General features: G+C 63.9%; 55 protein-coding genes and 1 pseudogene. 34 read left to right on the forward strand and 22 right to left on the reverse strand.

Annotated features, from left to right (window positions below; genetic code table 11):
- Both KBY85_RS06055 and fba read left to right on the forward strand, forming a co-directional pair.
- On the forward strand, positions 1–932 hold a 932-nt coding region (locus tag KBY85_RS06055), incomplete at its 5' end, for a Gfo/Idh/MocA family protein (protein WP_254960612.1).
- Positions 933–973: 41 nt separating this feature from the next.
- A complete protein-coding gene (gene fba / locus KBY85_RS06060) occupies positions 974–2,047 on the forward strand; it encodes a class II fructose-bisphosphate aldolase (protein ID WP_106501579.1) in 1,074 nt (357 codons plus the stop codon).
- A 47-nt stretch (positions 2,048–2,094) separates the two neighbouring features.
- On the opposite strand, the gene KBY85_RS06065 is transcribed toward fba, so the two are convergent.
- Positions 2,095–4,968, reverse strand: coding sequence for a UPF0182 family protein (locus tag KBY85_RS06065; protein WP_254960613.1), 2,874 nt, complete (start codon positions 4,966–4,968; stop codon positions 2,095–2,097).
- Between the two features lie 130 nt (positions 4,969–5,098).
- Between KBY85_RS06065 and thrC the strand changes: the two genes are divergently transcribed.
- The 3 genes from thrC to KBY85_RS06080 all read left to right on the forward strand — a co-directional run bounded on the left by thrC (position 5,099) and on the right by KBY85_RS06080 (position 7,725).
- Entirely contained in the window at positions 5,099–6,364 is a 1,266-nt protein-coding gene (gene thrC / locus KBY85_RS06070; protein WP_254960665.1) for a threonine synthase, read from the forward strand.
- A gap of 12 nt (positions 6,365–6,376) precedes the next feature.
- Positions 6,377–6,694, forward strand: coding sequence for a MoaD/ThiS family protein (locus KBY85_RS06075; protein ID WP_254960667.1), 318 nt, complete (start codon positions 6,377–6,379; stop codon positions 6,692–6,694).
- A 62-nt stretch (positions 6,695–6,756) separates the two neighbouring features.
- Entirely contained in the window at positions 6,757–7,725 is a 969-nt protein-coding gene (locus tag KBY85_RS06080; protein WP_254960614.1) for a cupin, read from the forward strand.
- Here the strand turns inward: KBY85_RS06080 and ftsH are convergent.
- A complete protein-coding gene (gene ftsH / locus KBY85_RS06085) occupies positions 7,663–9,495 on the reverse strand; it encodes an ATP-dependent zinc metalloprotease FtsH (protein WP_254960615.1) in 1,833 nt (610 codons plus the stop codon). The genes KBY85_RS06080 and ftsH overlap by 63 nt on opposite strands.
- A gap of 118 nt (positions 9,496–9,613) precedes the next feature.
- Here ftsH and KBY85_RS06090 point away from each other — a divergent pair, with 118 nt between their 5' ends.
- A complete protein-coding gene (locus KBY85_RS06090) occupies positions 9,614–9,793 on the forward strand; it encodes a 50S ribosomal protein L32 (protein WP_106501574.1) in 180 nt (59 codons plus the stop codon).
- Between the two features lie 17 nt (positions 9,794–9,810).
- On the opposite strand, the gene KBY85_RS06095 is transcribed toward KBY85_RS06090, so the two are convergent.
- From KBY85_RS06095 to KBY85_RS06105, 3 genes are read right to left on the reverse strand one after another with little or no spacing between them, the layout of a single operon-like run.
- Positions 9,811–10,629: a hypothetical protein gene (locus KBY85_RS06095; protein ID WP_254960616.1), complete on the reverse strand. Its 819-nt coding sequence runs from the start codon at positions 10,627–10,629 to the stop codon at positions 9,811–9,813.
- A complete protein-coding gene (locus KBY85_RS06100; protein WP_254960617.1) occupies positions 10,629–10,976 on the reverse strand; it encodes a DUF565 domain-containing protein in 348 nt (115 codons plus the stop codon). The genes KBY85_RS06095 and KBY85_RS06100 overlap by 1 nt, the downstream gene beginning before the upstream one ends.
- On the reverse strand, positions 10,973–11,725 hold the full coding sequence (locus KBY85_RS06105; protein WP_254960618.1) for an HAD-IA family hydrolase: 753 nt from the start codon (positions 11,723–11,725) through the stop codon (positions 10,973–10,975). Before KBY85_RS06105 ends, KBY85_RS06100 begins: the two co-directional genes overlap by 4 nt.
- Positions 11,726–11,822: 97 nt before the next feature.
- Between KBY85_RS06105 and recJ the strand changes: the two genes are divergently transcribed.
- Positions 11,823–13,724 carry a single-stranded-DNA-specific exonuclease RecJ gene (gene recJ, locus KBY85_RS06110; protein ID WP_254960619.1) on the forward strand — a complete coding sequence of 634 codons (1,902 nt, stop codon included), beginning with the start codon at positions 11,823–11,825 and terminating at the stop codon, positions 13,722–13,724.
- Position 13,725: 1 nt separating this feature from the next.
- The gene (locus KBY85_RS06115; protein ID WP_254960620.1) at positions 13,726–15,051 is read left to right on the forward strand and encodes a chloride channel protein; all 1,326 of its coding nucleotides are present in this window, start codon (positions 13,726–13,728) and stop codon (positions 15,049–15,051) included.
- Here KBY85_RS06115 and psb30 read toward each other — a convergent pair.
- Positions 15,030–15,203 (reverse strand): photosystem II reaction center protein Ycf12/Psb30, encoded by a 174-nt coding sequence (psb30, locus tag KBY85_RS06120; protein ID WP_254960621.1) that lies wholly within the window; start codon positions 15,201–15,203, stop codon positions 15,030–15,032. The two genes, KBY85_RS06115 and psb30, sit on opposite strands and share 22 nt — an antisense overlap.
- A gap of 85 nt (positions 15,204–15,288) precedes the next feature.
- Here psb30 and KBY85_RS06125 point away from each other — a divergent pair, with 85 nt between their 5' ends.
- The 11 genes from KBY85_RS06125 (at position 15,289) to fmt (ending at position 25,634) form a co-directional block, all read left to right on the forward strand.
- Complete coding sequence (locus KBY85_RS06125) at positions 15,289–15,660, forward strand: YkgJ family cysteine cluster protein (RefSeq protein WP_254960622.1); 372 nt, start codon at positions 15,289–15,291, stop codon at positions 15,658–15,660.
- Complete coding sequence (locus tag KBY85_RS06130) at positions 15,657–16,007, forward strand: TMEM165/GDT1 family protein (protein ID WP_106501568.1); 351 nt, start codon at positions 15,657–15,659, stop codon at positions 16,005–16,007. Before KBY85_RS06125 ends, KBY85_RS06130 begins: the two co-directional genes overlap by 4 nt.
- 15 nt (positions 16,008–16,022) lie before the next feature.
- Positions 16,023–16,325: a TMEM165/GDT1 family protein gene (locus KBY85_RS06135; RefSeq protein WP_106501567.1), complete on the forward strand. Its 303-nt coding sequence runs from the start codon at positions 16,023–16,025 to the stop codon at positions 16,323–16,325.
- A 135-nt stretch (positions 16,326–16,460) separates the two neighbouring features.
- A complete protein-coding gene (locus tag KBY85_RS06140) occupies positions 16,461–18,809 on the forward strand; it encodes an RNB domain-containing ribonuclease (protein ID WP_254960623.1) in 2,349 nt (782 codons plus the stop codon).
- A gap of 3 nt (positions 18,810–18,812) precedes the next feature.
- The gene (locus tag KBY85_RS06145; RefSeq protein WP_254960624.1) at positions 18,813–19,496 is read left to right on the forward strand and encodes a flavin prenyltransferase UbiX; all 684 of its coding nucleotides are present in this window, start codon (positions 18,813–18,815) and stop codon (positions 19,494–19,496) included.
- 27 nt (positions 19,497–19,523) lie between these two features.
- Complete coding sequence (locus KBY85_RS06150; RefSeq protein WP_254960625.1) at positions 19,524–20,012, forward strand: hypothetical protein; 489 nt, start codon at positions 19,524–19,526, stop codon at positions 20,010–20,012.
- A gap of 59 nt (positions 20,013–20,071) precedes the next feature.
- Positions 20,072–20,488, forward strand: a complete 417-nt coding sequence (locus tag KBY85_RS06155) for a DUF2996 domain-containing protein (RefSeq protein WP_254942098.1) — start codon at positions 20,072–20,074, stop codon at positions 20,486–20,488.
- 48 nt (positions 20,489–20,536) lie between these two features.
- Positions 20,537–21,643 carry a magnesium-protoporphyrin IX monomethyl ester (oxidative) cyclase gene (gene acsF, locus KBY85_RS06160; RefSeq protein ID WP_254960627.1) on the forward strand — a complete coding sequence of 369 codons (1,107 nt, stop codon included), beginning with the start codon at positions 20,537–20,539 and terminating at the stop codon, positions 21,641–21,643.
- A gap of 181 nt (positions 21,644–21,824) precedes the next feature.
- Entirely contained in the window at positions 21,825–23,204 is a 1,380-nt protein-coding gene (locus tag KBY85_RS06165) for a TldD/PmbA family protein (protein ID WP_254960669.1), read from the forward strand.
- Positions 23,205–23,206: 2 nt separating this feature from the next.
- Positions 23,207–24,583 carry a TldD/PmbA family protein gene (locus KBY85_RS06170; protein WP_254960628.1) on the forward strand — a complete coding sequence of 459 codons (1,377 nt, stop codon included), beginning with the start codon at positions 23,207–23,209 and terminating at the stop codon, positions 24,581–24,583.
- Between the two features lie 10 nt (positions 24,584–24,593).
- Positions 24,594–25,634: a methionyl-tRNA formyltransferase gene (fmt, locus tag KBY85_RS06175; protein ID WP_254960629.1), complete on the forward strand. Its 1,041-nt coding sequence runs from the start codon at positions 24,594–24,596 to the stop codon at positions 25,632–25,634.
- Between the two features lie 247 nt (positions 25,635–25,881).
- Here fmt and KBY85_RS06180 read toward each other — a convergent pair whose 3' ends face one another.
- From KBY85_RS06180 to KBY85_RS06195, 4 genes are all read right to left on the reverse strand, one after another.
- Entirely contained in the window at positions 25,882–26,085 is a 204-nt protein-coding gene (locus KBY85_RS06180; RefSeq protein ID WP_254960630.1) for a hypothetical protein, read from the reverse strand.
- Positions 26,086–26,162: 77 nt separating this feature from the next.
- A complete protein-coding gene (locus KBY85_RS06185) occupies positions 26,163–27,440 on the reverse strand; it encodes a DEAD/DEAH box helicase (RefSeq protein WP_396093466.1) in 1,278 nt (425 codons plus the stop codon).
- Between the two features lie 118 nt (positions 27,441–27,558).
- On the reverse strand, positions 27,559–27,906 hold the full coding sequence (locus tag KBY85_RS06190; protein ID WP_106501557.1) for a DUF6464 family protein: 348 nt from the start codon (positions 27,904–27,906) through the stop codon (positions 27,559–27,561).
- A complete protein-coding gene (locus KBY85_RS06195; protein WP_254960631.1) occupies positions 27,903–28,670 on the reverse strand; it encodes a TerC family protein in 768 nt (255 codons plus the stop codon). Before KBY85_RS06195 ends, KBY85_RS06190 begins: the two co-directional genes overlap by 4 nt.
- 43 nt (positions 28,671–28,713) lie before the next feature.
- Here KBY85_RS06195 and KBY85_RS06200 point away from each other — a divergent pair, with 43 nt between their 5' ends.
- On the forward strand, positions 28,714–29,466 hold the full coding sequence (locus KBY85_RS06200) for a hypothetical protein (protein ID WP_254960632.1): 753 nt from the start codon (positions 28,714–28,716) through the stop codon (positions 29,464–29,466).
- Here KBY85_RS06200 and KBY85_RS06205 read toward each other — a convergent pair.
- From KBY85_RS06205 to KBY85_RS06215, 3 genes are all read right to left on the reverse strand, one after another.
- Positions 29,455–31,239, reverse strand: a complete 1,785-nt coding sequence (locus tag KBY85_RS06205; RefSeq protein WP_254960633.1) for an EAL domain-containing protein — start codon at positions 31,237–31,239, stop codon at positions 29,455–29,457. The two genes, KBY85_RS06200 and KBY85_RS06205, sit on opposite strands and share 12 nt — an antisense overlap.
- A complete protein-coding gene (locus KBY85_RS06210; RefSeq protein ID WP_254993292.1) occupies positions 31,232–31,645 on the reverse strand; it encodes a PAS domain S-box protein in 414 nt (137 codons plus the stop codon). Before KBY85_RS06210 ends, KBY85_RS06205 begins: the two co-directional genes overlap by 8 nt.
- Positions 31,646–31,719: 74 nt before the next feature.
- Positions 31,720–32,394 carry a hypothetical protein gene (locus KBY85_RS06215; RefSeq protein ID WP_254960634.1) on the reverse strand — a complete coding sequence of 225 codons (675 nt, stop codon included), beginning with the start codon at positions 32,392–32,394 and terminating at the stop codon, positions 31,720–31,722.
- Positions 32,395–32,573: 179 nt separating this feature from the next.
- On the opposite strand from KBY85_RS06215, the gene mfd reads away from it, so the two are divergent.
- Both mfd and KBY85_RS06225 read left to right on the forward strand, forming a co-directional pair.
- On the forward strand, positions 32,574–36,146 hold the full coding sequence (gene mfd / locus KBY85_RS06220; protein ID WP_254960635.1) for a transcription-repair coupling factor: 3,573 nt from the start codon (positions 32,574–32,576) through the stop codon (positions 36,144–36,146).
- A gap of 98 nt (positions 36,147–36,244) precedes the next feature.
- Positions 36,245–36,418, forward strand: coding sequence for a hypothetical protein (locus KBY85_RS06225; protein ID WP_254931841.1), 174 nt, complete (start codon positions 36,245–36,247; stop codon positions 36,416–36,418).
- 35 nt (positions 36,419–36,453) lie between these two features.
- Here KBY85_RS06225 and KBY85_RS06230 read toward each other — a convergent pair whose 3' ends face one another.
- Complete coding sequence (locus tag KBY85_RS06230; RefSeq protein WP_315859972.1) at positions 36,454–36,741, reverse strand: DUF6737 family protein; 288 nt, start codon at positions 36,739–36,741, stop codon at positions 36,454–36,456.
- On the opposite strand from KBY85_RS06230, the gene KBY85_RS06235 reads away from it, so the two are divergent.
- The gene (locus tag KBY85_RS06235) at positions 36,729–37,403 is read left to right on the forward strand and encodes a DUF3598 family protein (RefSeq protein WP_254960637.1); all 675 of its coding nucleotides are present in this window, start codon (positions 36,729–36,731) and stop codon (positions 37,401–37,403) included. The genes KBY85_RS06230 and KBY85_RS06235 overlap by 13 nt on opposite strands.
- Here KBY85_RS06235 and KBY85_RS06240 read toward each other — a convergent pair.
- From KBY85_RS06240 to KBY85_RS06250, 3 genes are all read right to left on the reverse strand, one after another.
- Positions 37,340–38,686, reverse strand: a complete 1,347-nt coding sequence (locus tag KBY85_RS06240) for a S41 family peptidase (RefSeq protein WP_254960638.1) — start codon at positions 38,684–38,686, stop codon at positions 37,340–37,342. The genes KBY85_RS06235 and KBY85_RS06240 overlap by 64 nt on opposite strands.
- Before the next feature lie 93 nt (positions 38,687–38,779).
- Positions 38,780–40,009 (reverse strand): (E)-4-hydroxy-3-methylbut-2-enyl-diphosphate synthase, encoded by a 1,230-nt coding sequence (gene ispG / locus KBY85_RS06245; RefSeq protein ID WP_254960639.1) that lies wholly within the window; start codon positions 40,007–40,009, stop codon positions 38,780–38,782.
- 51 nt (positions 40,010–40,060) lie between these two features.
- Positions 40,061–40,717: a uracil-DNA glycosylase family protein gene (locus KBY85_RS06250; RefSeq protein ID WP_254960640.1), complete on the reverse strand. Its 657-nt coding sequence runs from the start codon at positions 40,715–40,717 to the stop codon at positions 40,061–40,063.
- 122 nt (positions 40,718–40,839) lie between these two features.
- Here KBY85_RS06250 and KBY85_RS06255 point away from each other — a divergent pair, with 122 nt between their 5' ends.
- The 3 genes from KBY85_RS06255 to KBY85_RS06265 all read left to right on the forward strand — a co-directional run bounded on the left by KBY85_RS06255 (position 40,840) and on the right by KBY85_RS06265 (position 43,263).
- Positions 40,840–42,030: a pyridoxal phosphate-dependent aminotransferase gene (locus tag KBY85_RS06255; protein ID WP_254960641.1), complete on the forward strand. Its 1,191-nt coding sequence runs from the start codon at positions 40,840–40,842 to the stop codon at positions 42,028–42,030.
- Positions 42,031–42,050: 20 nt separating this feature from the next.
- Positions 42,051–42,977 (forward strand): putative selenate ABC transporter substrate-binding protein, encoded by a 927-nt coding sequence (locus KBY85_RS06260; protein ID WP_254960642.1) that lies wholly within the window; start codon positions 42,051–42,053, stop codon positions 42,975–42,977.
- Positions 42,978–43,038: 61 nt separating this feature from the next.
- On the forward strand, positions 43,039–43,263 hold the full coding sequence (locus KBY85_RS06265) for a hypothetical protein (RefSeq protein WP_254929692.1): 225 nt from the start codon (positions 43,039–43,041) through the stop codon (positions 43,261–43,263).
- A gap of 121 nt (positions 43,264–43,384) precedes the next feature.
- Here KBY85_RS06265 and KBY85_RS06270 read toward each other — a convergent pair whose 3' ends face one another.
- Complete coding sequence (locus KBY85_RS06270; RefSeq protein WP_254960643.1) at positions 43,385–45,022, reverse strand: urea transporter; 1,638 nt, start codon at positions 45,020–45,022, stop codon at positions 43,385–43,387.
- Positions 45,023–45,026: 4 nt separating this feature from the next.
- Complete coding sequence (locus tag KBY85_RS06275) at positions 45,027–46,508, reverse strand: arginase family protein (protein WP_254960644.1); 1,482 nt, start codon at positions 46,506–46,508, stop codon at positions 45,027–45,029.
- A gap of 173 nt (positions 46,509–46,681) precedes the next feature.
- Here KBY85_RS06275 and KBY85_RS06280 point away from each other — a divergent pair, with 173 nt between their 5' ends.
- From KBY85_RS06280 to KBY85_RS06300, 5 genes are all read left to right on the forward strand, one after another.
- Positions 46,682–46,912 (forward strand): hypothetical protein, encoded by a 231-nt coding sequence (locus tag KBY85_RS06280; RefSeq protein WP_254960645.1) that lies wholly within the window; start codon positions 46,682–46,684, stop codon positions 46,910–46,912.
- 32 nt (positions 46,913–46,944) lie between these two features.
- Positions 46,945–47,691 (forward strand): ATP-binding cassette domain-containing protein, encoded by a 747-nt coding sequence (locus KBY85_RS06285; protein WP_254960646.1) that lies wholly within the window; start codon positions 46,945–46,947, stop codon positions 47,689–47,691.
- Positions 47,688–49,274 carry an ABC transporter permease gene (locus KBY85_RS06290; protein ID WP_254960647.1) on the forward strand — a complete coding sequence of 529 codons (1,587 nt, stop codon included), beginning with the start codon at positions 47,688–47,690 and terminating at the stop codon, positions 49,272–49,274. The genes KBY85_RS06285 and KBY85_RS06290 overlap by 4 nt, the downstream gene beginning before the upstream one ends.
- Positions 49,231–49,911, forward strand: a complete 681-nt coding sequence (locus KBY85_RS06295) for a GDSL-type esterase/lipase family protein (RefSeq protein ID WP_254960649.1) — start codon at positions 49,231–49,233, stop codon at positions 49,909–49,911. The genes KBY85_RS06290 and KBY85_RS06295 overlap by 44 nt, the downstream gene beginning before the upstream one ends.
- A 105-nt stretch (positions 49,912–50,016) precedes the next feature.
- Positions 50,017–50,916, forward strand: a complete 900-nt coding sequence (locus KBY85_RS06300; protein WP_254960650.1) for a sigma-70 family RNA polymerase sigma factor — start codon at positions 50,017–50,019, stop codon at positions 50,914–50,916.
- Here KBY85_RS06300 and KBY85_RS06305 read toward each other — a convergent pair.
- Positions 50,874–51,647 (reverse strand): DUF92 domain-containing protein, encoded by a 774-nt coding sequence (locus KBY85_RS06305; RefSeq protein ID WP_254960651.1) that lies wholly within the window; start codon positions 51,645–51,647, stop codon positions 50,874–50,876. The genes KBY85_RS06300 and KBY85_RS06305 overlap by 43 nt on opposite strands.
- 43 nt (positions 51,648–51,690) lie before the next feature.
- Here KBY85_RS06305 and KBY85_RS06310 point away from each other — a divergent pair, with 43 nt between their 5' ends.
- Complete coding sequence (locus tag KBY85_RS06310) at positions 51,691–52,146, forward strand: hypothetical protein (protein WP_254960652.1); 456 nt, start codon at positions 51,691–51,693, stop codon at positions 52,144–52,146.
- On the opposite strand, the gene KBY85_RS06315 is transcribed toward KBY85_RS06310, so the two are convergent.
- Positions 52,143–52,913, reverse strand: a complete 771-nt coding sequence (locus KBY85_RS06315) for a 16S rRNA (uracil(1498)-N(3))-methyltransferase (protein WP_254960653.1) — start codon at positions 52,911–52,913, stop codon at positions 52,143–52,145. The two genes, KBY85_RS06310 and KBY85_RS06315, sit on opposite strands and share 4 nt — an antisense overlap.
- A gap of 119 nt (positions 52,914–53,032) precedes the next feature.
- A pseudogene (locus tag KBY85_RS06320) lies at positions 53,033–53,476 on the reverse strand (DUF3531 family protein); the annotation flags it as partial.
- A gap of 61 nt (positions 53,477–53,537) precedes the next feature.
- Here KBY85_RS06320 and KBY85_RS06325 point away from each other — a divergent pair.
- Together KBY85_RS06325 and hslO are read left to right on the forward strand one after the other, a co-directional pair.
- Positions 53,538–54,218 (forward strand): ABC transporter ATP-binding protein, encoded by a 681-nt coding sequence (locus tag KBY85_RS06325; protein WP_254960654.1) that lies wholly within the window; start codon positions 53,538–53,540, stop codon positions 54,216–54,218.
- Complete coding sequence (gene hslO, locus KBY85_RS06330; RefSeq protein WP_254960655.1) at positions 54,215–55,132, forward strand: Hsp33 family molecular chaperone HslO; 918 nt, start codon at positions 54,215–54,217, stop codon at positions 55,130–55,132. Before KBY85_RS06325 ends, hslO begins: the two co-directional genes overlap by 4 nt.
- The last annotated feature ends 53 nt before the right edge of the window (positions 55,133–55,185 follow it).

Here is a 55,185-nt window from a genome sequence, read left to right on the forward strand (position 1 = left end):
GCGACTTCGATGGGCTGCTGGCCAATCCGGCCGTCGAGGCGATCGTGATCGCCACCCCGCCGGGGCCGCGTTTTGATCTAGCCAGGCGCGCCCTGGAAGCGGGCAAGCACCTGCTGCTGGAGAAGCCAGTTGCCCTCAACGCCGAGCAGATCGAGAGCCTGCAACGGCTGGCCCTGCAGCGGGGGCTAACCGTGGCGGTCGACTTTGAATACCGGGCCGTTCCCCTGTTTCAGCAGCTCGCAGACCTGCTGGCCAGCGGCGTCCTCGGTAAATTGGTGCTGGTGAAATACGACTGGCTGATGGGCAGCCGAGCTGACCCCTCGCGCCCCTGGAGCTGGTATTCCCAGGCAGCCGAAGGTGGCGGGGTGCTGGGAGCGCTGGGCACCCATGCCTTTGACACCCTGCACTGGCTGGTGGGTCCAAGCCACTCCCTTAGTGTCCAATTGAGCACGGCAATTACCCAACGGCCCCTAGCCGATGGCAGTGGTCGCCTGGCCAGGGTGGATGCCGAAGACATCGCCTTGGTGCAGCTGGAGCTGGAAACACCACTGGGGCAGAGGGTGCCGGCCCAGCTCAACCTGGCCTCCGTGGCCCGCAGGGGCCGGGGCTGCTGGCTGGAGCTGTACGGCCGCGACGGCACCGCCGTGCTGGGCTCCGACAACCAAGCCGACTACGTGCATGGCTTTGGGCTGTGGCACTCCCAGGCGGGAGAGCCATTGCGGCCGGTTGAGGCTGATGACCGCTGGAGCTTTGCTCGCACCTGGGCCGATGGCCGGATTGCGCCGGTGCAGCGCATCCACAGCTGGTGGAGTGCGGCGGTGCGCGAGGGCCGACCGATGCTGCCTGGCTTGGGCGAGGCAGTGCTGAGTCAACGCTGCTGCGACTGGGCCCGCCTGGGAGCTGGCCAGAGCACTCCAAGGGGCATCACCTAGAGTCGGCGCCAGTTCAACTCCCGCCCCCGAGAGGTTTTCCCATGGCGCTCGTTCCGCTTCGGCTGCTGCTCGACCATGCCGCTGAGAACGGCTATGGCATCCCTGCCTTCAACGTAAACAACCTGGAGCAGGTGCAGTCGATCATGGAGGCGGCCAGTGAGACCGACTCTCCGGTGATTCTGCAGGCCTCCCGCGGTGCCCGCCAGTACGCCGGTGAAAATTTCCTGCGCCACCTGATCCTGGCCGCAGTCGAAACCTATCCCGACATCCCGGTGGTGATGCACCAGGACCACGGCAACAGCCCTGCCACCTGCTTTGGTGCTGCCGCCAACGGTTTCACCTCGGTGATGATGGATGGCTCGCTAATGGCAGACGCCAAAAGCCCCGCCAGCTACGAGTACAACGTGGCTGTCACCAAAGAGGTGGTCGACGTGGCCCACGCCATCGGCGTGAGTGTGGAAGGCGAGCTGGGTTGCCTGGGTTCCCTGGAAACCGGCATGGGTGAGGCCGAGGACGGCCACGGCTTTGAGGGCAAGCTCGACCACAGCCAGTTACTCACCGACCCCGCCGAGGCGGCCGATTTCGTCGCCAAAACCAAAGTTGACGCCCTGGCAATCGCCATCGGCACCAGCCACGGCGCCTACAAGTTCACCCGCAAACCCACCGGTGAAGTGCTGGCCATCAGCCGCATCGCCGAGATCCACAAAGCGATCCCCAACACCCACTTGGTGATGCACGGCTCCTCCTCGGTTCCCCAGGAGTGGCTGGACATGATCAACAAGTTTGGCGGCGCCATCCCCGAGACCTACGGCGTGCCCGTCGAAGAGATCCAGGAGGGCATCCGCAATGGCGTGCGCAAGGTCAACATCGACACCGATAACCGCCTGGCCTTCACCGCAGCTGTTCGGGAAGCGGCCTTCAAGGATCCCGCCAACTTCGATCCCCGCCACTTCAACAAGCCTGCCCGCCAGTACATGAAGCAGGTTTGCCTGGATCGTTATCAGCAGTTCTGGTGTGCAGGCAACGCCAGCAAGATCAAGCAGCGCGACATCAACTACTACGCTGGCCTCTACGCCAAGGGCGCCCTTGACCCCAAGGCAGCAGTCGCAGCCTGATCTGGCCAGCGATCGGATTCCAGGGGCCCCACACGGGGCCCCCTTTTTTATTGGCTCCGGCCAGCAGTACCGGCCAGGGTCAGTGAGCGGCCAGTTACCACCCCATTCTTGCTGCTCACGAGCTTGGCCAGGGCATCCTGAAGATTGCGCTCCATCACGAAGTTGGTGCCGTCCGTCACCACCACCCGCACCAGCGTGGGCAGGTTGTTGTTCTTGCTCTGCAGGTAGATGGGCTCCACATACAACAGCCCCCGACCCACCGGCAGCACGAGCAGATTGCCGTGGATCACGCTGGAGCCAGCCCGGTTCCAAAGGCCGAACTGATAGCTGATGGCGGGATCCTGCTCGATCAGTGAGGAGATCTGCTGCGGCCCCAGAAGTAGGCGCTGCTGGGGGAAGCGAACCAGCAGCTGCTGGCCGTAGTTGGGGGGATCGTTGCGGACAGCCAACCAACCCACCATGTTGGGACGCTTCAAGGGCGAGAAGGGGAGCAGCAAAACGAATTCCGGCTTGCTTTCTCCCGGCAGCTGCACCGTCACGTGATACGGGCGCACCGGCGTATTCGAGGATCCGTAGATCTCCAGCGGCACCGACCAGACGTCATCTCCGCTGTAGAAGGTGCGCACATCGGTTACGTGGTAACGCAGCAGCCGTTCGGCCTGCACCTGAAACTGGCTTTGAGGCACCTGAATGTGGGCCAGCAGCGACTTCGGCATGGCTGAGAGCGGTCTGAACAGCTCAGGGAACGCTTTCTGCCAGGTGCGCTGGATCGGATCACTGGGATCATTTACATAGAGCCAAACCTTGCCGCTATGGGCGTCAACCACGGCCTTCACCGGATTGCGTAGATAACGGATACCGGAGGGGTTGGCATCGCTATAGGGGTAGCTGCGACTGTTGGTGAAACCATCGAGCAGCCAGTACTGGTGCTGATCGGGGTCGTAGCCGGGGGTGGACGGCACCCTGGCCGTGACGAGGTAAGGCTGGCTCTCGAAGCGCAGAAACGGCGCCAGGGCTGCAAGGCGCTCACTTACCTGGCGGCGGAGCAGCAGCCGCGAATTTGGCTGCAAGGACCCCGTGAACAACAGCCGCGGCTCTGGTAGATAGGCCGCTGCCATCAGACGCTCCAGGGGACCGTAAATGGCCACGCCCCCGGCACCGCCGTAGTGGGAATAGATGTTCAGCTCCCCCTCGGAGTAGTCGAACTCCCGCACCTTGGTGGGGGCAATCACATAGGGCGCCTTGGCCGAGCCGAAATACAGGCGGGGCCGTCCCACAGGCAGAGCCTGGCGCACGGTGGAGTCAGGCAGGCCCAGTTGGGGGATGCCCTGCACCCTGCCGCTCCGCCCCAGGTCCTTGACGAAATACAGCGGCAGCCCGTCGGGACCGAAGGCATTCACAGGACTGACGGTGAAGCCGTAGCCATGGGTGAAAACCAGATGGCGGTTCAACCAGGTGCGGGAGTCCTTAGGTAGGGCTCCCGTATCGAGTTCCCGGGCAGCGATAAACACCATCTGGGAGCCCTGGCGGGCCGGATCGCTGCCCAGGGGATAGCGATCGACGGCCGCGGAGGGAAAGCGGTAGTAGAGGCGTAGCTGTTGGAGTTGGCGGTTGGCCTCCAGCAGGGGCTTGCTGTCCCACAAGCGGATGTTGGCCAGGGTGCCCGGCGCTTGCGCCAGATCGGCGGCGGTGAGGTTTTGGCGGGGCTGGAGGGTAAGCGTCTGAACGGATTCAAGGCCGAACGCCTGCCGCGTGGCCGCAATGGACCGCGCAAGATAGGGGGATTCAAGGACCAACTCCCGCGGCTGCACCAAGAACCTCTGCACCAAGGGAGCCACAATCCACTCGGTGATCGGCACGGCCAGGGCCGTTAACGCCAGAGGAATTAGGGCACCACGACGCAGCCACCCCTTGGGCAGCGGCACCAGCAGCCCCAGGGCCGTGAGTAGGAGCAGCCCGCTGAACAGCAGACGCAGGGGCAGGCGCACATGCAGATCCACAAATCCCGCTCCCGAGGCCACCCCACTGCCCTGCACCATCAGATCGAAGGGCGAGAGAGCATTGCTGAAGGCCGCCATCAGAGCCAGCACCGCAAACTGGGGCTGCAGCACTCGCTGCTGCAGGGAGCTGAGTCCTGGAAAGCGGAGCTCCGAGAGGCTCGTGCCCTCTGTGCAGGTCAGCCAGAGACAGCCAGCCAGGCCAACAACGGCCTGGGCCATCACCACACTGATCAGCAGATGCAACGCCGGCAGCTGCAGCACGGTAAAGCGCAGATCAAATCCCGTAACTGGGTCGACCTCGTGGAAAGGCACCGCCAGGAGAGCAGGCAGCCAGAGGCTCCAACCCCGAGCCAGCGCCGTGGCAGAGCCGGCCAGGGCCGTGGCTAAGCTGATCCGCAGAGTGGTGAGGGGCCAAAGCAGCAACGGCACCAGCAGCCCCGCCGCCAGGGCCACCACGACCAGAGGCCTGAGATCGGCCAACACGGGAATGCCTGTGATCACCTGGCCACTGAAGGGAGCGGCAATAAGGTCCCTGGCCTGCACCATCAGATAGGTGAGTCCTGCCGCCAGCAGCAAAAGCAAGACTCCAAGAACGAGCAGCAGCCGCCTCTGCCCGAGCACGACTAGGGGGGATTTGGGCAGGTCTTTGCTGGCAGCCTGCTGACGCAGACGCCAGCAGCGATTCAGCTGTTGCAGCTGGAGAGGAACACCCAGGCCCATCACAACGGCGAAGCCCAGCAGCTGGAGCAGCCAGCGGCGCATCACCACCATCTCAGCCCCGAACTGGGCAAACCAGAGCCTCTCAATGCCGAGCCTGGCAAACAAGAGCAGCAAGCCGAACAGCAGGGCTAGTGCGGCCAGCCAGCGCAGAGCGCCTAAGAGGCTTTCAGCGGAGAAGCGCGGGGAGGGTGCTGTCACCATCGGAGGCTAAGAAGTGAACCCCCCAGGTCAAGGGGCCCAGAAGGAAGAGTCAATACCCGAGCTCCAAGATCGGGTATTAAGAAGTCCCGGTTCCACCGCTGCTAACTTACTATCAACACTCGGCGTGACTGTGACTGCCACCCTCTCCCGCTCCACCTTCACCGGATTGCGCTGCAAGGAATGCGGCCATCCCTACGAAGCGAGCGCTCGCCACGTCTGCGAAGACGTCTGCTTCGGACCGCTGGAAGTTGTCTACGACTACGAGGCGATCAAAAATCGGGTTAGCCGGGCCACGATCGAGGCGGGGCCCGCTTCTATCTGGCGCTACCGCGAATTCCTGCCGATTGAAGGCGATCCAATTGATGTAGGTACGGGCTTTACGCCACTGCTCAAAGCCGGCAACCTGGCCAAGCGACTCGGCCTCAAGAGCCTCTACATCAAGAACGACGGCGTCAACATGCCGACGCTCTCGTTTAAGGACCGGGTGGTGAGTGTGGCCCTCACCCGCGCCCGGGAGCTGGGCTTCACCACGGTGAGTTGCGCCTCCACTGGCAACCTGGCCAACTCCACCGCCGCAATCGCCGCCCACGCCGGCCTCGACTGCTGCGTGTTCATCCCCAGCGATCTGGAATTGGGCAAGGTGCTGGGCACCTTGATCTACAACCCCACATTGATGGCGGTGCATGGCAACTACGACCAGGTGAATCGCCTCTGCTCCGAGGTGGCAAACACCTTCGGCTGGGGCTTCGTCAACATCAACCTGCGCCCCTATTACTCCGAGGGCTCAAAAACCCTGGGCTACGAGGTGATCGAGCAGCTGGGCTGGCAACTGCCAGACCACATCGTGGCGCCCCTGGCCTCGGGCTCCCTGTTCACCAAGATCCGCAAGGGTTTTGATGAATTTATCAAGGTGGGGCTAGTAGAGGAGAAGCACGTGCGCTTCAGCGGCGCCCAGGCCGAGGGCTGCTCCCCGATCGCCCAGGCTTTCGCGGCAGGCCGGGACTTCATCACGCCGGTGAAGCCCAACACGATCGCCAAATCGATTGCCATCGGCAACCCGGCGGACGGCCCCTACGCCATCGACATCGCCAAGAAGACCAACGGCAGCATCGCCGCCGTCAGCGACCCCGAGATCATCGAGGGCATCAAGCTGCTGGCTGAAACCGAGGGCGTTTTCACCGAAACCGCAGGCGGTACCACCATCGCCGTGCTGAAGAAGCTGGTGGAGCAGGGCAAGATCAATCCTGACGAAACCACCGTGGCTTACATCACCGGCAACGGTCTCAAGACGACTGAGGCGATCGCCTCCTCCATCGGCGAGCCCTACCTGATTGAGGCCCAGCTCGACAGCTTCAAAGCGGCCTGGGCAAAAGCGCAAGCCTCCCACCAGGGGTGATCACCACTAGCACTGATCACCCCAGCCATTCCCCACGCCCCTCCAATCCCCGCCATGGCAGTTCAGGTTCTGATCCCCACCCCCCTGCAGAAGTTCACCAACGACGAGGCCAGCGTGGATCTTGATGCCTCCAGCGTGGATGGCCTGATCGATGCCCTCGAGGGCCGCTATCCGGGGATCAAGGGTCGGTTGTGCGATGAGGCCGGCAAATTGCGCCGCTTCCTCAACGTCTACGTAAACAGTGAGGACATCCGCTTCCTCGACAACCAGGCCACCAGCCTCAGCGACGGCGATGAGGTTTCGATTGTTCCCGCCGTGGCCGGCGGCTGACCGAAGCCTCCGGGCTCGAGCCAACTCTTAATAGTGTTCAGATCCCGCGAGGAGCCAGAGCAATGACCCAGGCCCCGATCCAGTCGATCCCCACTACCGGCTCTGCCCAGTGGCAAGCCAAGGCAGAGCTGTTCGACTACCGCCAGGCTGCCAATCCGGTGCGAGCAGGGCTAACCGAACCTATCCCCCTACGCCAATGGGACCCAGCCCTGCACCAGTCAGGGCCCACGGCGGTTCTGCCTCTCGATCTCAGCAGCGAGCTCGGCTGTAGCGCCCCGGCCACCAGCCCTGGCCTATCGGCCAACTTTTTGCGCATCGAAGCTGGTGAAGGCCTCAAGGCAGCGGCGAACGCCACCAGCTTGCTGTTTTATGTGTTGCAAGGATCGGGCAGCCTCAAGCGTGCTGGCACGCCGCAGCTTGACTGGAGCGCTGGGGATCTTTTTGTATTGCCAGCTGGCGAGCCCCCCCTGCTAACTGCAAAGGCCACCAGCGTTCTTTACTGGGTGCACGACGGCCCCCTGCTCAGCCACCTCGGCGTCAAGGCCAGCACCGCCCGCTTCGAGCCAACCCACTACCCCGCCGCCCTGCTGCAGCGCGAACTAGATCAGCTACTCGCCGATCCCAGCTCTGCACGCAGCAACCGGCTGAGCCTGCTGCTGGCTAACAGCGATCTGCCCCAAAGTCGCACCGTGACCCACACCCTTTGGGCCATGCTCGGAGTGGTGCCTGCTGGCGCCATCCAGCCACCACACCGGCACCAATCGGTGGCTCTTGATCTAATCATCGATTGCGACCCGGGCTGTTACACCCTGGTGGGAACGGAGCTCGATGCCAGCGGCTCCATCGCCAACCCCAGCCGCATCGACTGGCAGTCCGGTGGGGCCTTCATCACACCGCCGGGCTACTGGCACGCCCATGTGAACAGCAGCGAGCGGATGTCCCGGTTGCTGCCGATTCAGGATTCGGGCCTACACACCTACTTGCGCAGCCTCGACATCCGCTTTTCCGGTGGCCTGCAGGGCAACGGCTGAGCCAGCCGGCTGCGGATGGGCCGCCTCATGGCTTGTCACCACCGATCTGAAAGCCTCACCTTCGATGGTTTCATCTCGGATCAGCATTTCGACCAGCTCATCCATTAGGGCGCGGCGTGGCTGCAGCAAGGCCACGGCCTGGTCGAGGGCTGAGCTAGCCAGTTCGCGCACCAGGCCATCGATGCGATTGCCGGTTTCTCGCGAATAGGGCGGCTCGGAACGCAACCAATCGCGGCCGAGGAAAACCTCAGCCCCATCCCCCTCCAAGGCCACCGGGCCAAGACTGGAGAAGCCGTAGCGAGTCACCATCTCCCTGCAGATGCGGGTGACCATATCCAGATCACCACTGGCACCTTGGGTCACCTCAGCGGGACCAAAAACAACCAGCTCGGCTGCACGGCCACCCAAAGCAACCACAAGCCTGGCTTGCAGGTAGGCCTTGCTAATCAACCCGGAGTCGAGGATCTCCTCGTCCGGCATCATTCGGGCAAAGCCGCCAACTCCGCCTGAGCGCGGCAGCAGGGTCACCTTGTCGAGGGGATCGGCCTTCGGCACCAAGGTGGTGAGTAGGGCATGGCCCACCTCGTGATAACCAATTAACCGCTTTTTGGCACTGTCCTGCAGCGGTGCCGCCGTCAGGCCCATGGTGATGCGTTCGAGGGCACCGGCTAGGGCGCCGTCGTCGATCTCGCTCTGGTGATGGCGTGCCGTGAGGATGGCTGCCTCGTTGAGCAGGTTGGCCAGATCGGCCCCAGAAAAACCCGGGGTGCGGCTGGCCCAGGCCGAAAGCGACACCGCCCCAGCCAGGGGGCGGCTACGGGCATGGACCGCAAGGATCGCCTCACGGCCGCGGCGATCTGGCAAGTCAATGGTGATGCGGCGGTCAAAGCGACCGGGCCGCATCAAGGCGCTATCGAGCACATCAGGTCGGTTTGTGGCCGCCAGCAGAATTACTCCGGAGTTGTCCGCGAAACCATCCATCTCGGTGAGGAGCTGGTTGAGGGTCTGCTCCCGCTCATCGTTGCCGCCACCGATACCAGCACCTCGCTGGCGACCGACCGCATCTACTTCGTCGATGAAAATGATGCAGGGCGCTTTGGCTTTGGCCTTGCGAAATAGGTCTCGCACCCGACTGGCACCAACCCCCACGAACATCTCAACGAATTCGGAAGCGGCCATCGAGAAAAACGGCACGCCGGCCTCACCGGCAATGGCTCGGGCCAAAAGGGTTTTGCCAGTGCCTGGTGGCCCCACCAGCAGCACACCCTTGGGGATCTTGGCGCCCACGGCGGTGAAGCGTTCCGGCTCCTTCAAGAAGGTGACCACCTCCTGCAGCTCCTCCTTGGCCTCACCGATTCCGGCCACATCCTCAAATCGCACCGCCACGCCGCCCTCCTCCTGCAACCGGGGCTTACTGCTGCCGAAGCCCATGGCCCGATTGGCCACCTGGGCCGAGCGACGGATCAGGAGAGCAAGTCCAGCCAAAAGCAAAAGCACCAACAAGCCATTAGCCACCAGACCAGCCGTGGCGCCATCAGCCCGGTCGTCGCGCACGTTGAGGGGCACCTTCGCCTGCTCGGCGGTGCGCAAAAGCAGCTGATCGTTACTGAATACCGGCACCGTGGCCTGGCGTCCGTCGTCGAAGCGCACCCGCACTTCCCGCTGCCGCAACGACAACTCCAGATCCTTGACCTTGCCCGCCTGAAGATCCTTCAGCAACTGGCTGTAGGAGGGAGCAGGGTCGCGAGGCGATAGTCCGTTCAACCGCATGGATTGCCCAATTGGAGAAATGCTGTCGCTCACTAGGTTCTGTCTTTGCACTGAGCTTAGCGATTTGACGAAAGGCCAGGCGACAACGGAAGATCTTGGTTTGATGTAGTAGGCCGGAATGGCTGTTCCTAAGAAGAAAACTTCCCAGGGCAAGCGCAATCAGCGCCATGCCACCTGGAAGGGCAAGGCGGCAGTGGCAGCTCAGAAAGCTCTTTCCATAGGCAAGGCAGTGCTGAGCGGCAAGGCCCAAGGCTTCATTTATCCGGTAGATGAGGAAGGCGACGACGGCGAAAGCTGATCGTCCCGAATAATCAATTAGGTCTCTGAGCTAACGCAGCAGCTGCCACCAATCCAGCGGCGGCGGCTGTCCAGCACTGCGTAACCACTGGCTAGCTCAAGCAGGGGATCCTGATAAAGGGATGGGGGCAGGGAACAAAGGCTGGCGCGCACCACGCGATCCAGCTCAGTCGCTGGCAACCAGGCTTCGCCTCGGCGGCGCTGTTTTGCTTCCGCCTGCAGGCGCCAACGTCGCGGTGATTGCCAGCTTTGGGGACGCAGCAGCCATAGCTGGGCCCAGCGCTGCCAAAGCGGCTGATAGGCCTCAAGAGCTTGGTCCCAGTGGGGCAGCCAGGCGAGTTCCTCGGCATTCAGCCCGGCAGGGGGCTCAATAGTGGCAAGGGCTTCCCTGCCCAGGGAGCGGCAACCGAGTAGCCAGCCCTCCAACAGCAACACCTCCGCTTCCACCAGCTCCTCAGCAGAGCGGTCACCCAGTCCACCCCGCAGGGTCTTGTCAAAGCGAGGCAGCCGCAGGGCTCCGCCGGCCTGCCAGACGTCGAGACAATCCAGCGCCAGGGCCACGTCATGACAGCCCGGCGGCAGCCGGGATACGCCAAAAGGGTTGCCTTCAAGCGCTCGTTGCCGCTGCTCCCAGGGCAGGTAAAAGTCGTCGATTGAGGCCACTGCCAGCCCCAGCCCCAGGCCGGCGGCCCGTTGCTGCAGCACTCGAGCCATGGTGGATTTACCAGCTCCCACCGGCCCATTGAGGGCCAGCACCGCGCGCTGGCCACTGCGGCCCAGCAGCTGCAACTGGGCCAGCAGGGGTTGCACAAATCTCCGCTCTAGCTGGGAATCCATCAGGTGCCGAGCTTGAAGGCCTCAATAACCACTGCGTACACCATGCCAATGCGCAGGTTGTCGACCAGCACCCAGCCGAGTCCGGGCGTGGCTCGAACCAAACGGCCGCGCACGCGCACGACCAGCTCCACCAGCAACACCATTGTGAGCACCGCCATCGGGCGCCCACCGGGAATATGCAGCAGCACGTATGCCGTGAGATTGCTGCCGGCGTAGAAGCCCAGCAGCAGGGCCAAAACCACGCTGCTGCGCAGGCGCCAATTGCCTCGCAGATTGCCCAGCAGCTGGGCTACTAGCCGCTCGATAGCCCGATTGAAGCGGGTGAGCTGCAGGTTCGAACGCGTCACGTGGGCGAATCCTCCAGCAAGGCCTGGACATAGGAGAGCGTGATCTGCCCGCCCTGACAAGCGGGCCCCCGCAGCACGGCCGCCCCGGCGCCCAACTGATCCACCACCGCCCGCGCCCGCGCAAAGCGCTGCGGCGGTTCCGCACTGCCGTAGTGACTAAGGGTGAGCAGGCAGGCCAGTCCGGCGCTAGCGGCAGCCGCAAGACCATTGCCGGAATCTTCCAGGGCCAGCGCCGTGCTGGCGGGGTAGCCCAGCTGTTGCAGGGCCAGCCGGTAGGCCTCCGGATCGGGCTTCTTGCGGGCCACATCTTCGCCGCACACCCAGAAGGCGAAGTGCTGGCAGAGCCCCCCCAGCAGGTGCTCCGCCAGCGCCGCCACCGCGGCGCGACCGCTGGTGGTCACGATCACCTGGCTCAGGCCAGCCGAGCCAGCAGCAGCGATCAGCTCAGCCACCCCGGGGCGCAGCCGCAGCTCGCCGGCGGCCACCAGAGCTCCGTAATGGTCTTGCTTGCGGGCCTGCAGCTCAGCGACCATCTCTGGCGGTGGCGGCTCGCCCAGCAGCTCCGTGAGAGCAAAAGTGATCCGCTCCCCGCCACCGCTGATGGCCAGCAGCTCGCCATAGCAGGCGGCATCCCAATGCAAGGGCACGCCAACGTCGGCAAAGGCGCGGTTAAAGGCCAAGCGATGGCCATCCCGCTCGGTCTCCGCCATGGTGCCGTCGACATCCCAGAGCAGGGCTTGCAGGGCCATCAGCTGCTCGCACCAGGGCTCATCAGGCTAGGGCTCATCGCTTCTGGGGGATGCGGCCTAGAGGCAGGTCCCGCACAATGACTTGGTACCGGTTGTTATGTCGTTGCTGCCTGCCCTCCACGAGCAACGCTGGCACCTGCCCGCTCCATTGGCGCCTGGCGCCCTGCAGGCGGCCCCGGCCAGCGATCCCCTGCCCGAACCGCTGCTGGCGCTGCTCAGCCGCCGCGGCTTCACCAGCCCGGAGGCAATCGCCGCCCTGCTGGATCCGGAGGCAGCACCGGCGGCCGGGCGCCACTTCCCCGACCTGGCCAAGGCCGTCGCGCGGCTGAAGCGCGCCTGCAGCCAGGGGGAAGCGGTGGCGATCTGCGGCGACTATGACGCCGACGGGATGACCAGCACGGCCTTGCTGGTGGGGGTGCTGCAGCGCCTTGGCGCCAGGCCGATCGCGGCGATCCCCAGCCGCATGGATGACGGCTACGGCCTCAACGCCGCCATGGTGGAGAAGCTGGCGGAGCAGGGGGTCGCCCTGCTGGTGACCGTCGACAACGGGGTGTCTGCCCTTGAGGCACTGGAGCGGGCCAAAGCCCTTGGCGTCGAGGCGATCCTCACCGACCACCACACGATTCCCGATCCGCTGCCACCGCACCTGGCCCTGCTGCATCCCCAGCGCACCCCGCCCGGATCCCCCTATCGGGGCCTGGCGGGGGTGGGGCTGGCCTATGTGCTGGCGGCGGCGCTCTGCCAAAGCCTGCGGCACACCGACGGCCAGCAGATTGCTCTCAATCTGTTTTGTATCGGCACGATCGCCGACATGGCTCCGCTCGTGGGGGTAAACCGGCGCTGGCTGATCGACGGCCTGCCCGAGCTGAGCCGCAGCCCCCTGGTGGGGCTCCAGGCCCTGCAACAGCTAGCGGGCCTCGACGAGACGCCCCTCGATGCCCAGGCGGTGGGCTTCCAGATCGCGCCGCGGATCAACGCCGTCGGCCGACTTGGGGATCCCCAGCTGGTGGTGGAGTTGCTCACCACCGAAGATCCAAGCCGGGCCCTGGCCCTGGCCCGCGATTGCGAGGCGCTCAACCGCCAACGCCGCGACCTCTGCACCGCCATCGAAGCCGAGGCCCTGGCCCTGCTCGAGGCCGATGGTCCCCAGTGCCCGGCCTTCCTGCTGCTGGCCCAGAACCACTGGCACCACGGCGTGATCGGCATCGTGGCCGCCCGGCTGGTGGAGCGCTTCGGTCTGCCCGCCGCCCTGCTCGCTGGCGAGGGCAACGGCCGCCTGCGGGCCTCGGTGCGGGCTCCCCGGGGCTTTGCGGTGGACGGGGCCCTGCAGCAGTGCGCATCCCTGCTGGAGCGCTTCGGCGGCCACCCCGCCGCCGGGGGCTTCACCGTGCGCGCCGAGCAGGTGGCCGCCCTGCACGAGCAGCTCAACCAACTGGCCCAAACCTGGCTGCAGCAGGCAGGCCATGGCACCCCGGTAGAACCGGAAGCCCTGCTCAGCTTCGAGCAGATCAACCGCAGCTTTTACCGCCAGCTGCAACGGCTCGAGCCCTTCGGCATCGGCCACCCCCAGCCCGTATTCTGGAGCCAGGGCTGCCAGGTGGCGACCCAGAAGCTGTTGCGCGGCGGCCACCTGCAACTGGAGCTGCGCCAGGGCGAGGCGAGCCTGCGCGCCATGGGCTGGCGCTGGCAGGGTGAAACCAACCTGCCGGCCTTGCTGGATGTGGCCTACCGCCTGCGGCTGGACTCCTGGCAGGGGGAGGAGCGGCTACAGCTGGAGCTGGTGGGCTTGCGAGCCAGCGCTGGTGGAGCCGTTGATGGTGGTGAGGTGGTGTTGCAGCACCACAACCGCACCTACTGGTGTCGCCGCGAGGGGGCTGGGCTGGTGGTGCGCAATGCGGCCGGCGACGAACTCACAAGCGCCGAGGGCGCCAGCCACGACCACCCCTACGTAAGAGGCCTGATGCAGGATGCGGCCCTGGCCCTGGGCCTGGTCGCCTGAGATGTCCTTACCCCTAAACCGCGGCCAGCTCCACTTCCTGTTGCAGCTCCTGCTTTTAGGGCTGCTGGTGGGCTTGGCTTGCTGGCCCCTGAATCTGGTGGATCACGCCCAGGAGCTGCTGCTGCAGCGCTTGCCCAACTTTGCCGGCGGGGCCTGGACGCTGCAGGGCCTGGCGATAGCCCTGGCGCCGGTGCTGGTGATGCCAGCGCTGCTTTGGCTTCAGGCCGGCCCCTGGGGCCGGGGTGCGGGCTCGGGCATACCCCAAACAATCGAGAGCCTCGAGAATCCCGAGCAGGCCGCTGCCTTGATGGCACCCTTCGCCACCGTGGCGCGGCTCTGCATCTGGTCGGCGGCCAGCCTGGCCCTGATGCCCCTCGGCCGCGAGGGCCCCGTGGTGCAGTTGGGAGCGGCAGTGGCCCACGGCCTGCGGCAACGCTTCCCCCGCTTGCTGGCCAAACTCAGCACCCAGAGCCTGATGGCAATCGGCGCCGGCGCCGGCCTAGCGGGGGGCTTTAACAGCCCGCTAATGGGAGCTGTGTTTGTGGTGGAAGAACTCACCGGACGCTTCCAAACAGCCGTGCTGTGGCCGGCAGTGGTGGTCTGCTCAGCAGCAGCCCTGGTGAGCAATCTCGCTGGCACACCCCTTTTCACCCTGGGCATGGTTCAGACCACCCAGCCGGAATGGCAGCAACTGCTATGGGCCCTGCCCGTCGGGGTGGGTGGCGGCCTGCTGGGCGGCCTATTCAGCCGCATCCTCTGGCAGAGCTCGGCCCTGCTGCGCCAGCGAGTACGGCAGCGGCCCCTGGCCTGGGGGCTGGGGCTGGGATTGGCCCTTGGCCTGATCGCCTTGGCCAGCGGTGGCTGGAGCGGTGGTGATGGCGAAGCCCTGATGGCTCAGCTGCTTGAAGGTCGCGGCAGCTTGCCGGTGCCAGGCTCGCCCCTCAGCGTGATCGGCTGGCTGCTGGTGGTGGCAGCCCGATTGGTGGCACCGATTTTGGCCTTGGCAGCGGGAATACCCGGGGGCCTGATTGATCCAGCCTTCGCCATTGGGGCCCTGTTTGGCAGCGGCAGCCTGGAGCTGCTTGGGGACAGCCGCGAGCTTGGCTTGGCCCTAGGTATGGCGGCAGCCCTAGCCGGGGCTACCCAGTTGCCCCTGATGACGGTGCTGTTTGCCCTGCGCATGGCAGGGGATCAGCAGTGGCTCTTCGGCATCCTGCTGAGCGCCGTGGTGGGTGCCTATGTGGGCCGCCAGATCCAGCCTGAGCCGATTTATCACGCCCTCTGGAACCTCGGCCGAAGTGGCGATCAGAGTGCGCCGCGGCGGTAGAAGAGCACGAAGATCACGGCAGGACCAGCCAGGGTGATCAGCGCCAGGGCGGCAAAATTGGCGATCAGGTGGAAGTCGATACCCATGGAGATTGCTGCCGTAGAGCAGTAGTCGCTGTGGGCACAGGTTAGGGGTCGATCCCAGCGGCCCATGCCTGCCGGCAGGCTCTGTGACGGCTTGTCACAGCGGCAGTAGAGCCTTGAGCTGTGGCTGAATGGAGTTAATCGCTGCAGGGGGATGGCCAGGGACGATCGGGCCCATTGGGGATGCATCACCGGCTGCGGAGCCTGCTGCCGGCTGGATCCCAGTCTGCGTCAGGAAGCAATCGAGGCGCTTAGCCCAGAGCAGCAGGAGCAGTATCTGGCCATGGTTGGCCCCGATGGCTGGTGCATCAACTTCAACACCGGCGCGCGTAGTTGCCGCATCTATGCGGACCGACCTGACTTTTGCAACGTGGCCAACCTGGTGCAGCTGTTTGGCACGGTTGACGATCCAGGCGCCGGCGACCGCCTGGCTATTGGCTGCTGCCTGCAGCAGATCCGCAGTGAATACGGAGGCCGTGGCAGGGTAATGAAACGCTTTAGGCGTGCCATACGGAAGCGTTTATGAGCAGCGAACCCGATCCAAGCGCCAACCGGGCAGGCAGTTGGGGTGCCGCCTTCCTGACCACCTTCACCACGGTCTTCCTGGCTGAGCTTGGGGACAAGACCCAGCTCGCCGCCCTCCTGCTCTCTGCCCAATCAGGCAGGCCAGTTGTCGTGTTTGTTGGCGCCTCCCTGGCCCTGATTAGCTCCAGCCTGGTAGGGGTGTTACTTGGCCGCTGGCTGGCCAAGGTGATGCCGCCACAGCAGTTGGAGCGCCTGGCGGGAATCCTGATGGTGGCCCTGGGCCTGTGGCTGGGCCGGCAAGCCGTACTGGGCCTGGTTCCCAGCCCCTCCGACCTTCCCCTCTCCTAACCGCAGCGCTACGCCATGCCCTTCGCCCTGCTCGCTTCCACCTTCGCCACAGTGTTTTTGGCTGAGCTGGGAGACAAAACCCAGCTGGCCATCGTGACCATCAGTGGCACCTCAACCCGCCCTGGAGCGGTGTTTGCCGGCAGTTCCGCTGCCCTGGTGCTGGCCAGCCTGCTGGGCGCAGCCGCCGGCGGCTCCCTATCCGCCGTGATCCCCACCAATGCCCTGCAGCTGGCAGCCTCGGTTGGCTTTCTGGTGATCGGCGCACGCCTGATCCAGCGATCGAGCAGCCCGGAAGCCGAAGAATCGTCAGCTGACTAATATCAGTCCATGAAGGCCTTGGCGGCCGTGGGCATCGCTCCGAGTCCAGTCCGCCATCAACCGGCTTCAGTCCAGCCACCGCCCCTGCACCCCGGGTTCTCCGGGGCGGCCCCCTGCCAACCAGCCCTCCCATCGATGAAGTTCACGGTCGCCGACCTGCTCGACCAGCTGCCCGCCCAGGAAGCCCTGCCGCTGACAAAGCTGGAAAAAGCCCTGGGCATCAGCCAAAAAGCTGAAAAGCAGCAGCTTCAGATCGGCCTCGACGGGCTCAGCCGCCTTGGCCTGCTCGAGGTCAGTGAGGCCGGCGTCGCCCGCCGCGAAGACCCTGAACTGATCGCCGCACGGCTGCGTTGCTCCAGCAAAGGCTTTTGCTTTGCCCTGCGCGAAGACGGCGGCGAAGACATCTACATCCGCGATCACCAGCTCAACCACGCCTGGAATGGCGACCGAGTGCTGGTGAAGGTGACCCGCGAAGGCGGCCGTCGCCGCTCACCCGAAGGCGGGGTGCAGTGCGTTCTTGAGCGCCACACCACCTCGCTGCTGGCCAAGGTCGAGCAGCAGGATGAGCGACTGGTGGCCACCCCCCTAGACGACCGCCTGCTAACGGCGGTGGAGCTGCCAGCTGGCGACGCCGCCCATCTCGATTGCGAACAGGCATCGGTGGTGGAAGTGCTGGTGGACCGCTATCCGGTGGGGCAATTTGCCCCTCAGGGTCACGTGGCGCGCAGCCTGCCTGTAAACGGGGGGGAAGAAGCCGACCTCGACCTGCTGCTGACCAAGCACCGGCTCCACAGCCGCCCCCAGCCACCCCGGGCAACCCTCAAAACCCTGGCCGCCAAGGAGCGCATCGACCTCACCGCCCAAGCCACCCTGCTGCTTGAACCATGGAGCGGCAAGGAAGCCCCCGCTCTGCCAGCCCTGAGCATTGAGGAGCGCGACGGCGGCTGGACCCTGTGGGTGCACACCCCGGCCATCGCTGAGCGCTTCAGCGCCGGCAGCACCCTGGACACCTGGCTTCGTAACCAGGCTGACGCTTACTGCACCGGAAACCAGTGGCTACCGCTGCTGAGTCCAGCCCTGGCCAAGGCCAGTTCCTTCAAGGTCGGAGAGGTGCAGGAAGCCCTGTCGGTGGCCCTGGAGCTGGGCGCTGACGGCAGCCTTGAGCACTACCGCTTTAGCCGCAGCCAGATCAATCCCGTGGCGGCAGTCGGTTTGGAAGCACTAAACGCCCTGGCGGAGCGCAAACCCAAGAGCCGCACCGTGCCAGCGGCGCTCAAGGGGCTGAAGGAGCAGCTGGGCCTGCTGGAGCAGCTCATCGCTGTCACTTGCCTCCTGCGCCAAAGGCGGCAAGCGGCAGGATCCCTCGACCTCAACCTGCCCCTGCCCGCCATCGACAGCCTGGGAGATCTGGCTGTGCCCGGCCCCGACAGCGCCCTAGCTGGCTGGCTTGTGAGCCTGGAGCCCCACCATCCCCTGGCCCTGATGCGCGAAGCGGTGCTGCTAGCCGATCAGGCCCTAGGCCAGCACCTGGCAACGTTGGAACTGCCGGCGATATATGCCACCAATGCCCTGGCGGACCCCAGCGACCTCAACGACGTTGCCCGGGCTGCTCTGGCCCTCGACATCCCGCTGGAGCTGAGCGAAGAGGGCAATGCCAGTGCGGCTGAATTGGCCGCCGCCTTCGCTGGCACCGACCGCAGCCGGGCCCTGCAGCAGCAACTGCAGGCCATCCTCAAACCGATCCAGCTCAGCACCAGCCCCGGACCCCATGCCCTGGCCGGCCTGCTGGAAGAGGGGGCAGCCCTAGCCCCCTGGTGCTGCCCAACCCTGCACTACGCCGACCTCTGGAACCAGCAACTGCTGGTGCTGCTGCTCACCGAGGGCAAGGACCGCCCCAGTGTGCGCCACAAAACCACCGTCGATCTGGCATCGGATGCCTGCCACGGCGCCATCGACTGGCCGCTGCTGGCCCCTAGCCAGCTCACTCCCTACCTGGAAGTTCAGGAGCATGGGCTGGTGCAGCGTCTCAATGGCCGGCGCCGCTTTTTATCTGAACTGCAGGCCGACCTGCTGGCCATGCTCCAGGCCCGCCAGGCCGAGCCCTTAGTGGGGCAGGTGCTTCCTGGGGTAATCAGCGGTGTGCAGAGCTACGGCTTCTTCGTGGAGGTGCCCCCTTCCCAGGTGGAAGGCCTGGTGCACGTCAGCTCCCTCAAGGACGACTGGTACGAGTACCGCTCCCGCCAAAACCGCCTGGTGGGACGCAAAAACCGTCGCACCTACATGCTCGGTGACCAGGTGCAGGTGGAGATCCAGAAGGTGGATGCCCTGCGCCACCAGATCGATCTGGCCGTGGTGTTGCCCGATGGCTACGAGAGCGATACGGCCGACTCCTATCCCCAAAACCAGGACCAAAACCAGGACCAAAACCAGGACCACGACGACATCGACCCCTTCGCGCCCATCGCGGTACTGAGCGAGGTCTGAGCCATGGTTCGGCCATCCGGAACCAGCTCCGGAACGGGGCCGGTGGTGCTGGCCGTTTCTGGCGCCTCGGCCCAGCCCCTCGCCCAGCGGGCCCTGCAATTGCTGCTGGAGGCGGGAGAAGCGGTGGAGCTGGTCACCTCTCGCGGAGCCATTGGCGTCTGGCAGGCCGAACTGGGACTGAGGGTGCCCTCAGAACCTGATGCCCAGGAAGCCTTTTGGCGGGAACGCACCGCTGTAAGCACCGGGCAGCTGCGCTGCCACCGCTGGAACGACCAGGCCGCTGGCATTGCCAGTGGCAGCTTCAAAACCCGCGGCATGGTGATCCTGCCGGCCTCCATGGGAACCGTGGGGCGCATCGCTTCGGGGGTAGCCCTGGATCTGGTGGAGAGGGCCGCCGATGTTCACCTCAAAGAGGGGCGCCCCCTTGTGATCTGCCCGAGGGAAACCCCCTGGAGCCTGGTGCACCTCCGCAACCTCACGGCCTTGGCCGAGGCTGGTGCCCGCATCGCCCCGCCGGTGCCTGCCTGGTATCACCAACCCCAATCGATCGAAGACATGGTGGATTTTCTGGTGATCCGCGTCTTTGACGTGCTCGGCTACGAGCTTGGCAACCTGCGCCGTTGGCAGGGGCCGCCGCACCAGCCAGGATCCCAAGGGGCACCAGCCGCCGGGACGACTTCCCTCTAGGCCGCCCTCCTCACCCCAGTCGATCCTTTGGCCCTGCTGCAACGCCTGCTGCTGCTCCCCCTGCTGGCTCCCCTGCTGCTGGTGCTGCTGGTAGGCGCCCTAAACCCCCGACCCAATGCGGCCCTGCGCCTGCTGGTTTGGACCAGCCCGGCCCTGCCAATCGGAGCCTGGATAGCCCTGGCCGCCAGCGCGGGAGCCGGGCTGAGCGCCGCCGGTGCCGCCCTAGCCCTGCGCACTGGGCCGCTCACCCTGCGCCGTCAAGTTGGCCGCGGCGCCAGTGCCCCCGAGGAGAACTGGAGGCAGCCGCAGCAGCAAAACCAAAGCGAGCCAGCAAGGCCAGCCCCTCGAGCCGCCGCCGGGCCGCCGAGACCCCCTGGCGAACCAGCCCCAACCGTTGCCGTGCCATTCCGGGTGATTCGCAAAGGCAGCAATCCAGCTTCAGCAGGCGAACCGGTTGTGACCCAGGCCGCTGCCGTGGGTGATGGCTGGGACAGCCCCAGCAGTGACGACTGGTGAGCTAACTGCCTAGCAACCTGCGTAAAGTCCAAGGACGATGCCGAAAGGGGCCTGCAACGGTGAGCGAATCCGCCCAGCCAGCTGCCAAAGATCAGCCCGCAAAGGCCAAACCGCCTGCAGTGGAAGACCAGCCGTTTGAGATCTTTGTGCCCCAGCTACTGATCCCGGCCCTGGCCAAAGAGATCCAGGGCTACGGAGGAGCTGCTGCCGAACTGGCCTTTGTGCAAGGAGCCATGCCCGTGGTGGGGTCGGAGTGCTGGATGGTTCAAGGGGAGCTGCCGGGTCGGCGTCGCTTCTGGCTGTGCTTCACCAAACCAGATATCAGTTCAGCCAAAACGGTGGCTTTGGCAGAGGCAGGCGGCCAGCCAAGCCTGCTGGAGTCGTTTCTGATCGACGAGAAGAAGATGAGCCTGGCGCTGCTGGTATCGCGGCTGGTGCAGCGGCTCAACGGTCAGAAATGGCTCGGCCCGAACTGACGGCCACGCCCTCTACGATGCAAGAACTGCCGTAAGCCGCAAGCCTCGATGGTGCCTCCAGCCTCAACTGCCAGCGCTACCGCCAGCCCCAGTCAAGCCTCTGTGGGCTCGCCCGGTGCACCAGCCGTCAAAGATCCGGCCAAGGACACGATCCTTACGCCCCGCTTCTACACCACAGATTTCGACGCCATGGCGGCGATGGATCTGCGGCCAAATGAGGTGGAGCTTGAGGCCATATGCGAGGAGTTCCGCAAGGACTACAACCGCCACCACTTCGTGCGCAACGGCGAGTTTGAGGGGGCAGCCGAGAAGCTAGATCCTGATACCCGCAGGGTTTTCGTTGAGTTTCTTGAGCAGAGCTGCACCTCTGAATTTTCTGGCTTCCTGCTCTACAAGGAGCTCAGCCGCCGCATCAAAACCAAAAATCCGCTGCTTGCCGAGTGCTTTGCCCACATGGCGCGCGACGAGGCCCGTCATGCTGGCTTCCTCAATAAAGCCATGGGAGATTTTGGGCTGCAACTCGACTTGGGCTTCTTGACCGCCAGCAAGTCGTATACCTTCTTCAAGCCTAAATTCATCTTCTACGCCACCTACTTGAGCGAGAAGATTGGCTACTGGCGCTACATCGCCATCTATCGCCACCTAGAGCAAAATCCAGAAAGCAAGATCTTCCCGATCTTTAACTTCTTCGAGAATTGGTGCCAAGACGAGAACCGCCATGGCGATTTCTTTGATGCCTTGATGAAGGCTCAGCCAGACACCGTGCGGGGCTTCACCGCCAGGCTTTGGTGCCGCTTCTTCCTGCTGGCAGTGTTTGCCACCATGTACGTCCGAGATGTTGCTCGAAAAGAATTCTACGAAGCCCTGGGCCTCGATGCTCGCGAATACGACAAGGTCGTGATTGCTAAAACCAACGAGACTTCCGCCAGAGTGTTCCCCGTGGTGCTGAATGTTGACCATCCCAAGTTCTACACCCGCCTAGAGCGTCTGGTTAGCAACAACGCCAAGCTCAGCGAGGCCGACGTAAGCAGCGCTCCTGGAGCAATAAAAGTTTTGCGCAAACTGCCTTATTGGATCGCCAATGGCGCAGAAATGGCCAAGCTTTATTTCACCCCTGCCATCCGCAGCGAGCAATTCCAGCCCTCAGTTCGCTGAGCAAGTGCGCTGATTTTTTCTTGATGCGCTGACCATTCTGATATGCCTGCCAGCCTTTGCCTGGCCTGCAGTTACATCATTCCTTCGCTGAGTTCTTTTGGTTGCCTCCAAACCGGTTGTTCTCCAGTCGGCTGCAGCCCAGCCGGCAGTGGTAGCGGCAGATGCATTTGATCAAAGCTGGATGCTGCGGCTGGAGGCCTTACTGGCGAGCGCCAGGGCAGCAGGTGCCGATTTAGTTGAGATATTCCTGGAGCGCACCGACCACCTCGGCGTCTTGGCTGAGCAGGACACCATCACCAGCGTCAGCCCAGCCTTCGGCATGGGCGCTGGTATCCGGGTGTTCCTGGGCGACCGCGATGGCTTTGTTAGCACCAACGACCTGAGTGATCTCGGCCTGATGCAGGCCCTTGAGCAAGCCCTCGGCATGCTCGGATTGAGCCACAGCAGCAGCAACTCCAGCCCCTTCGAAGGTCTGCAGGTGATGCGAGATTTCGCCGCCGCCAAGCTGGACTGGCTTGATAGCTGCCCCTCCCTAGCTGAAGCCACCTTGAAGCTGCTGGAGGGCACCTGCCGCCTCGAGCACCACGGCAGCCACTTACAGGCCAGGCGCGGCAGCTACTCCCGCGACTGGCAGTCGGTGCTGGTTGCTGCCAGTGATGGCACCTTTGCCCGCGACATCCGCCTGCACCAGTCCCTCGGTTTAAACGTGCTTGCCGCCGACGGCGACCACCGCGCCGGCCTCGGCCGCCGCTACGGCACCTCCGATCGCCCCGATGACCTGCGCCAATGGGACGCGGACGCCGCCGCCCAGGAGGTGTGCTCGAGTGTGGGCACCATGCTCTACGCCGATTACGTCGAAGCCGGTCAGATGCCTGCGGTGCTGGCCAACCGCTTCGGCGGCGTGATTTTTCATGAGGCCTGCGGCCACCTGCTGGAAACCACCCAGGTGGAGCGGGGCACCACCCCCTTTGCTGAGATGGTTGGCCAATCCATTGCCCACGAGGCCGTCACGGCCATCGATGAAGGCCTGAGCGACGGCGCCTTCGGCTCCCTTTCTATGGACGACGAAGGCATGGAGCCCCAGCGCACCGTGCTGATCGAAAACGGGGTTCTCAAGCGCTTCCTCAGCGATCGAGCCGGCGAACTGCGCACCGGCCACAGCCGTACGGGCAGCGGCCGGCGCCAGGGCCATACCTTTGCTGCGGCCAGCCGCATGCGCAACACCTTCATCGCCGCCGGCCCCCACACCCCCGAGCAGCTGATCGGCTCCGTCGACAAGGGGCTCTATTGCAAATCGATGGGCGGCGGCAGCGTCGGCCCCACCGGCCAGTTCAACTTCGCCGTGGAGGAGGGCTACTTGATTGAAAACGGCCAGCTCACCAAACCGGTAAAGGGGGCCACCCTGATTGGCGAAGCCAAGGAGGTGATGCCGCGCATTTCGATGTGCGCCAACGACCTGGAACTAGCAGCGGGCTTCTGTGGCTCCGTGAGCGGCAGCATCTTCGTGACCGTCGGCCAGCCCCACATCAAGGTGGATTCAATCACCGTGGGAGGACGCTGACCATGACCCAGCCCACCATCCAGACCCTGAACGCCGAGGCCCTCAGCGGCCGGCTCCAGCAACTCGCCCAAGGCGCCGGCATCCAGCAATGGGATCTCGGCGCCTCCTGCAGCACCGACACCTCCGTGCAGGTAGACCGCGGCGAAGCCAAACAGATGAAAGGGGCCCAACGCAGCGCCATCACCTTGCGGGTGTGGAACGGCGACGGCCTAGTTGGCATTACCAGCACCTCAGACCTCAGCGATTCCGGCCTGGCCCGGGCCTTGAGCGGCGCCCGCGACGCCAGCGCCTTTGGCAATGCGGAGGAAACCCCGGCGTTCTCGACCCTGGCCACCGCACCCCTGGCCCCACTAGATCAACCGCTGCATCAACCCCAGCCGATCCTCAGCCTGCTGGACACCCTCAAACAGGCCGAACGGCAACTGCTTGATCGCCACATAGCAATCGCCACAGTTCCCTACAACGGCCTAGCCCAGCGCAGCAGCGAGCGCCTCTATCTCAACAACGAGGGGGCCTGCCGCCACCAGACCCTGACCACCGCCAGCCTCTACCTCTACGCCAGGGCAGAGGAAGCCGGTCGCAAACCACGCAGTTCCGGTGCCGTGCGCCTGGCCTACGGCACCACCGAACTCGACATCGCCGGCTGCATCGAAGAGGCCGCCGAGCGCACGATCGCCCACCTTGACTACGCACCGATCGAAACTGGTTACTACACCTGTGTTTTCAGCCCGGAAGCCTTCCTCGACTTGATCGGGGCCTTCAGCAGCCTCTTCAATGCCCGGGCCGTGCTCGATGGGGTGAGCCTCAGCCACCGCGACTCCCTCGGCGACAGCGTTGCCGTGCCCTTTCTGAGCATCCGCGATAACGGCCTGCACCCCGGCAATGTGGGCGCCTCTGCCTTTGATGGCGAGGGCACCCCCACCGCGCCCCTAGACCTAGTGGCTGGGGGCGTGCTGAAAAACTTCCTGCACTCGGAGGCCACAGCCCGAGCATTTGGGGTGGCGCCCACCGGCCATGCCGGCATGGGAGCAAAGGTGTCGGTGGGGGCCGATTGGTTCGAGATTTGGGCTACCCCTGGCAGCGACGGCGGCCAGCAGGGTCTAGATCGCTTAAACCATTCCGGCCCCGTTGTGGTGATCGACTCCCTGTCGGCGCTACATGCTGGAGTTAAAGCCAGCCAGGGTTCCTTCTCCTTGCCCTTTGACGGCTGGTTGGTTGAGGGTGGGGTCAGCCGCTCGATCGAAGCCGCCACCGTCGCTGGCGACATCCGCACCGTGATGAAGGCGATCGTCGGCTTTGAAGGCCTGGCCAAGATCACCCCGGATGGCCTCTGCCCTTACGTCTGGGTGGAAGGGCTCTCGATCACCGGCGAGGCCTGATCATCTGTCCTTGAAGATCCTGTTTTGGGGCACCCCCGCCTACGCCGTGCCCAGCCTTGATGAGCTGGTGGCGGCAGGGCACGAGCTGGTGGGGGTGGTTACCCAGCCAGATCGGCGGCGGGGGCGGGGCAAGGACTTACTGCCAAGTCCTGTCAAGGCACGCGCCCTGGAGCTAGGCCTGCCGATATTCACGCCGGAGCGGATCCGCCGCGAGCCCGAGCTCCAGGGCAGGCTTGGCGCCCTCGGCACCGATGTGTCCGTTGTGGTGGCATTTGGCCAGATCCTGCCGCCAGAGGTGCTGGCCCAGCCCCCCCTGGGCTGCTGGAACGCCCACGGCTCCCTACTGCCCCGCTGGCGTGGCGCCGGACCGATCCAGTGGTGCCTACTGCAGGGCGACAGCAGCACCGGCGTCGGGATTATGGCCATGGAGGAGGGCCTCGATACCGGGCCGGTGCTGCTGGAGCGCTCTATCTCCATTGGCCTGCTGGAGAACGCCCAGCAGCTGGGGCAGCGGCTCGCCCAGCTCAGCGCCGAGCTGCTGGTAGATGCCCTGCCGCGCATCGAAACCGCCGGAACGGGACCAGAAGCCGAACGGCTAGCCCGGCTCGGGGTTCGTGTCCAGGGAGAAGTGGGCCTCAGCTACGCCCGGATGCTCACCAAAGACGACTTGTTAGTCGACTGGAACCAGTCGGCTCTGGAAATTCATCGTCGGGTGATGGGCCTGTACCCCGGCGCCGTCACCCAGTGGCAGGGCAAGCGGCTAAAACTTCTAGCCACCGAACCTCTGGTCGCCAGGCTCGCTTCTCAACTGAGCCCAGAAGCCCGCTACTTACTAGCGGAGCCAGCAGCATTTTCGAAAGGATTGTTGTCGGCAGCAGCGGCGCCCGGAACCGTGCTAGCGCTTGCTGCCGATGCGGGCCTGGTGATTGGCACTGCTGGCTGCCCATTGCTGGTAAGAGCAGCCCAACTGGAGGGCAAGTCACCTGCCCAAGGCCAGAGCTTGCTGCAACAACTGGGCTGCAGCGCAGGTGATCAGCTTGGGATCACCTAGACCCAACTTAAGTTCTGTGTTGCTAGGGCTCCCTCACTTTTCGGCGCTAGTAACCGCAGCTAGAGAGGAAGAAGACCTTGCTCGGCAACCATGGGAAACGACAGGCCGCTACGTGGTCAGCCATGAGCAACAGCCCCACTTGCACCACCGGGTAGCAAACCTGGCCAGCGCCTATGCCACCTGTCACGGTTTTGAAATGGGGCGACAGAACAGCGGGCCCCTAGCTGCCCAGGCAGCTGGTTGATCCTCAAGGCTCGCCCGCAGACAGTGGAGCGGCAACTGCCTTGCGGTGGATGGCGTGCAGCCCCTCAAGTTGGTTGTGCACAGACAACAGCTGGTCGCGGATGTGCTGGCTGTTGTCGATGCGCCCCAGGGCCAGCAGCATCGACTCGATCTGAACCTTGCAGTCGATCAGGACTCGGCATTCAGGGGATCCGGGCTCGTAGGGCATAGGGGCATTTATCAACGTCCCTATCCGAGCGGAGACAACCCTTAGCCGGTGTGTCGATTGCTGCCGTTAGGGCTAGATCAACGCCCAGAGCTGTAGCGCCCCCGACGGCCCCCGTCGCTGCCGCTGCGGGAGGGTCCGGCTGGGGGTCCACCCCTGCGGGCACCACCGCCCCTGCCCTTACCCCGACCACCGCTGAGATCCAGGGGTGGAGCAGAGAGCACCTTGGGCTCAAAACCGGGCACCTCCTGCCGCGGCAGACGGGTGCCGATCATGCGCTCAATGGCCCGCAGTAGCTCACTTTCCTCAGCTGCCACCAGGGAAATTGCGTGGCCGTTGTGGCCGGCCCGGCCGGTGCGGCCGATCCGGTGTACGTAGTCCTCCGCCTGGTTCGGCAGGTCCAGGTTGACCACGTGGGGCAGCTGGTGAATGTCAATGCCACGGGCAGCCAGGTCTGTTGCCACCAGCACCCGCAAAGAACCAGCCTTGAAGTCGGCCAAGGCTCGGGTGCGAGCTCCCTGACTCTTGTTGCCATGGATAGCCGAAGCCGACATCCCCTCGCGGGTGAGTCGCTCGGCCATGCGGTTGGCGCCGTGCTTGGTGCGTGAAAACACCAGCACCTGCTGCCAGTTGTTGCTGCTGATCAAGTGGCTGAGCAGATCACCCTTGCGATCCATGTCGCAGGGATGGAGCAGGTGCTCCACCGTGGGAGCGGTGCGGTTTTCGGGAGTGGCCTGGAGCTGCACCGGGTTGTGCAGCAGGCCGGTGGCAAGGCGGCGAATATCCCCAGAGAAGGTGGCTGAGAACAGCAGGTTTTGACGCTTGGGCGGCAGCAGGGCCAGGATTTTCTGGATATCGCGGATGAAGCCCATATCCAGCATCCGGTCGGCCTCATCGAGCACCAGGATCTCGACCCGGTCGAGCCGCAGGGCTTTCTGCTGATAAAGGTCCATCAGCCGGCCCGGGGTGGCTACCAGCACGTCAGTGCCGCGCTGCAACCTGGAAATCTGGGGATTCACCTTGACCCCGCCGAACACCACGTCGCTGCGCAGATCGAGGTAGCGGCCGTAGGCCCGCACGCTTTCGCCAACTTGGGCAGCCAGCTCGCGGGTAGGGGTGAGCACCAGGGAGCGAACAATGCCGGCGCGGGCGGGGGGGCCGTGGCGCAGGCGCTCCAGCATCGGCAGGGTGAAACCGGCGGTCTTGCCCGTGCCGGTCTGGGCCGCCGCCATCACGTCGTGACCCGCCAGCACCGCCGGGATGCACTGGCCCTGGATCGGTGAGGGCTTGGTGTAACCCTTTTCGGTTACCGCCTTCAAGATCGGCTCACCCAGCCCAAACGATGCAAAGTCGAGCAGCTCGGGAGCATCGCTGCTGAGCGCAGCAGCGTCCACCGCCGCCGGACTGGAATCGGCAACCTCTGTGCCGGATCGTGGAGAGGGCTGACGGATTGCAGGTGTTGCGTGATCCCCCACCCTAGGGACCAGCGAAGTGGCTGCAGCGCTCGCATGGGCCATCGGGAAGCACGGCACAGCGCAGCAGCGGGCTGCGGGCGTTGAAACGGCAATCGGGGTTCCCGATCACCCACTGGTTTTGCCACCAGCGGGCATCGGTGGGCTGGCGCTGAGGCTTCACCTGCAGAGCGACACTGGCAAGTTCGTAGCACCCATTGCGCAATTGATAGCGGTGGCGCCGCTGCAGCACCAGAAAACTGCGGCCGCCAGCCTCAAGCCAACGGCCCGGATGGGGCACCTCAGCCAGCTCTGGCACCTCAAGCCAATCGAGCAGGCGATCGCTGCCGATCTGGCGCAGCTCCACCCTCATGGCTCCAGCGGTTTCGGCTCCAGAGGCAGGCGCACCGAAAAGCCCCAAGTAAACAAGGCAGCCACCAGCAGCAGCAGCAGCCACTCCGGCGCCACCACCTGGGGCAGGCCCAGGCGCAGCAGCAGCTTCATACCCACCAGACCCACCGCCAGGTAGCCGGCCGTTTCCAGATGCTTGTAGACCTCAAGCCAACGAATAAACAGCTCTGCGGTGAGTCGCAGGGCGATAACGCCGATCACCCCACCGGCCATCACCAGCCACAGCCGATCACTCACCGCCACCGCTGCGGCAACGCTGTCAAGCGAAAAAGCCAGATCGGTAAGGGCCAGGGTGGCCACAATTGAGCCAAGCCCGGCGGGGTGCAGCGAGCCGGGCTTGGCTCCTGCAGTGGCTGCACCATCAGCAGCACCAGCCGCGCCGGCCCCCTCTTCGGGCTCAGACCACACCAGCAGCAGGTGGCGCCCGCAAAGCCACAGCAAATAGGCCGCCGCCGCCAGTTGCAGCGGCCAGAAATTCAGCACCCAGCGGGCAGCCACGATCAAACCAAGCCGAAAAACCAGGGCCAAGGCCAGGCCGAGGTTGAGGGCCTGGCGCTGACGGGCCGGATCCTCCAGGCCCCGGGCGATAGCCGCCAGGGCAATGGCATTGTCGGCGGAGAGCACCGCCTCTAAGGCCACCAACAGGGGCAGCAACAACAGCACCTCACGCCACTGGTCTGCCTGGTTCAGCAGGGGGGTGAGGGATTGGATCGACTCCGCTTCCACGGGCTGCAGCGGGTCAAGATGGGATTCACTCTAGAAAGCTGGGTTGGAGCATCCGTTAAGCGAACTGCAGTTCAACGTCCAGCTGCTCCATGCCGAACCAGGCAGCCGAGTGGTGCTGGTGCAAATAAGCCGTGCTGGCCAGGTAATCGACGCAGCACTGGGCGAAGCAGCGACCGCCGAGGCTGCAGAAGACCGAGCCCGCCAACGCCTGGGTGAACACCTTCCAGTAGCCGCGCCCCCTACTGCGAGCGCACCCACTGCGAACACACCCACGCCCGTCCGGATTAGTAGTACGCCCCCCCAGGTTCAGCCCAAACCCCAAGCCGAGCGCCCAGCGGCGCCCAGCCCCCCTCCGGCACAGGCGATCGAAGAACCGCCGGCCGACCCGGAGGATTGGAGCAGCGAGTTGGCCCGACTGGATTTACAGCTGCAGAGACTCGGCTGGAATCGCGAGCAGGAGGCCGTTTATCTCGAGAGGGTATTCGGCCACCCCAACCGCAACCGCCTCACCAGCTATGGGGACCTGCTGGCCTACCTACAGGCCCTAGAGGGCTTTGCCGATGGCAGCGACCCCGCCAGCGCACCACCCCCCTTACGCCGCAAGGAGCTGCTCAGCCAGTGTGAGGAGCTGCTTAGCCAGTTGCAGTGGGATCTGGGCCAGGGTCGTGCCTTCCTCGAGAAGCACTTTGCACTAACCAGCCGCCAACTACTTAGCGACAGCCAACTGCTTCAATTTAATATGTTGCTGGAAAGTGAGTGGCTCGCCCAAAGCTCACCCGCAACTTTAGGGAACTAAAAGTTCAGCTGGCTGGGGAAAGGGGGCTGGGTGGCCAAACAGGAAGCCCTGCCCCCTTAAGCAGCCCATCGCCAGTAGGGCTTCTGCCTGGGCTTCAAGCTCAACCCCTTCGGCGATCACATCCAAACCAAGATCGAGAGACAGCCTGATCATCGAGTCCACAACTACCCTACGACGAGGATGGTTCAGCAGACCGGCCGTAAAACTACGATCGATCTTGATTGCATCAATGGGCAGTTGGGATAGCCAGGACATACTTGAATAACCAGTACCAAAGTCATCTAGATATACTCTACAACCCACTGCACGCAGGATGTTCAGCTCGTTAATTGCGGTGCGAGGACGATCTATCAAGACGGATTCGGTGACCTCAACAGCCAGGCGCCCTAAATCAACCTCATAGCGCTCTGCGATGGCAATCATCCGCCCAGCAAGACCCTCCCGGCAGACTTGCAGCGGACTTATATTGATCGAAATTACAAGATCAGGGGCTGTATTCTCTGTCAATTTCAGCACCGCCAAGCAACGGTGCAAAACAAGATCACCCAATTGATCAATCAAGCCCACAGACTCGGCAACCGAAATAAATTCGCTTGGCGCCATCCAGGCACCCTCAAAATCACGAATACGGACGAGCGCCTCGAAGCCAATCGAATCCCGGCTCTTTAGATCAACAACAGGCTGAAAATCAACCTTAAGTAGATCACCATCAATTGCAGACTGCAACTGGCGCTTTATCAAAACTCCCCGCCTGACCTGAGCATCAATTACGTTGTCATAGATGGTGATTGAGCGCTCATCGCTACCCTTAGCCGCATACATCGCCAGATCAGCACGGCGCAATAACTCATCTACAGTGACCTCAGGATCATCAGTAGAGGCAATACCCACAGACATGCTGGGTGTAATCGAATAATCCTGTGAAATCCAGGGCTTGGAAACCAGAGCCTGCAAGCGTTCCGCCAGCCATACTGCTGCCATTGGCGTGGGCACACCAGGGCTCAACACCACGAATTCATCCCCCCCCAGCCTGGCAAGCACATCCTCAGGACGAAGGGTGGATTGAAGCCGTTTACCCAACTCAATCAACAACTCATCACCAACTTGATGGCCGTAGGAATCATTTACTTCCTTAAAACGATTTAGATCGCAAAACAGTAGTGTGACTAAGCCGGGCCGACGACGTAGCTGCTGCAAGGCTATTGCAATCCGAGCGCGCAGGCCTCGACGATTGGGCAAGCCAGTCACGGGGCACTTCATCACCTTGGCCGCTAGAGCCAGCTGCTTCGACTGCAGATCTATATACTTTTTACTGGTTGACAACCATTTCTCTTCGATCTGCTGGCTTTTCTGCTGCAGCTCATCGAATGAGATCCGAGCACTCACATCCCGAAAGGAGAACATCAATGGATTTGGCACCTCCGTGACTACGGGACGCCATTCGATTTCCAGAGCATGCACCGGATCTTCACTGAGAATCACGGTGACAAAAACAGTCTTCAGCAATCCCCCTCGGGTCTGCTCAATGGTAAGAATTGGTTCACCAACAATATTTAGTGGCAGAATCCCGTGAAGATCCACTCCGAGTATCTCAAGCCTGGACTTACCTACAAATTTATCAAAAGAGGCGTTTGTCCACAGCACTTGGCCGATCGCATTGACCAGAACGAGTCCTTCACTTATCTGGCCAAGGGCAGAATCAAGCCGGCCCAAGGTGCGGCGCAACTCAACGACCAGTGTCATTTCGTCATTTGGAGTGGAGGCTTCAGGCATCAGTCTCCATACAGCCTGGCAAGGGGGTGAGGGTGGCCCCGAAAACCCAGCCAGCCTCGCGCTTTTCTCCCAAAATGAAATGCTCAGACACCACCTCACTACCGTCGGCGCAGACGGTTTTCAGACGCAACGGGTGCGCAAGAATGGTGGACTGCTCCGTGGCCTGGAAGCGGGAAAAGCCCAACTGGTGAGACATCTGAAAAGCACCCGGCAAGATCAGGCTCAGGGGTTGGCCGCGCAACTGATCTTCAGTCCAGCCGTAGGCCTGCTCGAAAGCCTTGTTAATCGAAACCACTTGTCCTAGGGAATCAGCCAATACAAAGGGCCTATCTCCGTTCTGCAGGGATTCAATGGTGGGTTGAACAGAGGCCGCAGTGCTCTCTGGCTGGGACTGTTCGGTAGCCAAAATTTACTCGATCTATGGTTGAAATTATATGGTGCCCATTGAAAACTTTTGCGCAAACGGGCCGACCCAACCGTTTAGGTGCCGCAATGGCGGCGCACCAACTGAGCCCCCAGGTTCAAGCGGGTTTGATTGGCATAGGCCTCCCGCTCCAGTTGCCGCTCCTGCTCCGATGCCTGGCTGTAGACAGATTCATTCAGCACACCATTTAGGTGATCGGGCAAGGCTGAGGGCAAACCCAGGGGCCGGGGGCGGGCACGCAACCCCCGGTTGCTGCAGCTCTGGGCAACGTGAATCGCCTCATGGTTGAGCACCCGGGCAAACTCCACACTGCCCTTAGCCACCACCCGGGGCTGAATGCGCAGGGTCCGTGCTGCCGGGTCCCATTCCCCCGCCGCCCCAGGCTTGCGGGGCTGACCCAGCTCCAGACGCACCCCGGCTTTGGCCAGCACTATGAGCAGCTCACCGATCGCCAGGCGCTCGGCCCCAAAGCTGGGCGGGTTGGCGATCAGGGCCCGCAGCTCCGCCACAGACAGCCTGGGTTCGTTGGCCCGGCGGCGGTAGTGGTAACGCACCGCACCACTGGGAAGGGTTTCAGCCCGCGGCAGCCACTGACGATCAGCTGTAGCCAGTCGCTGCAGCAAAGCCGCCTCCTGTTCAGGCAGCAGACCTGCCGCCTGGGGCGTTGGGCGCGCAGGCTCGCTTGCCAAGCAAGCCCCCAGCAGAGCCAGCAAGCCGCCCAGCGCCAACACGGCTGGCGCCTTAGCCAGCCGGTTAGTAGGGAACAGGCTCTTGGTGTTGAACAGCCTCTTGGTGTTGAACAGACAGCTGGTCTTGGACAGACAGTGAAGTCGAAGCAGAAGTTGGCGGCAACCAACACCACTCTGGTGCCAGTTGCGAAGATCGGAGCCTTCTGAGATTCCCTGACCCCATGCCCCTCACCGCCCTGGTGCGCCAGCTGCAGCAGGTGCCCCTCACCGGCGAGGTTTTGCTGCGTCTGCAGCGGGCCGACCGACTGCGGCTCAGTGGGGCGGGGCGCAGTGCGCGGGCCCTGGTGAGCAGCGCCCTGGCCGGGGCTGCCGAGGCGCCCTTGCTTGTTCTGGTTCCGACCCTGGAGGAAGCGGGCCGCTGGGCAGCGCTGCTGGAGCTGATGGGGTGGAACAGCTGCCAGCTCTACCCCACCAGCGAGGGCAGCCCCTACGAGCCCTTTGACCCCACCAGCGAAATCACCTGGGGCCAGTTGCAGGTGCTCAGCGAACTGCTGGATGCCCCCCGCCGCCTGGCAATCGTGGCAACGGAAAGGGCCCTGCAGCCGCACCTGCCGCCTCCCGAAACCATGCGGGATCAATGCCTGAGTCTGCGTAAGGGCGACACGATCGACCTTGAACAGCTCGCCACCACCCTCAGCCGGCTGGGCTACGAACGGGTGCCCACCATCGAGCAGGAGGGCAGCTGGAGCCGGCGCGGCGACATCGTTGATGTGTTTCCGGTGAGTGCCGAGCTGCCCGTGCGGCTGGAGCTGTTTGGCGAAGAACTGGAGAAACTGCGGGAATTCGATCCCGCCTCCCAGCGCTCCCTAGACGCCATCGAGGTGGTGCGGCTCACACCCACCGGCTACGGCCCCCTGATCGCCGATGCCCTGCGCGAGTCGATGCCGGATGGGCTCGAGCAAATGCTCAGCCCGGAGGCCCTCGAGCAGCTACTCGAAGGGGGCACCCCGGAGGGCATGCGGAGGCTGATGGGCCTGGCCTGGCAGCAGCCGGCCTCCCTGCTGGATTATTTGCCGCCCCACACCCTGATCGCCATCGATGAGCGGCGCCACTGCCTCTCCCATGGCCAGCAGTGGTTTGACCATGCCTGCGACCACTACGCCGACGTGGTGAAGGAGCTGGAACTAGAAGCCAGCGCGGCGCCGACGATCCTGCCGCCGCTCCTGCATCGCCCCGCGGCAGACGCCCTGGAGCAGGCGGAGGTATTTGCCGGTTTCGATCTGGCCGAGCTGCACGAAACCGACCAGCACCCCAACAGCTTTGACCTGGCCTCCCGCTCGGTGCCGGCCTACCCCAATGCCTTCGGCAAGCTGGCAGGCCTGGTGAAGGGCTTTGTGGCCGAGAAAGCCAAGGTCTGGCTGCTGTCGGCCCAGCCCTCGCGGGCGGTAGCCCTGCTGGAGGAACACGACTGCATCACCCGCTTCGTGCCCAATCCCGCCGACTTTCCAGCCATCGACCGACTGGTGGAGCAGGCCACGCCGGTGGCCCTGAAAACTAAGGGCACCGCCGAGCTCGAAGGGCTGCAGCTACCGGCCTGGCGGCTGGTGCTGATCACCGACCGGGAGTTCTTTGGCCAGCACGCCCTAGCCGCCAGCGGCTACGTGCGCCGGCGCCGCAAGGCTGCCAGCCGCACCGTGGATCCGGGCAAGATGCAGCCGGGCGATTTCGTGGTGCATCGCAACCACGGCGTCGGCAAGTTTCTGAAGCTGGAAAAGCTGGCGATCGGCGGCGAATCCCGCGACTACCTGGTGGTGCAATACGCCGACGGCCTATTGCGGGTGGCCGCCGACCAGCTGGGCAGCCTCGGCCGGTACCGCGCCAGCACCGATGCGCCTCCAGACCTAAACCGCATGGGCGGCACGGCCTGGGCCAAGGCCAAGGAGCGCGCCAAAAAGGCCGTGCGCAAGGTGGCGGTGGATCTGGTCAAGCTCTACGCCGAGCGCCACCAGGCACCGGGCTTCGCCTTCCCCGCCGACGGCCCCTGGCAGCACGAACTCGAAGACTCCTTCCCCTACGAGCCCACCCCCGACCAGGTGAAGGCAATCGCCGATGTCAAGCGGGATATGGAGCAGCCCCAGCCAATGGACCGGCTGGTGTGCGGCGACGTGGGCTTCGGCAAAACGGAGGTGGCGATCCGGGCCATCTTCAAGGCGGTCACGGCGGGCAAGCAGGTGGCGATGCTTGCCCCCACAACGGTGCTGGCGCAGCAGCACTGGCGCTCCCTTTCGGAGCGCTTTGCGCCCTACCCAATGAAGGTGAGCCTGCTAAACCGCTTCCGCACCACCGCCGAACGCAAAACAATCCTGGAAGGGTTGGGCGCAGGCACGGTCGATGTGGTGGTGGGCACCCACCAGCTGCTCTCCAAAAGCACCGGCTTCAAGCAGCTGGGTCTGCTGGTGGTGGATGAGGAGCAGCGCTTTGGCGTCAACCAGAAAGAAAAGATCAAGGCGCTGAGAAAAGACGTAGACGTGCTGACCCTTTCGGCCACACCGATCCCCCGCACCCTCTACATGAGCCTTTCCGGCGTGCGGGAGATGAGCCTGATCACCACACCACCGCCGCTGCGCCGGCCGATCAAGACCCACCTGGCCGCCCTCGACGAGGAGGCGGTGCGCAGCGCTATCCGCCAGGAGCTCGACCGCGGCGGCCAGATCTTTTACGTGGTGCCGAGGGTGGAGGGCATTGAGGATGTGGCCTCCGGCCTGCGGCTAATGATCCCGGGTCTGCGGCTGCTGGTCGCCCACGGCCAGATGGCTGAAGGCGAGCTGGAGAGCGCCATGGTGGCCTTCAACGCCGGCGAAGCCGACCTGATGCTTTGCACCACGATCGTGGAGAGCGGCCTCGACATCCCCCGGGTGAACACGATCCTGATCGAGGACGCCCACAAGTTCGGACTGGCCCAGCTCTATCAGCTGCGGGGCCGGGTGGGGCGCAGCGGTATCCAGGCCCATGCCTGGCTGTTTTATCCCGGCAATGCATCCCTGAGCGAAGCTGCACGGCAACGGCTGCGGGCGATTCAGGAATTCGCCCAGCTGGGATCGGGCTACCAGCTGGCCATGCGCGATATGGAGATCCGTGGCGTCGGCAACCTGCTGGGGGTGGAGCAGAGCGGCCAGATGGAAACCATCGGCTTCGACCTTTATATGGAGATGCTGCAGGAGTCGCTGGCTGAAATCCAAGGCCAGGACATCCCAGTGGTGGAAGACACCCAGATCGACCTGCCTGTGACCGCCTTCATCCCAGGCGATTGGATCACGGAAAACGACGAGAAGATCGCCGCCTACCGGGCCGCCGCCGAGTGCGGCGGCAAGGAGGAGTTGCTGGAGCTGGCCACCGGCTGGGTGGATCGCTACGGCGCCATTCCGGCGCCGGTTATCTCGCTGTTGCAGCTGATGGAGCTGAAGCTGGTGGCCAAGCGCTGCGGCTTCTCCCGCATCAAGCCGGAAAAACCCAACATCGCCCTGGAAACCCCCATGGAGGAGCCCGCCTTCCGCCTACTGCGCCAGGGCCTGCCCCAGCACCTCCATGGCCGCCTGGTGTTTCAGCCCGGATCGGGCGCCACCGCCAAGGTGCTGGCCCGGGGCCTGGGGGTGCTGCCTGCTGAGAAGCAGCTCGAGGAGCTGATGGGCTGGCTCAACCAAATGGCGGAGCAAATCCCAGGCAGCGATGGCCTCACCGAAGCCCAGCGGCGCGAGCAGCTCAAGGCCCGCAACGAAGAGGTGTTGGCGGTGTAGGCGCCGCCAGCGAGCCGCTCCTGGGCCCAAGGGCCCCTTAACCAACCAGATTCCGCAAAAATCCGTTACATTCATGAGAAGTTGTGTAACGGCGATCCATGGGCGAAGTGATCGGAGCAGGTTCGGGCTTAGGGGGCGGGTTCAGCCTCGTTTCTGGAGTGGTGAGCCTCCTGGCGATCGGCATGTACGCCATGCTTCAACCAGGTGCCGGCAACAACAACGATGATGACGATTCCGGCCCCGGCGGTGGACTGATGCAGCCGGTCGCCTGATTCCGCCTAGCTAGGCGCTTGAAATTAAGCGGATTTCAAGGCTTTTCAGGTTGTTCAGCAGCCCGGAGTTCGGCCTGATAGCCAGCTGGCACCACAACCAGAAAAAGGAGCCACCAAGCCAGCACCCCTATGACTACAGGCGCGGTGATCCACCAACGCTGAAGCAGCACCCAGCTCCCTGCCACCACAATTGCACCGGTGAGCAAGATGCTCCAAGGCTGGCACCACCAGGGTTTCATCTCCCAAATTGACGCAGGGTGGTTCATTTGAGGTGGGGGCGAATCAAGCGGCACAGCAACCAAATTTCTATATGAATACGCCATTCTCGCCGCTTACTGCCCAGATGCGGCGAGAAACCTTGCTCGCCCACAACTCTGGCGATTGGCATGGCTGCTTCATTCGCTGTGATGGCCGTGGCCTGGAGCAGGAGCGCTTCAAAAGCCAGCTCTCAGTGCAAGACCAAGGCGGCAAAGTGATGGCTGCGTTGACCAACGTCAGCAGTGGCCAGGTGCGCTCAATGGATTTTGATGAGCCTCCGGCGGAAATGCAAATCAGCCCAGAGGGGCACTGGAGCCTGGGCCCCGATCGCATCGGTGCCTGGCCCTGGGTGAGCGAGCTCTGCTTGGTGTGGGGAGAGCGGCGCCGCCGCGCCGTGATTCGCCATGGCAGCGAACGGCTCGAATCGCTGGTGGTTGTAAGCGAGGCGAGGCCAGGGATGGAGGAACCATTACCTCCCGCGCCGCTCCAGGCCCTAGCTAGCCCGGCCCCCGCTAGCGCTGGCTTGATCTGGAGCCTGCTGGCAGCTTTAGGCGTAACACTCCAAACGGCGGATCGCCGGCAGTCTGGGGTGCCAGAAGAGGTAGCCCTGTGCTGGCAGCCCGAACCGGGTATTCACCTGGAAATTCGCAGGAGCTACAGCGCCTATGGCGCGCTGGAGTCCTGGGGGGCCACGGCCGCCGGCACATTGGCGCTGCGTGGGTTATAGGCCTTCTCCACGCTGTTTGCATTGCGAAGCCGTTTCACCAGCGTGGATTCCGCCACCCGGTATTGGCTGTCCTTCTTGGTGCCGAGATCCTCGAGCTTGAGGCGCTGGGACTCGAGCTCAGTCATTTTTGCCGTCACATCAGGGTCGATGCCGTGCTTGTGGATGTCGCGGCCACTGGGGGTGAGGTATTTGGCGATGGTCACGGTCATCCCTGAGCCATCAGATAGCCCCCGCACCGACTGCACCAAGCCCTTACCGAAGGTTTTCTGGCCCACCAGCACAGCCCGGTTGTTGTCCTGAAGGGCGCCGGAGAGAATTTCACTGGCGCTAGCTGAACCCTCATTAACCAGCACCACCATGGGCTTGGTGGTGAGGGCGCGGCCGTTTGCGCGCTTGACATCCTGGATGCCATCACGGGTTTTGGTGGAAACGATCGTGCCTTCGTTTAGCCAATGGCGGGCAATCTCCACGCTTGCCATCAGCAGGCCGCCTGGGTTGCTGCGCAGATCCAGCACATAACCTTGGGCCCCCTTTTCTTCGAGGTCCTTCACCGCCAGGCGCATGTCCTTGGTGGCGGTGGCATTGAATTGCTTGAGGCGGATATAACCCACCTTGACGCCATCAGCACTGGTGTTGATCTGGTGGTCGACGGCATGGAGCTCGATGCGCTCCCGAGTAAGGGGCAACTCCAGGGTCTGAGCCTTGCGCTTGAGGGTGAGGGTCACCGTGGTGCCGGCCTGACCACGGATCAGCTTGACGGCATCCTCGGTGCTCATGCCCTTGGTCGACTTCCCGTCGATCGCCACAATCACATCCTTGGGCTGAACGCCAGCCCTCGATGCGGGCGAACCTTCAATTGGTGAAACCACCACCAGATTTTTTGTTTCCTTATCCAGGCTCAGCTGGATTCCCACCCCGGAGAGTTCTCCGGAGGTGTCGATCTGCATCTCCTTGAATTCCCTTGGATCGAGAAAACGGGTGTAGGGGTCATCGAGGCTGCCGAGCATGCCCCGGATCGCTTCATAGGCCTCCTTAGAGCTGCCGTAACTCTTGGCGAGCACGTCACGCCGCAGGCTGCGCCATTGCTCTGGCTTGTACTTGCCGTTGATATCCAGATAGTCGCGGAAGACGATCTGCCAGGTCTGGTCGATTACTTCCTTGGGGCTGTCGCTGATGCGGGTAGAGCCACCGGGAGGGGTCACCAATTCCCTGGCCACGACCGCAGTGGCCGCACAAGCACCAATACCGACCAGCACGAGCAGGCTGGTGCGGGGGCTGGCCATCAGGAAAAGCCGTTGCGGCGCGGGAAACGTATCTTCAAACTAGCGCCGCTGATTGGTTTTAACCGGGGCGGGTTACCGGAAGTGAGCAGGCGCTCAGGGATCAACCCAGCGACCATCCTCCTGAATCAGGGCGATCAGGGCTGCCACTCCCTCGGCCTCCGGCACCCGGCGAATCTCCTCCCGGCCCCGGTAGAGGGAAATGGTGCCGGGGATTTTACCCACATAGCCGTAGTCGGCATCGGCCATTTCGCCCGGCCCGTTAACGATGCAACCCATCACGGCGATGTCCAGACCGGTGAGGTGGGACGTGGCGTTGCGCACCTTGTGCAGCACCTCCTCCAGGTTGAACAGGGTGCGGCCGCAACTGGGGCAGGCCACGTATTCCACCATCGTCTTGCGCAGCCCCAAGGCTTGCAGGATCGAGTAGCAAACAGGAATTTCCTTCTCGGGGGCCTCAGTGAGTGACACCCGGATCGTGTCGCCTAGACCCTCAGCCAGCAAAGGCGCAATGCCGGCGGTACTTTTAATTCGCCCGTAGTCGCCATCGCCTGCCTCGGTGACTCCCAAATGCAGGGGGTAGGGGAAGCCCTCCGCATCCATGCGGTCGGCCATCATTCGGTAGGCGGCCATCATCACCGGCGCCCGCGAGGCCTTCATTGACACCACGATGTTGTGGAAGTCGAGCCGGTCGCAGATGCGGATGAATTCCATGGCGCTCTCCACCATGCCCAGGGGCGTGTCGCCGTAGCTGAACAACATCCGCTCAGCCAGGGAGCCATGGTTGACACCGATGCGCAGGGCCTTGTCCTCCTGCTTGAGCAATTGAACCAACGGTTCAAATGTTTCGGCGATGCGCTCACCGATGGCAGATACCTCCTCGGGGCTGAATTCGGTGCGATTTGGGTCGGGCTTGTCAAACACGAACAGACCCGGGTTGATCCGAACCTTGTCGACGTGCTGGGCAACCTCCAGTGCAATCTTCATGCCGTTGTGGTGCACGTCGGCCACCAATGGCACCGGCTGATAGGTGTCTTCAAGGCGCTGGCGAATTTCTTTTACCGCCTTCGCGTGGGCCAGGGAAGGCACCGTAAGTCGCACGATTTCGCAACCGACTTCGTGCAGCCTCCGGATGCCGGCGGAGGCACCCTCAATATCGAGGGTGTCCTCGTTGATCATCGACTGCACCGCCACCGGGTGATCGCTGCCGATCCAGATATCTCCCACCCGCACGCTGCGGGTCTGGCGCCGGTGAATCACGGTGTCGTAGCGAGCCGGAGTGACGTAGGGAGCCACGCTGTCGTAGGGAGCCGGGGTGCCGGTCATGGCTGGGTGAAGCGGGGGGCCGGGAAGGGCAAAGCCTGTCACAAAAGCCGCTTAAGCGACGAGGGTGTCAAACGGATTGAGCAGTTCAGCAAGGCGGGCGGGATTGGCCAGCAAGGATCGGCGTACCTCCTGGAAGTCGGCTGCCGTGAGCGCGCGGGGCGAGCCCTCGGCCTGCGAGTTAAAGCGCAGCAGATAGGAGGGATGCAGGACCGGCATCAGGCGCCGGCCCCGCAAAATTTCAATCTCGCTGGCGTGCCACTGGCCCCGCAGGCTGGTGATGCCGCCCTTAATTCCCAGCACCCCCTCCAGCGCCGTGGCCCCCACCAGCAGGATCACGGCCGGATTCACTAAAGCGATCTGATGATCAAGCCAGGGGCGGCAGGCGGCCAGCTCCATGGGCTTGGGCTTGCGGTTGCCAGGGGGGCGGCACTTGACCACATTGCAAACGTAGGCATCTCGGTTGCTGTCGATGCCAGCGGCAGCCAGCAGCTGATTGAGCAGCTGGCCGGAGCGACCTACAAAAGGCAAGCCAGCGCTGTCTTCCTGAGCGCCGGGTCCCTCGCCGATCAGCATCAGCCGGGCGGCGGGATTGCCCCGACTCACCACCACCTGCTGCCTCTCCGCGGCCAGACCACAGCGGCGACAGGCTGCGCAATCGAGCAGCAACTGCCCCAGGGACTCGGCTGGGGCAGGGGTAGGTGTCGTCACGGCAAAACCATCAACGTGTAACTAGCTGGCCATTTCGTGCCCCTTTGAACCGTACGCGGCAAATCCGTAAGGCAGGATGCCAGCCAGTGCTGATGCCGCGCGTCCTGATGCCGGACACAGGGATGACCGCCGCGCCCACCACCACTCCGGCCCTCTCTGCCCGGGCCCGGGCCCTCCAGCCCTCCCTCACCCTGGCCATTGCTGCCCGAGCCAAGGCCCTCAAGGCCGATGGCCAAGACATCTGCAGCCTCAGCGCCGGCGAACCTGATTTCGATACCCCGGCCTTCATCCGCCAGGCCGCCACGGCTGCTCTGGAGGCAGGCCATACCCGCTACGGCCCAGCCGCCGGCGAGCCTGCCCTGCGCGATGCGATCGCCGCCAAGCTCAGCACTGAAAACGGCATACCCACCACCGCCCAGCAGGTGCTGGTCACCAACGGCGGCAAGCAGGCGCTCTACAACCTGTTCCAGGTGCTGCTCGAGCCCGGCGACGAGCTGCTGCTGCCGGCGCCCTACTGGCTCAGCTATCCAGAAATCGCCAAGCTCGCCGGCGCCACGGTGACCATGCTGCCCAGCTCAGCGGCCCAAGGCTTCCGCCTCGATCCGGCCCAACTGGAGGCAGCCATCACTCCAGCCAGCAAGTTGCTTGTGCTCAACAGCCCCGGCAATCCCACCGGCATGGTGCTGAGCCGGCCGGAGCTGGAGACGATTGCCGCCGTGCTGCGCCGCCATCCCCAGGTGGCCGTGGTGTGCGATGAGATTTACGAATTCCTGCTGGCCCCAGGCCACGCCCACCACAGCTTTGGCGCCGTGGCGCCAGACCTGGCCGATCGCGTCTTCACGGTGAATGGCTTCGCCAAGGGCTGGGCCATGACCGGCTGGCGCATCGGCTGGCTGGCTGGGCCCCAGCCAGTGGTAGCCGCCGCCAGTGCCCTGCAAAGCCAGAGCACCAGCAACGTTTGCAGCTTTGCCCAGTTCGGCGCCCTGGCTGCGATCGAAGCGCCCCGCGACTGCGTGCACGCCATGGCGGCCCAGTTCAACGAGCGCCGCAGCCTGCTGAGTGCGGGGCTGATGGCAATCGAAGGATTGAAACTGCTGCCGCCGGAGGGGGCGTTCTATGCCTTCCCCGATGTAAGCGGCTTTGGCCTCGATTCCATGACCCTGTGCAACCGGCTGCTCGATGAAGTGGGCCTAGCGGTGGTGCCAGGGGTGGCCTTCGGCGACGACCGCTGCATTCGACTTTCCTGCGCAGCCGGGCCTGCCACGATTGAGGATGGCCTGGCGCGCCTGCAGCGCTTCCTGGCTGCCCTCTGACTCCCACCTTTTCCAAATAAATGTCCACCCGAGAACGTTTGACCGCCGCATTGACGGGGCTTTGCCTAGCCCTGCTACCGGCGGTCCTCCCCCCCGTGCCCGCCTCCCTGCTGCCGGCGGCCGCAGCCCAGCAGGTGCTGCGCATCGGTGCCATCCCCGACCAGAACCCTGAAAAGCTGAACCGCCTTTACGGCCTGGTGGCCGATGAGCTCAGCCAGCAACTAGGTGTGAAGGTCAGCTACGTGCCCGTCACCGATTACGCAGCTGCTGTTAGCGCCTTCCGCACCGGCAGTCTTGATCTGGTGTGGTTTGGCGGTCTCACCGGCGTGCAGGCCAGCCTGCAGAAACCCGGTGCCCAGATGCTTGCCCAGCGAGACATCGACGCGCAGTTTTACACCGTGTTTATCGCCAATGCCCGCAGCGGCCTTAAGCCGATCCAGAACCAGAAAGGGCTGGTGGCACTCAAGGGCAAGCGCTTCACCTTTGGCTCGGAAAGCTCCACCTCCGGCCGGCTGATGCCCCAGTACTTCCTCGCTCAGGCAGGCGTCAAGTTGGCTGATTTCGCTGGCGGAGCCCCCGGCTTCAGTGGCAGCCACGACGCCACCATCGCCCTGGTGCAGAGCGGCACCTACGACGCCGGCGCCGTCAATGAGCAGGTGTGGAAGAGCAACCTGCGCAGCGGGAAGGCCAACCGCAGCAAGGTGGTGCAGATCTGGCGCACCCCCAGCTACCCCGACTACCTATGGCTGGGCCAGCCCAACCTCGACCAGCGCTTCGGCAAGGGCTTCAGCGCCAAGCTGCGCCAGTCGATCATCAGCTGGCGAGCCACTGACCCAGAGCAAAAGCAGATCTTGAGCCTGTTTGGTGCCCAGCAATTCACCACGGTGAAGCCGGACGAATACAAGCAGATCGAGCAGGTGGGGCGGCAAATCGGCAAGATCCGCTGACACAGGCCGGCGTTTGGGTCCAGCAGCATTCAGAATCAAGCCTCTCCAGCGCCTCAGATCCGTGGTCTGGTTGATTGATTTGGTCTTGCTGCTGGCAGGCTTTGTGCTTTGGAGCCGCGCCAATAATGAAGGCGATGAGGCTTGGTCCCTGTTTCTGCGCAGCATCGCCTTTCTTGATCTGGCCTTCATCACCTTCGGCAACGGCCAACTGCTGATTGAGATTCCCGCCCTCGCCCTTGCCCTGGCCCTGCCATCAGCGGCCAGCCTGCACCGGCGGCGCACCTGAAACGTCCATGAATCCCCGCGGCCCTGATCTGATTGAGGTTTCCTTAGTGGCTCTGATCCTGGCGCTGATCGTTTACCGCCTCACCCTGGTCTGAAGGAGCGCTCAGGTTGGGATGGCCGGTTCATGTAAGAAGCAGCTGGTCTACAAACTGGAGCCAGCTGAGGCCATCGGGAGAGCGGCTGAAGAGGAAGGACTCCTCCTCAGCATTAAGGGGACGTACGCCCACACTGGCCAGCAGACGCCTGAGCTCGGCCGGATCAAGCCGGTCATCGCCATTGGCATCGACTGGCAGCAAATAGTTGAGCAGCCGAGCCTCGCCAAGGTGCAAGCGCTGCAGGCGAAGCATCAGCTCACCAAACTCCTCGACATCCACCCGGCCATCCCCATCCAGGTCCATGACCTGCAAGACCCCAGCCAGCTGGACTGCCAGCACTCCACCCTCTCCGTCTTGCTGGGGATCAATCCCCAGACCCTCGAGCAGCTCCACCGCACTGATATCGCCATTGCCGTCTTGATCGAGTCGCTGAAACAGGGCCGACATTTGTTGCCGCATCTGCGCCAGAACCCGTCCAGCCAAAAAAGCGCGGCGCTGGCCGCTGATTGCCAGGTGCAGGTTTTGACGAAAATCAGCAAGCAGGGTGCGGGCCAACACAAAGCGCTGGCGATGCTCCTCCGGGGTCAAGGTGGCGTGCAGCGAAACCTGAAGCAGAGCTGGCAAGGCACGACGCACCAGCAGCTGAATCACCCAGGTGGCAAGCACAAAAGCCAAGGTGAGCGAAGGCCAGCCCTGAGCTGGAGTCAGGCTCCAACCGCACTGGAACAGGCTCGCCAAAGCCGCACCTCCCAGACCCACCGCCAAGCTGGCCCAGCTGGGGGCGTAAAAAATCCCCCCCAAGGCGATCGCCACCAGTAAGCCGTTGTATCCCCAGAGGCCTTGGGCGATCGCATCCAAAGGGGCATCGAGCAGAAGGCCGGTTGCCATGCCAACCAGGGCACCAAGCAAACCCAGTCCCGCCGCCAGGGGGCTGGCGAGGGCTGTGGCAAGTAACACCAGCAGGCCACTCCAGGGGTTGGCGCAGAGAAAAACCTGACCCGCGGATCGGAGCAGCCCATGGGTGAGGGCCTGCGAGGTGCTGGCAAGCTCGGGCATCGGGACCGGTTCGGCCAGCGCCAATGCCGCCCCCGGAGCAAGGGAAGCCAATCCCAGCAAGCCCCATGTAACAAGAATGAACGGCAGGGTGAGTGGTGGTAGCCCCAGGGAACGGTTGATTCCCCTGCCCAGCCCCTCAAGCAGCAAGGTGGTCAGCGCACCACCAAGCAGCACCAAAGCAGCCCAAATCAGGCTGGAGAGGGGGCGATCGAACTGGGCGAAATTGGCGACGGCGCAGCCCACCAAGGCGCCGTTGAAGCCGTAGATGCCCTCGCTCCGCAACCCCTCCGGCAAGCAGAGGAGCCGAGCTGTGCAGTGGGAAGCTGCGGTACCCAGCAGGGCCAACAGAGCACACCAAGGCGACTGCACCAGGAAGGCGAACAGCAACACCAGCCCACTGAGGGGATTGTTAATGAAGATCACCTGGGCCAATCCACGTAAACCTGCCAATAGCGAAACCAGGCCGGGGTTGAGTCGCGCGACAGGGCCATGCAGCTGATGCAGGGTGCCCATGGTGGGCAGCAGCTGTTGAAGCCTGGAGGGCAGGTCAACAGCAGGCTCGAGCAAATCTCTAAGCAGCTCAAAGGCCGATTTCACAGACCTGTCCATCGGCCTAGAGGCGGGCGTCGAGCACCTCTAACACATCCTGATAAACGCTAAGTGACACTTCTGCCAAGGTATTAAGACTATCTAGATGGGGGTTAATTTCACAGATTTCCCAGCAGCAAACCCTAGGGTCTGCCAGTAGGGACCGGGTGAGCTGGCGAGCCTCATCAGCCCAAAGGCCACCAGGCACGGGCGTGCCGGTGCCCTTGCAGATAGTGGAGTCCATGCAATCCACATCGAAGCTCACATAGATCAATTCGACTTGGCTGAGATGATCTAGACAGCGCTGAGCTGCCTGCTCTGGCCCCAATCGCCGAACATCGTCTGTCGTAATGACCGGGATGGAGAAATGCTCAAGCGTGAAATTTTCAGCAGGCTCCGTATCACGTACTGCCACATAAATTAGATCTTCAAGCAGGATCGACGGCGATCCTGTGCCATTGAGATATTGGAGCTCTTGCCAAAGCAACCTGGTCGTTGAATCGGGCTCGTTGATGGCCTCAATGGTGTTGTCGTGAGCCGAGGCAATGGCCAAAGGCATGCCGTGCATGTTGCCGGAGGGCGTGGTGTAGGGAGAATGGATATCGGCATGGGCATCGATCCACACCACGCCCAGGCGCCGATCGGGATGGGCCTGGCGAATGCCGGCGATGGTGGCGGCAGCCGTGGAATGATCGCCAGCGATCACGATTGGGAACAATCCGCGCTCCAGGGTGGAGGCCACCAAGGCGGCCGCCTCCCGCATCACTCCGGCAATCGTCTCGATATGGCGTGCGTGGGGGGTGGAGGTGGCGGAGCCCAGCTCCGCGGCTCGTGCTCCAGGCCTTGTCTGACCTTTGATTTCCTCAATCAACCGATCGCTGATTTGGCGCAGCCCCTGCTGACGGGCAGCGGCCTGCTTGAGCAAATCAATGCCAGAACCAGCTCCCGGCGTGCCAGCACCAAGGTCACAATCGACCTCCACCAAGGCAACCCTGGAGCGGCTGGAGGCGCTTACATACTGGGCCAGGGTCTTTTTCAGTCGCTTCAGATCTGCCAGCGAAAGCTCGATCACCGCATCGGCTTCGAGTAGCTGCAGAAATTCTTCAACGCTGATGCAATTATCCCCATCTCGATCGAGGGCTGCCAGCAACCGATCTGCCTCTGGTAGATCGGCGCAGGAGGGCGCCAGGGCCGCAAGCAACACCTCCAGCTCCTGGAAACTGAGGCTGCCGCTGCCATCACTATCTACTAATTCAAAGATCTCGCGCAGGCAGGAGGCAACAGCCAAACCTGGCCGGCCTTGGGCCCAGCCACTGAAAGCCGCCAGCTCCACCTCCCCATCGCAGCCAACCAGATCACGCAGAGCTTGGCGATCTTCAATAGCAACCACTCCAGCCATGCTGGCGAGAACATGCTCCACCTCATGCGCAGATATTTTCCCGTCGCCGTCTTGATCAAACAGACTAAATAGACCGACGAATTCATCTGAACGAGAGGATATTGACACTATGAAGGATCAAAATGATTGAACAGGTTGACTGAATTGATTTCAGCAAATCCTGCCTTATACACAACATAAAAGTCGATCAAGCCCTCGGCAAACGTGCCCATTGCTACTGAAATAAGAAAGCCTTCGGTTTGCAGGGGCTTAGCCTGGCTCGCGATGACGTCCGGTTCGCCATGGAGTTCAAGGGATCCCTGGATGAGCTCAAGGAGTTGGTTGCCCAATTAGGGGTGCCGTGTCAATGGCAACACAAGGGGGCTTTTGAGCTCGCCGTTTTTGAAGATGGCGTCAGCAATCTGAAGCTCAACTGGTGGCCCCGGGACGGAATCCTGCGATTGGTGGGAGATCCGGAGGTTCGCGACAGCCTGCAGGCAAAACTGCAAGAAATTCTGAGCGGTCATGGCTAGAAGCCAAATGACCGGATGAACCAGGCCCGCATGTGACGTCCCTACTGATCCTCCAAGACATCACCGTCAAGGGCCGCAGCCAGCCTCGCCTTGATCGGGTGTCGCTGCAGGTTGATGCCGGTGAACGGATCGCCCTGCTGGGTCCCAGCGGAGCTGGCAAAAGCACCCTGCTTGCCGTGGCCAATGGCTTGCTGACCCCGCAGCAGGGCAGGGTGTTTTGGCAAGGGGAGGCACGGGCCCGCAGCGGACGGGCCCGGCGACGACAGCAAGCCCGGATCGGCACCCTCTGGCAAGACCTGCGCCTGATCGAGGAGCTCACCGTGCAGCAAAACCTCAACGCCGCCCGGCTAGCGGTCTGGGGCTGGCCGCGGGCCCTGCTCAACCTGCTGATGCCCCTAGAGACCAAGGCCTGCACAACGATGTTGCAGCGGCTTGATCTCGATCCAGCCCTGCTCAGCCAGCCCGTCTCCGCCCTCTCCGGCGGCCAGCGCCAGCGGGTGGCCCTAGCTCGACTACTGCGACAGGAACCCGAACTGCTTCTAGCCGATGAACCTTTAGCCAGCCTTGATCCCCGCCTGGCCGGCGAGCTGTTAACCCTCCTGCTGGAGCTCGCCAACCCGCCTCGGGCCTTGCTGCTGAGCCTGCACCGTCCCGATTTGCTGGCTGGTTTCGATCGGGTGCTGGGGCTGCGGGCCGGGCGCCTTGTCTTTGACCAACCCATGGCCAGCCTTGAGCCAGGCCAGCTCACGGAGCTTTACGCCGGGACCCCAGGGGCATGAGACCAGCGGCGCCGTTGTGGGTGTTGCTGCCCGCCCTAATTGTGCTGCCGCTGCTGGCGTTGCTGCCGGGAATCAGCCATGGCGGTGGCTGGGAGCTGGTGGGGCAATTTGCTGCCGCAGCCCTGCGGCCTTCCCTTGATCCCATAGTGCTGGGATCGGTGCTGGGCGGCCTAGCCGTAACAGCCGGCATGGCCCTATTGGGCTGGGCCGGCAGCCTGGTGCTGGGCTTGGTGCTGGGAATCGCTAGTTCAAGGGTGGTGTGGCGCACCTGTTACGGCAGCGCTGCTCCAGCCAGCTGGATACGCCGCCTACTAGCCATACCGCGCTCGATTCACGAGCTGCTCTGGGGGCTGCTGTTGCTTCAGGTGGTCGGGCTTCAACCAGTGGTGGCGGTAGTGGCAATCGCCATTCCGTTTGGAGCGCTGGTAGCCCGGGTGGTCAGCGACCTGCTGGATGCCCTGCCCACCGCCAGCCTGGAGGCCCTGCGCTGCGGCGGCAGCCCCGCCCCCACCGCCCTATTCACGGCCCTGGGGCCGCCCCTGCTGCCCCAGGTGATCAGCTACAGCGGCTACCGGCTCGAATGCGCCTTGCGCAGCGCCACCCTGCTGGGAGTTTTTGGCCTGGGCGGGCTGGGCACCGAGCTGCGCCTCACCCTGCAATCGCTGGCCTTCAACGAGCTTTGGAGCGGCCTGTGGCTACTACTGGCGGTGATGCTGCTGCTGGAGGCCCTGATGGGCTGGCTGCGGCGTCGCTGGGCCATGCCGGCACGGCTGGGCCTGAGCCAGCGGGGGGTGGGCAGCCAGGGCCAGGAGATGGTGGCTGTGGCAATGGCCACGCTGCCCGTGCTGGTGCTGGTGGCATGGCGCCTGGAGGTGCAGCCCGCCACCCTGTTGCAGTGGCAAGGCCTGCCACCGCTGGGCGCGTCCGACTGGGGATCCGTGGCCGCCCTGCCCTGGCCGAGCCTGATAGGCAACACCCTGGTGCTCACCTTCGTAGCCGCGGCCCTAGCTGTGGGGCTGGCGCCGCTGCTACTGCTTCTAGCGACGCCCTGGCCTGCGGCGGGCGCGCTGGTGCGGGGGCTTTGGGCCCTGGGCCGGCTATGGCCGCCACCGCTAACGGCGCTGTTGCTTCTGTTTGTGCTCCAGCCCGGGGTGCTCACAGGTGCCCTTGCCCTGGGCTTCCACAACCTGGGCATTCTCGGACGCCTGCTACTAGAAGCCGCCGAAACCAGTGGCGGCAATAAGGAGCAGGCCCTGCTGGCCGCAGGGGTGGGTCCTCGCCTGGCCCTGCTCTACGGCCGCTTCAGCGGCCTGGCCCGTCCCTACTTGGCCTATGGCGCCTACCGGGCTGATGTGATTTTGCGCGAATCGGTGGTAGTGGGGCTGGTTGGGGCCACGGGCCTGGGCAGCCAGCTGCTGGAAGCCCTGAGTTCGTTTGCCGGCGACCAACTGCTGGCTCTTGTGCTGGCCTATGCGCTGCTGACCTTGCTGGGGGAAGATCTCAGCGACCGCGCACGCCAGTGGCTGCTGGAGACCCCCCATGGTGATGGCCATCCCCAGGAAGCTGGTGGCACTTGGCGATAGCGGCGTTTTGGGCTGGGGTGATCCCCTTGAGGGGGGCTGGTGCGAGCGGCTGCGGCGCCACTGGATGGAACTGCCGGGCGGCCCGGTGCTCTACAACCTCGGCGTGCGTGGCGATGGCCTGGAGCGACTGGCAGCCCGCCTCAGCGCTGAGGTTGGCTGCCGCGGTGAGCTACGACGCCAGCTGCCGCAGGGGATCCTGCTCGGCATAGGCCTCAACGACACCGCCCGGGTGGGACGGCCTGATGGGCGACCCCAACTGGATGCAGAAGGCTTTTTGTTTGGCTTGCAGCAGCTGCTGCACAAGGCCAAGGAGATCGCTGCGGTGCATGTGGTCGGCCTCACCCCGGTGGAGGAGAGCGCCATGCCCTATGCCGGGGTGCTCTGGTATTCCCTGGCAGACATCCGGCGCTACGAGGCCCTGCTGGAAGAGGCCTGCCTGGAGGCGAATGTGCCGTTCCTGCCCCTGCTGGAGGGGCTGCTGGCCGATTCCGACTGGCCCCTATGGCTGAGCAACGACGGCCTGCACCTCAACAGTGAGGGGCATCGCCGGGTATTTGAGCGGGTGCGCTCCTGGCCGGCCCTTCTGGACTGGGCCGATCTGCAGCTGCGCCAAGAGCCCACCCCCTTGGGCTACTAAGCAGCAATTACATATCACCCATTCGGGTGAGAGCGCTTCACCACCCTGGGGGAGCCAGCCGGATAGGCACCGCGGCGAAGGTAAAAACACCGACGCCTCCACCCCATGGCATCTGCCCACTCGAAAACATCTGCCCGCCAGCGCCGCAGCGGCCAAGCCGATCCAGCCCAGGCCGAGCTGGGCCCCTCCCAGCTGCACACCCGCAACCGCAGCTGGCTTGAGGCCATGGCCGCCAGCCCTGACGCCGCAACCAAGCTCTGGTGGCGCAACGCCCTGGTAGAGCACAACCTGGCCCTGGTGCGCATGGTGGCCCAGCGCCAGCGCCAACGCACGGGTCAACCTTTTGATGAGCTGGTTTCTGCAGGCTGCCTGGGGCTGATCCGGGCCGTAGAGACCTTCGACCTGCGCCAAACCTGCAATCTCAGCAGCTATGCGGTGCCCTACATCCGCGGCGCCATGCTTCACGACGTCCGCGACCACGGCCAGCCGCTGCACACCCCCCGGCGGCTGCGGGAACTACAGCAACGGGCCAGGCGGCTACAGGAGCAGCGCCGCAGCCAGGGCCTTGCACCGCTTGCCGCCGCAGATCTGGCCTTAGAGCTCGGTTGCAACACCGCCCAACTTGAGGAGGCCAGCGCAGTGCAGCGGGCACTGCAGGTGCGCAGTCTCGATGCCCCGCTCAGCGGCGAAGGCGAGCAGGCGGGCACCCTGCTCGACCAGCTGGCAGCCGGTTCAACAGCCGCAACCAGCGCAGGGGACGATCTGGGCGAAGATCTGACGGCTGGCGAAAGGGTTTTAGAGGCCCACTGGTTGCAGGCTCAGCTAAGCCGGCTGGGCGGCATCGAGCAGCGGTTGCTGCTGGGTCACTGGATCGAGGGTCTGGGCTGGTGCGAGCTGGCCCTTGAGCACAAGCTCAGCAGCCGCCAAGCCCGGCAGCGTGGCGAGGCCCTGCTGGCCTGGCTTCAGGAGAACGCCATCGCCAGCAGCGCAGCGATCGCCGTCTGAAGCCCGTTCACCAGCTCGTTACTGAGCCAGCCCCAACGCTGTTGGAAGCTGGCTCCGATCAGGCTTTCGATCAAGGTGGCCCCCAGTCCAACCAGGGTCACAAGCAGCCAGGCGCCGCTGCCAGCCAGCAGCCCCAGGGCCAGCATCAGGGCCGCCATCAGCGCACTGCCCGCCAGGCTGGCGGCGGTGCCCTCCAAGCTGATCGCCCCTTCCGTGCCGGGGGGCACCGGACGCAAGGTGGTGATCAGCAGCGTGTGGCGCCCCCAGCGCTTGCCGATTTCACTGCCGAATGTGTCGGCCAACTTGGCGGCGAAGCTGGCAGCAAAACCAACCAGCAGCAGCGGCGCCGCTGCTGGCGCCAGGGCGGCGGCGCCAGCCAGTAGGGCACCAGTAGCGGCCGAACCCCAAACGTTCTCCGGCCCTCGCAACCCGCCCCGCGCCTCCGCCAATCCCCGCGCCTGCTTGGTGCGAAAGCCCAGGCGCGTCACCAGGGAGCCCAGAGCCAGATAGATCACCACCGCCAGCCAGCCCCGCAGGCCGAGGCAACCCCACAGCAAGCTGCCGAGGATGCCCGCATGCACCCAGCCAGCGCGGGTGAGCAGGGGCAGGCGCTGGGCAAGGAAGATCAGCACCGCATTGAGGGCCACGGCCAGGAGCCAGTGGCTCCAGGTCTGGGGGGCGACGAGTGCAGGGGAGAGCAGGGCCGGCACTACAAGGTCCTGGGCAGACATCAGCACAGGGCAGCAGCGGCGCCAACAAAGTGTGTTGCACAGCGTGGCAGCAGCGTCAGAGGGCAGCGCAGCAACGGATAATCCCCATTACGACGCTGCTGCCGTGATGGTGTTCAACCGCAAGGCCTCCTTCTTCTTAGATCTAGGCAGCGAAGGGGCCACACCAGCGCAGGTGGCGATCGCCGAGGCCAAGCCCGATCCCAGCGAACCGGAAGCCAGCCAAGCGGCAACTTTCCAAATAGGAATTGGCTCGTCCACTCCAGATGCTGCTGATGCAGCAACACCAGCGAGCCCAGCTCCAGCAGGCACTGCACCCACCACTGCTGAAGCGATCGCTGCCGAATTACGGGCCGCCCAGGAGGCCCTGCCCCCACCCAGCAACGTCACCTTCGCCCCCGACTGCCTCAACCCCACCAACGCCCTGCCAAGCCGCCGTCGCCTAGCCGGCGCAAACCTGGCTGGTTATAAGGCGATGGCCTCTGGCATGTTCCGCAACTAACTCAGCTGGGCACGCCAGTGGCTGAGCAGCCCTGCTGCCGACACTGCAGCGGTGCTGCAACGCAAGATCGTGGTGCCCAAGCTCACGGCTTGCCAGCCGTGGGCCAGCGCCAAGGCTTCCTCCCCTGGAGTCCAGCCCCCCTCCGGGCCAATCGCCACAGTGAGCGGCTCGCTGGCACCAGGAGGTTCTCCTAAGCGCTCCAGCGCCTGGGCTAGCAGGGCCAGGCCCGGCCGTCTGGCGGTGCACAGCAGCCCCCGGCCTGAACCACCGGGAGGCCTGGCCCCCAGCAGCTCGGCAGCTGGCCGCAGCGTTTCCAGCTGGGGTTGCCACAGGCGCTCACACTGCTCCACCGCCTCCCGCAGGATCGCCTCTGCTCGCTCCGGCTTCAGGGAGTCGGCGGCAACGCTGCGCTGTGCCTGTAGAGGGGTGAACCGATCCACACCAAGTTCACAGGCCATGCGCAACAACACGTCGGCATCGCGCTTTGGCAGGGCCACCGCCAGCTGCAGTGGCGGCGCCGGTGGAGGCTCAAACGCCAGGGGGGAGCTGCGGGGCTGCTCCAGCAGAGCCTGATCGGCAGGACCCAACAGGGCAGTCCAGAGACTGCCTGCCCCATCCACCACCGCAAAGCGATCACCGGGGCGCAAGCGCAGCACCCGGCTGAGGTAATGGAGCTCCTGGCGATCCAGCTCCAGCTCAGCGCCAGCAGAGGGGCCGGCGGGCAAGCGACCGGGGGTAATTAGCAGACGGCGCAGATCCCGAGTCACGCTGCTTCCTAGTCGCGGGACTGGGGGTCTTCGTAATCTTCGCCAGCTTCACCATCGTCTTCGTCGTTGTCATCTTCATCGTTGTCGTCTTCGTCGTTGTCTTCATCCTCAAGCTCATCGAGGCCAGGGAACAGGGCATCGGGTTGCTCCTCGATCGGCCAGTCGTCGTTGAGGCCACCAATCAGCAACTCCTCAATTTCGAGCACGTCGTTGTTGAGCTGGCCCAAGGCATTGATCAACACGTCGAGAGCGAAGGCATCACTGGTGCCGAGATCCACCCAGCAGCGCGCCCACTCCTCCTGATATTCCATAGGGCCCATGTTGTGCATCAGGGCTGGCAGGGCGCCGGCAGCAGCCTCGTGGCTGTAGTCCATCCAGCCCAGCTCCGCTCCCTCCTCGTGGGCCTGGAGGTTTTCGGCGTTGAAGCCCCCCAACTTGCCCAGGTAAAACCAACTATCGAAGGCGGTTTCCAAGTAGCCGCGCTCACCCGAACCCACCGGGTGGGGGAAACGCATCCAGATCCAGCAGTTGAAGGGATTGAATTCGCGGAAACGCACCTCCATGGCGGATTGGCTGCAACAGAGAACTGGCTCAATCAAACACGCCCACCGGCATGCTGGGGGGATGCTTGAGCTCCGCAACGTCAGCTACCAACCGGCCACGGCGGTGGCACCGGTGCTCTGCGGCGTCAGCCTCACCCTGGCCGTGGGCCGCGCTTCCCTGGTGGCCGGCCGCAGTGGCAGTGGCAAAACCACCCTGCTGGAGGTGATCAGCGGCTTGGCCGAGCCCTCTAGCGGCCAGGTGCTGTGGGAAGGCGAGCGGCTCAATGGTCGCCAGCTGCGCTGGCTATGCGGCCTGGTGTTTCAGTTTCCGGAGCGCCATTTCCTCGGCCTCAGCGTGGGGCAGGAGCTGAAGCTCGGTCACCGCCGGCTCACAGCAGAAGAGGCCCAGGCAGCCCTGCAGCTGGTGGGTATGGAAGGGTTGTCATTGCAGCAGGCGCCGGAGCAGCTCAGCGGCGGCCAGCAAAGGCGCCTGGCCCTGGCAGTGCAGCTGCTGCGCAACCCCCGGGTGCTGCTGCTGGATGAACCCACCGCAGGCCTCGACTGGGCCGTTCGTGGCGAAATCCTTGAGCTATTGGCGGTCCTCTCCCAGGAGCGGGCCGTGCTGGTGGTCACCCACGAGCCGGAGCTATTTCGCGGCGTGATCGATGGTGGCTGGCGACTGGAGCAGGGCCAGCTGGAACCCCTCGGCGCGCTGCCTACGATGGCCCCAACGATGGCCACACCCCAGGAAAACCAGCCTTGAGCGACCAACTTCTCCGGGCCACAGCCGCCGGCGGCGGCATCCGCATGGTGGCGGTCAGCACCACCCAGGCCAGCCGCACCGCCAGGGAGCGCCACCAGCTCTCTTTTCTCGCCAGTGCCCTGCTGGGCCGCGCCATGACGGCTGGGCTGCTGCTGGCCAGCTCGATGAAGGTGGCCCACGGCCGCGTCAACCTGCGCATTGCCTCCGATGGCCCCCTGAAGGGCCTGATGGTGGATGCGGGCCGCAACGGCACTGTGCGCGGCCATGTGGGCTATCCGGGCTTGGAGCTCGAGCTGCTTAAAGATCCAGAAGGCCTGGCCCACTTTGACTTCAAAACCGCCTGCGGCACCGGCTATCTGCACGTGGTGCGAGATCTGGGTGAAGGCGAGCCCTTCAGCTCAACGGTGGAGCTGGTGAGCGGCGGCATCGGCGAAGACCTGGCTTCCTATCTGCTGCACTCCGAGCAGACCCCTTCAGCGGTATTCGTGGGCGAGCAGCTCGACAAGAGTGGTGTGGTTTGCAGTGGCGGCGTGCTGGTGCAGGTGATGCCAAAGGCCGCCCGCGAACCAGCCCTAGTGGCCCTTCTCGAGGAGCGCTGCCGCGAGGTGAAGCACTTCAGCCAACGACTAGCCGAGTGCGAAGGCCAGCTACACAACCTGCTCGAAGATATTTTCCCAGACCTCGATCCCCAGCCCCTGGAAGATGCTGAGGCCTGTACGCCGGTGCGGTTCCACTGCCCCTGCAGCCGGGAGCGCAGCGTCAGCGCCCTGAAACTGCTTGGCCACGTCGAACTCAACTCAATTTTAGTAGAAGACGGCCATGCCGAACTTATCTGCCACTTCTGTAATGAGATCTACACGGTTGGGTCAGCAGAACTTAGCGAACTAATCGCAGAGTTCGCTCCTGGCATGTAGGTAGCAATGCCTGAGCTGTTCCAATAATCAAACAATTAGCTGGTTAAGTCATT

The sequence above is a fragment of the Cyanobium sp. BA5m-10 genome, from assembly GCF_024346255.1.
GTDB classification, from domain to species: domain Bacteria; phylum Cyanobacteriota; class Cyanobacteriia; order PCC-6307; family Cyanobiaceae; genus Cyanobium_A; species Cyanobium_A usitatum.

What these genes read in the sequence shown, in the direction of transcription:
- KBY85_RS06300 (WP_254960650.1), top strand. Translation starts at nt 50,017, where the DNA reads ATGGCATCTGCCCACTCGAAAACATCTGCCCGCCAGCGCCGCAGCGGC.
- KBY85_RS06090 (WP_106501574.1), top strand. Translation starts at nt 9,614, where the DNA reads ATGGCTGTTCCTAAGAAGAAAACTTCCCAGGGCAAGCGCAATCAGCGC.
- KBY85_RS06065 (WP_254960613.1), bottom strand. Translation starts at nt 4,968, where the DNA reads ATGGTGACAGCACCCTCCCCGCGCTTCTCCGCTGAAAGCCTCTTAGGC.
- KBY85_RS06080 (WP_254960614.1), top strand. Translation starts at nt 6,757, where the DNA reads ATGACCCAGGCCCCGATCCAGTCGATCCCCACTACCGGCTCTGCCCAG.
- ftsH (WP_254960615.1), bottom strand. Translation starts at nt 9,495, where the DNA reads ATGCGGTTGAACGGACTATCGCCTCGCGACCCTGCTCCCTCCTACAGC.
- KBY85_RS06240 (WP_254960638.1), bottom strand. Translation starts at nt 38,686, where the DNA reads ATGGCCAGCCCCCGCACCAGCCTGCTCGTGCTGGTCGGTATTGGTGCT.
- psb30 (WP_254960621.1), bottom strand. Translation starts at nt 15,203, where the DNA reads ATGGGCCGCTGGGATCGACCCCTAACCTGTGCCCACAGCGACTACTGC.
- KBY85_RS06145 (WP_254960624.1), top strand. Translation starts at nt 18,813, where the DNA reads ATGGTTCGGCCATCCGGAACCAGCTCCGGAACGGGGCCGGTGGTGCTG.
- ispG (WP_254960639.1), bottom strand. Translation starts at nt 40,009, where the DNA reads ATGACCGGCACCCCGGCTCCCTACGACAGCGTGGCTCCCTACGTCACT.
- KBY85_RS06235 (WP_254960637.1), top strand. Translation starts at nt 36,729, where the DNA reads ATGAATACGCCATTCTCGCCGCTTACTGCCCAGATGCGGCGAGAAACC.
- KBY85_RS06125 (WP_254960622.1), top strand. Translation starts at nt 15,289, where the DNA reads ATGGCCAGGGACGATCGGGCCCATTGGGGATGCATCACCGGCTGCGGA.
- KBY85_RS06230 (WP_315859972.1), bottom strand. Translation starts at nt 36,741, where the DNA reads ATGGCGTATTCATATAGAAATTTGGTTGCTGTGCCGCTTGATTCGCCC.
- KBY85_RS06270 (WP_254960643.1), bottom strand. Translation starts at nt 45,022, where the DNA reads ATGGACAGGTCTGTGAAATCGGCCTTTGAGCTGCTTAGAGATTTGCTC.
- acsF (WP_254960627.1), top strand. Translation starts at nt 20,537, where the DNA reads ATGGTGCCTCCAGCCTCAACTGCCAGCGCTACCGCCAGCCCCAGTCAA.
- KBY85_RS06290 (WP_254960647.1), top strand. Translation starts at nt 47,688, where the DNA reads ATGAGACCAGCGGCGCCGTTGTGGGTGTTGCTGCCCGCCCTAATTGTG.
- KBY85_RS06205 (WP_254960633.1), bottom strand. Translation starts at nt 31,239, where the DNA reads ATGCCTGAAGCCTCCACTCCAAATGACGAAATGACACTGGTCGTTGAG.
- recJ (WP_254960619.1), top strand. Translation starts at nt 11,823, where the DNA reads ATGTCGTTGCTGCCTGCCCTCCACGAGCAACGCTGGCACCTGCCCGCT.
- KBY85_RS06325 (WP_254960654.1), top strand. Translation starts at nt 53,538, where the DNA reads ATGCTTGAGCTCCGCAACGTCAGCTACCAACCGGCCACGGCGGTGGCA.
- mfd (WP_254960635.1), top strand. Translation starts at nt 32,574, where the DNA reads ATGCCCCTCACCGCCCTGGTGCGCCAGCTGCAGCAGGTGCCCCTCACC.
- KBY85_RS06170 (WP_254960628.1), top strand. Translation starts at nt 23,207, where the DNA reads ATGACCCAGCCCACCATCCAGACCCTGAACGCCGAGGCCCTCAGCGGC.
- KBY85_RS06115 (WP_254960620.1), top strand. Translation starts at nt 13,726, where the DNA reads ATGTCCTTACCCCTAAACCGCGGCCAGCTCCACTTCCTGTTGCAGCTC.
- KBY85_RS06260 (WP_254960642.1), top strand. Translation starts at nt 42,051, where the DNA reads ATGTCCACCCGAGAACGTTTGACCGCCGCATTGACGGGGCTTTGCCTA.
- KBY85_RS06140 (WP_254960623.1), top strand. Translation starts at nt 16,461, where the DNA reads ATGAAGTTCACGGTCGCCGACCTGCTCGACCAGCTGCCCGCCCAGGAA.
- KBY85_RS06095 (WP_254960616.1), bottom strand. Translation starts at nt 10,629, where the DNA reads ATGGATTCCCAGCTAGAGCGGAGATTTGTGCAACCCCTGCTGGCCCAG.
- KBY85_RS06135 (WP_106501567.1), top strand. Translation starts at nt 16,023, where the DNA reads ATGCCCTTCGCCCTGCTCGCTTCCACCTTCGCCACAGTGTTTTTGGCT.
- KBY85_RS06295 (WP_254960649.1), top strand. Translation starts at nt 49,231, where the DNA reads ATGGTGATGGCCATCCCCAGGAAGCTGGTGGCACTTGGCGATAGCGGC.
- KBY85_RS06165 (WP_254960669.1), top strand. Translation starts at nt 21,825, where the DNA reads ATGCTGCGGCTGGAGGCCTTACTGGCGAGCGCCAGGGCAGCAGGTGCC.
- KBY85_RS06180 (WP_254960630.1), bottom strand. Translation starts at nt 26,085, where the DNA reads ATGCCCTACGAGCCCGGATCCCCTGAATGCCGAGTCCTGATCGACTGC.
- KBY85_RS06305 (WP_254960651.1), bottom strand. Translation starts at nt 51,647, where the DNA reads ATGTCTGCCCAGGACCTTGTAGTGCCGGCCCTGCTCTCCCCTGCACTC.
- KBY85_RS06280 (WP_254960645.1), top strand. Translation starts at nt 46,682, where the DNA reads ATGGAGTTCAAGGGATCCCTGGATGAGCTCAAGGAGTTGGTTGCCCAA.
- KBY85_RS06225 (WP_254931841.1), top strand. Translation starts at nt 36,245, where the DNA reads ATGGGCGAAGTGATCGGAGCAGGTTCGGGCTTAGGGGGCGGGTTCAGC.
- fba (WP_106501579.1), top strand. Translation starts at nt 974, where the DNA reads ATGGCGCTCGTTCCGCTTCGGCTGCTGCTCGACCATGCCGCTGAGAAC.
- KBY85_RS06190 (WP_106501557.1), bottom strand. Translation starts at nt 27,906, where the DNA reads ATGAGGGTGGAGCTGCGCCAGATCGGCAGCGATCGCCTGCTCGATTGG.
- KBY85_RS06105 (WP_254960618.1), bottom strand. Translation starts at nt 11,725, where the DNA reads ATGGCCCTGCAAGCCCTGCTCTGGGATGTCGACGGCACCATGGCGGAG.
- KBY85_RS06255 (WP_254960641.1), top strand. Translation starts at nt 40,840, where the DNA reads ATGACCGCCGCGCCCACCACCACTCCGGCCCTCTCTGCCCGGGCCCGG.
- KBY85_RS06130 (WP_106501568.1), top strand. Translation starts at nt 15,657, where the DNA reads ATGAGCAGCGAACCCGATCCAAGCGCCAACCGGGCAGGCAGTTGGGGT.